Origin of the sequence: Enterobacter soli, assembly GCF_964208575.1 — a bacterium.
GTDB lineage: Bacteria > Pseudomonadota > Gammaproteobacteria > Enterobacterales > Enterobacteriaceae > Enterobacter > Enterobacter soli_A.
Genome location: NZ_CAXOFU010000002.1, coordinates 165,778 through 223,448, shown reverse-complemented (window position 1 = coordinate 223,448; position 57,671 = coordinate 165,778). Strand labels below are relative to the sequence as shown.

Here is a 57,671-nt window from a genome sequence, read left to right as displayed (position 1 = left end):
TGACGTGGGAGAAGGGCGACCTGAGCTCAACCGGGCTGTTACGCATGGTTAGCCCCCAGCACCGCGTTGCGCTGAACGAAGGTAACGTGGTCGGGAAAGACTTCGACCAGAGCGCGGGCTTCGCGATTGTCTCCGCGAACGCCGCGTACAGGGTGAATAAATTCCTGAAGCTGAGTTCCGGCGTCGATAACCTGTTCAATAAAACCTACAGCGAACACCTGAACCTGGCGGGGAACAGCAGCTTTGGCTACTCCTCCAACACGCCGGTTAACGAGCCGGGACGCACGTTCTGGGCGAAGATGAACGTCACGTTCTGATGCGATCCGGCCCGGGCTACTGGCGGCGAAACGCCACCAGCTCGGGCCGGGCAATTCGCAGATAGTCCTGGGTGTCCATAATCACCGACTTCTCCAGCAGACCGGCGTTAAAGGCGATTTCGTCGAAACGCTCGAACAGCAGCGGGTCGGCAACCAGCGTCAGGTCGGGATGAAAGCTAAACGGCGGGATTGCGCCAAACACGCAGGCGGTCAGGGCATCGACCTCAGCGGGGCTGGCGAGGGACGCCTTAAGCCCGCCAAAGTGGCTTGCAAGCTGGCTCAAATCCGCCTGCTGGTCGGCGGCGAGGATCGCCAGCACGTGCTTTTTCACCCCGTTTCCCTTCACTTTGCAGACCAGCGCTTTTGCCCCCTGGCCCAGCGCCGTTCCCCGTATCTCGCTTACCGCTTCGCATTTGCCCACGGCCTCGTGCTCCACCACGCGAAACCGCGCCTGCCGTTCGGTTAATAGGTCGATAAGCTGCTGGTGGGTATCGGTGGATTTTATTTCGTCAGACATGGCTGTACCTGTTTCATACCAATATGCAGCCTCGTACAGTAGCACAGTTGATTTCCCCCGCGCCTCCCTCAGATTTAGCGGTGATTGCTATCCGATGACAAAAACTGAAGTTGGGTCTGCTACTATCAACTTTCGGAATTTTCACGGAAGAGGTTAAAGGATGAACAGGAAGTTTAAGCAGATTGACGCCATCGTTCGGGGATTGAATCAGGCGACCGACGCGCATTTTAAATGGCTGGTGAAAATACTGCGCTTTGTCGCCAGCCGCGATGCCGATTTGCCGGATATTACCTGCGACAACGCGCATAATTTTTGCGAGTTTGGTGCCTGGCTCAATGCGCAGCTTGCCGAGGAAGGCGGGGACAGAAATTACCTTCTCGATATTCATAAGAAGCACGTGATGGTGCACCAGGCCTGCCGCGAGCTCATTATCCTGCTGGATAAGGACGCTGAACGGTCGATTCATTTTGACCGCTTCGAAACGGCGCTGCTGGCATTCACCGACTCCCTCGCACGCTACAAAGTGCATCTTTTGCAGCTTCGCACCAGCTACGACGCGCTGACCGGACAGCCGCTGCGCCGCATTCTGGACGAATCCTTCGACAGCATGAACGATCAGTACAGCGAGACAGGGCTGTTTCTCATGCTGCTCGACGTCGATCATTTTAAAAAGATAAACGATACCTACGGGCATCTGGCGGGCGACTGCGTGCTGCGATCCCTGGCCATTAACCTTGAGGATAATATTCGCCGGGAAGAGTCGGTTTATCGCTACGGCGGGGAGGAGTTTATTGTCTTGCTCCACGCGGAGAGCGGGCGGGCGGCAACCGTGGCGGCGGAGCGTATCCGCTGCGCCATCGCGGCGGCGGAAATCCTCGCGGCGGAACAGCGTATACGCATCACCTTTACGGCGGGCTTAACCCGCGTTCACAGGGGCGAGCCGCTCCGGGAAGTGCTGGAACGTGCGGATATGGCGCTCTACAAAGGCAAAAACGCGGGGCGGAACTGCACCATGCTGATTAGCAGGCGGCTGGACTGCCTGAACGTCAGCGCATAAAGAAAACAGCCAGCTCATGGGCTGGCTGTTGGGTCAGGCGCTGCTGGTGGAAGACTGTTTGTGGAACAGCTCCCGGAACACCGGATAGATGTCATCCTGATCGCGGATATGCTGCATCGCAAAGTTATCGAACATGGCCTGCAGATGCTCATATTCGCGCCACAGCGTCTGGTGGGCACGACGCGTAATTTCGATATAGCTGTAGTAACGCACCACGGGCAGGATTTTCTTCGCCAGAATCTCATGACACAGCGGGGAGTCATCTGCCCAGTTATCGCCGTCCGACGCCTGCGCGGCATAGATGTTCCACTGCGCGGGGTCGTAGCGCTCTTTCACCACTTCATCCATCAGCTTCAGGGCGCTCGACACAATGGTGCCCCCGGTTTCCTGAGAGTAGAAGAACTCATGCTCATCCACCTCTTTGGCCTGGGTGTGGTGGCGAATATAGACCACTTCCACGTTCTTGTAGGTTCTGCTCAGGAACAGGTAGAGCAGAATATAAAAACGCTTCGCCATGTCTTTCGTGGCCTGATCCATCGAGCCTGAAACGTCCATCAGGCAGAACATCACCGCCTGGCTGGAAGGCTCCGGGCGTTTCTCGTAGTTCTTGTAACGCAGGTCGAATGTGTCGATAAAGGGCACGCGCTCAATTTTAGCGCGCAGTTCGGCTATCTCTTTACGCAGGCGCTCCTCTTCCAGAAGCTGCGCCGGTTCGGTGTTTTCCACCACCTTCAGGCTGGTCTCCAGCTCGCGCAGCTCGCGGCGTTTCCCGGCGGTCATCGCCGTGCGTCGCGCCAGCGAGTTTTGCAGAGAGCGCACCACGCTGATGTTGGCGGGCACGCCGTTGGCGGTGTAGCCCGCGCGATGGGTTTTATACTCGTTCAGCTGGCGGTGCTGGTTCTTTTTCAGATTCGGCAGGGCCAAATCCTCAAACAGCAGGTCGAGATACTCATCTTTCGAGATCTGAAAGACAAACTCGTCCTGGCCTTCACCGTCCTGGCTGGCCTGTCCCTGACCGCTGCCTGAACCGCCGCCGCCCCCCTGCGGGCGTTCGATTCTGTCGTTCTGGACAAAGTGATCGTTACCGGGATGAACGCGATGGCGCAGGCCGCCGCGTCCCTGATGGAACATCGGTTCGCTAATGTCATCCGTTGGGATAGAAACGGACTCTCCGCTATCGACGTCGGTCACCGAACGCTTGTTGATGGCCTCGGAGATCGACTGTTTAATTTGCGATTTATAACGGCGCAAGAAGCGCTGGCGATTCACCGTGCTCTTGTTTTTGCCGTTAAGACGCCGGTCAATAAACCAGGTCATATGCCCCCCGTACTGCATTTGCCAACTTGCATTTTGTCGGCCCGGCAGGCGCGAACGCCGCCGGGCACTTGTTTTTAGGACGACTTACGCACGCGCAGATACCATTCGCACAGCAGGCGCACCTGCTTGCGGGTGTAGCCTTTCTCCATCATACGGTCGACAAAATCGTCGTGTTTTTTCTGCTCATCGGTAGAGGTTTTTGCGTTGAACGAAATGACCGGCAGCAGCTCCTCGGTGTTCGAGAACATTTTCTTCTCGATAACCGTGCGCAGTTTCTCGTAGCTGGTCCAGTTTGGATTTCGCCCGTTGTTGTGCGCTCTGGCGCGCAGCACGAAGTTGACTATCTCGTTACGGAAGTCTTTCGGGTTGCTGATCCCGGCCGGCTTCTCAATTTTTTCCAGCTCCGCGTTCAGGGATTCACGGTCAAACAGCTGGCCGGTATCCGGGTCGCGGTACTCCTGATCCTGGATCCAGAAGTCGGCGTAGGTGACGTAACGGTCAAAGATGTTCTGCCCGTACTCCGAGTAGGATTCCAGATAGGCGGTCTGAATCTCTTTGCCGATAAACTCGGCGTATTTCGGGATCAGGTAGCCTTTCAGGAACTCCAGATAGCGTTCTGCCTGCTCTTGCGGGAACTGCTCGCGCTCAATCTGCTGCTCAAGCACGTAGAACAGATGCACCGGGTTAGCCGCCACCTCAGCATGGTCGAAGTTGAACACGCGGGAGAGGATCTTAAACGCGAAGCGCGTGGACAGACCGTTCATCCCTTCGTCGACCCCGGCGTAGTCGCGATACTCCTGGTAGGACTTCGCTTTCGGGTCGGTGTCTTTCAGGCTTTCGCCGTCGTAGACGCGCATTTTCGAGTAGATGCTGGAGTTTTCTGGCTCTTTCAGGCGCGACAAAATAGAGAAGCGTGAAAGGGTTTCCAGCGTGCCGGGGGCGCAAGGCGCATGAACCAGCTCGCTGTGGTTAAGCAGTTTCTCGTAGATTTTGATCTCTTCGGAAATCCGCAGGCAGTAAGGCACCTTGACGATGTAAACACGGTCAAGGAACGCTTCGTTGTTCTTGTTGTTGCGGAACGACACCCATTCAGATTCGTTCGAGTGGGCGAGAATAATCCCGTTAAACGGCAGGGCGGAGATACCTTCCGTCCCGTTGTAGTTCCCTTCCTGGGTTGCGGTCAGCAGCGGATGCAGCACTTTAATCGGTGCTTTAAACATCTCGACGAATTCCATAATCCCCTGGTTAGCGCGGCACAGGGCACCGGAATAGCCGTAGGCATCCGGGTCGTTCTGCGCGTGGTGCTCCAGCTTACGGATATCGACCTTACCGACCAGGGCCGAGATATCCTGGTTGTTCTCATCGCCCGGTTCGGTTTTGGCGATGGCAATCTGTTCCAGAATAGACGGCCACACTTTGACGACGCGGAACTTGGTGATGTCGCCACCAAACTCGTGCAGACGCTTCGCCGCCCACGGCGACATAATCGTGCCGAGATAGCGGTGCGGGATGCCAAACTCCTTATCCAGAATCTGCGCATCTTCCTGCGGGTTGAACAGGCACAGCGGGTGATCGTTGACCGGGCTGCGTTCGCCGTTGGCGCTCAGCACGTAAATCGGCACGCGCTGCATCAGCGCCTTAAGGCGTTCCGCCAGCGATGATTTACCGCCACCCACTGGCCCCAGTAAGTAGAGGATCTGTTTCTTCTCTTCCAGACCCTGAGCCGCATGTTTCAGATAGGAAACAATCTGCTCAATGGCATCCTCCATGCCGTAGAATTCCTCAAACGCCGGGTATCGGGCGACAACCCGGTTCGAAAATAGACGGGAAAGCCGTGGTTCCAGGGCAGTATCAACCATGTTAGGCTCGCCGATAGCCATCAATAGCCGTTCTGCCGCATTGGCATAGGCACTGCGATCTTGCCGACAAATGGTAAGAAACTCCTGCAGTGTGAACTCTTCGTCCTTGGCAGCTTCGTAGCGCTGGCGATAGTGATCGAATATATTCATGGCATGCCGTCCTTTCGTTTTTTAGCACAGGATAAGAGCCGTTCGTATGAGTAGTGGAGGCTCCCGGAAGAGAATTTCTCGCACCGTAATGCCAGAGCAGCAACCTGTGTGCCAGGTCGGGCGCTAAGAATCACGAGGCGTACAGGTATTTCTCCTCTTAAATTAAAGCGTAGATGGCATTTGCAAAACTTGCATATCGGCGAAATTCAATTTCAATGACATATCAATAACTCATCCAAAAATTTCCGCCTTTGTTCTAAAAGAAAACCGGGTTTTTCATCTTGTCGTCACACAAATGAAAGCGACCGGTAATCTGAAAAGCAGAAAATACTGGGTTTATCAAACTCATTAGCGGGCAAAAAGTTTTGGGATGTTCGGAAAGGGCGGTTACACTTCACCCGCTGATTATTTGACTACAGGAAAGAATGGATTGTGACCAAACTCAAACTTCTGGCATTGGGCGTACTCGTCGCCACCTCCGTTAGCACCGCACAGGCAGACGATCAGTGGACTGTTGGCGCGGGTGTTGGCGTGATTAACAGCCCGTACAAACAGTACGATCGCGATGTGTATCCGGTTCCGGTTATCACCTACGAGGGCGATAACTTCTGGTTCCGCGGTCTCGGCGGCGGCTATTACCTGTGGAACGACACGGCCGATAAGCTCTCTATCATGGCCTACTACGATCCAACGCACTTCAAACCAGGCGACAGCGACAGCCACGCGCTTCGTCAGCTCGACAAGCGTAAGAGCTCGATGATGGCTGGGCTTTCCTACGTGCATAACACCCAGTACGGCTTCCTGCGCACCGCGCTGGCGGGCGACACGCTGGACAACAGCAACGGCTTTATCTGGGATCTGGCATGGCTCTACCGTTACACCAACGGCGCCCTGACCCTGACGCCGGGTATCGGCGTGCAGTACAGCAGCGAAAACTACAACGACTACTATTACGGCGTGTCCCGAAACGAATCCCGTCGTAGCGGTCTGAAAAGCTACGATGCTGACGACGGTTGGGATCCGTACCTGGAGCTGACCGCGAGCTATAACTTCCTCGGCGACTGGAACGTGTACGGCACTGGCCGCTATGTGCGTTTGAGCGACGAAGTGAAAGATAGCCCGATGGTCGACAAATCCTGGTCGGGGATCTTCTCCGTGGGTGTGACCTACAAATTCTGATTGTGCATCTTTACAGTGCAATCTATGCATCATAACGGGGCGCTATGCGCCCCGTTTGTTTTAAGGTGGTGCAAACAATGGAGAGCGATATGAGTGCAAAAACGGTGATGTTTCCCGACGCGCGTTCCCTGCCGGCCATCGGACAGGGGACCTGGTATATGGGCGAAAAAGCCAGCCAGCGCAAAACCGAGGCCGATGCGCTGCGAGCGGGCATCGATCTCGGCTTAACGCTGATTGATACCGCTGAAATGTACGCCGAAGGCGGGGCGGAAGAGGTGGTCGCCGACGCGATAAAGGGCCAGCGCGACCGGGTTTATCTGGTCTCAAAGGTTTATCCGTGGAACGCGGGCGGGCAAAAGGGGGTCGCGGCCTGCGAAGCCAGCCTGCGGCGTATGGGCACCGATCGTATCGATCTCTATCTGCTGCACTGGCGGGGAAATTACGGCCTGGACGAGACCGTCGAGCTGATGCAAACGCTGCGGCAGCAGGGAAAAATTGGCCGCTGGGGCGTGTCGAATCTGGATTACGACGACATGCAGGAGCTTTGGGCGACCGAAGGCGGCGCCGACTGCGCAGCGAATCAGGTGCTGTATCACCTCGCTTCGCGCGGCATTGAGTACGACGTGCTGCCCTGGTGCCAGCAGCAGGGGATGCCGGTGATGGCCTATTGCCCGCTGGCGCAGGCCGGGCGTTTGCGTTCCGGGCTGATGAACCATCCGGTCGTGAACGAGATTGCGCGTAGCCATAACGCCAGCGCCGCGCAAATCCTGCTGGCGTGGGTCATCAGCCATCGGGGCGTGGTGGCTATCCCGAAAGCGGCGACCGTTGAACACGTAAAAGAGAATGCGGCTGCGCTGGAGATTACCCTTTCAGCCCAGGATCTGCTGAAGCTTGAAAGCGCGTTTCCGGCACCAGCGGGAAAAACGGCGTTAGACGTGGTGTAGGCTTGATCTTTGCCCCTCGGGATGAGGGGCAGGGGGCGACGATTAGCGCTTAACGATGCTAATGGTCTGCGCCAGGCGAGATGGGTTCTCGGCAGTGGCTTTTTGCAGCGGAGAGACGCAGGCGGTTTCAACGCACACGAAGGTTTTGTAGCCCTCGTCCGGCACGTCGCCCATGCTGACGGACAGCGCCGGGCCAGGGTTCCAGCCAACAACGTTGCTGTTGTGGCGGTGAATCACCTCGATACCACGGTTGAGTTTGCTGTCGTGGATCACGCTGCAGGCTTCCGGATGCAGGTAGACGCGGTCGGTGCGATCCGGGAACGTCTGCACGCCGTCGCTCAGTTTGCCTTCTTTTGCGTTGTCCACTTTGTCGATAAAGGTATCGCCAAGGCCGCTGACCTTGACCGCGCTGATGTCGCCTACGTTGAAGTAGGTGTGCAGGGCGGAAGAGGTTTCAAACTCGCCGTGCGCTTCCAGCTCGATTTCGCAGGTTTTGCCCAGCTTGAAGCGTGCATACAGGGTGAAGTCGTGCGGCCACAGCTTGCGGGTTTCATCGTTGCTGTGCAGTTCGAAGGTCAGCACCACGCCGTTATCATCTTCGTTATGCGCTTTGAGCGTCCACTGCTGGTTACGGGCGAAACCGTGTGCAGGTAAACCTTGTTCCGCCGCCGGGCCAAACCACGGCCAGCAGATCGGCACGCCGCCGCGAATGGCCGCGCCTTTTTTGAAGGAGGTGATGTCGCTCAGCCACAGGCCTTCTTCTTCGCCTTCTGGTTTCCAGGAGAGAAGGTGGGCGCCGTTCAGCGCAACGGACGCCTTAACGCGCGGGTGATCCACCACGATAAAGTCGGCATCGTCAATCTGGCGGTGGGAGAGCACAGGGGTAAGTTGTTCGACTACCGGAAGTGCAAAAATTTTATTAATCATTAAGCAATCCTCTGTCTTTAAAGCAAAAAAAAGGCGACCGAAGTCGCCTTTTAGGATCAGTGTCTCATCTCAACTTATTTGGAGATGTGAGCGATCAGGTCCAGTACTTTGTTAGAGTAGCCGGTTTCGTTGTCGTACCAGGATACCAGTTTCACGAAGTTGTCGTTCAGTGCGATACCAGCTTTAGCATCGAACACGGAAGTGCACACTTCGCCGTTGAAATCGGTAGATACAACGTCGTCTTCGGTGTAACCCAGAACGCCTTTCATTGGGCCTTCGGAAGCAGCTTTGATTGCTTTCTTAATTTCTTCGTAAGAAGCAGCTTTTTCCAGACGAACAGTCAGGTCAACAACGGATACGTTAGGAGTTGGAACGCGGAACGCCATACCAGTCAGTTTACCGTTCAGCTCTGGCAGTACAACGCCTACAGCTTTAGCAGCACCGGTAGAAGATGGGATGATGTTCTGAGCTGCGCCACGGCCGCCGCGCCAGTCTTTGTGAGACGGGCCATCAACAGTTTTCTGAGTAGCGGTAGTTGCGTGAACGGTGGTCATCAGGCCTTCAACGATACCGAAGTTGTCGTTGATAACTTTAGCCAGTGGAGCCAGGCAGTTGGTGGTGCAGGATGCGTTGGAAACGATGTCCTGGCCAGCATATTTTTCGAAGTTAGCACCACGTACGAACATTGGGGTGTTGTCTTTGGAAGGACCAGTCAGAACAACTTTCTTCGCACCCGCGGTGATGTGTTTACGTGCGGTTTCGTCGGTCAGGAAGATACCGGTAGCTTCAGCTACAACGTCAACACCGATTTCGTTCCATTTCAGGTTAGCTGGATCTTTTTCAGCAGTAACGCGGATGGTTTTGCCGTTAACAACCAGGTGGCCGTCTTTCACTTCAACGGTGCCGTTGAAACGACCGTGAGTTGAGTCGTACTTCAGCATGTACGCCATGTATTCAGCGTCCAACAGATCGTTGATACCAACGATTTCGATGTCAGAACGTTCCTGAGCAGCACGGAAAACAATACGGCCGATACGGCCAAAACCGTTGATACCTACTTTGATAGTCATATATTCCACCAGCTATTTGTTAGTGAATAAAAGGTTGCCTGTAAAATTACAAAAACCTTACGCAGCGTCAAGCGGAATCGTGTCAATCATTGCGACAAATCAATCCTGTGACTAACGTTTGTGCGACTGACTCGCCTCACTTTCCCTTTGAGCTAGCAACCACATGGGGGCTGCGCCCGGAATTTTAAAGGGCCGCCAGGATAAAAATGTGAACACGATCACAATTGCCTGCGCGCCTTTTCGCGACACATAAGTTTAGAACAAAAGTGCACGCGTGGGTGTTAATGTTTTGTTAGAATCCGGGTAATAAGATGTCTGTTTCTACAGCGAGATGTAAGCATATGTCGAACTCAAGTAACCCTGAAGATCTGAAAAAAAACCTGACCGAAATGCAGTTCTACGTGACGCAGAATCACGGCACGGAACCGCCATTTACCGGGCGTTTGCTGCACAATAAGCGTGACGGCGTGTACCACTGTCTGGTGTGCGATGCAGCGCTGTTTAATTCCCAAACAAAATACGATTCTGGCTGCGGCTGGCCGAGCTTTTACGAGCCCGTCAGCGATGACGCGATCCGCTATCTGGAAGACACCTCTCACGGGATGAAACGCGTTGAGATCCGCTGCGGGAAATGCGATGCGCACCTGGGCCACGTGTTCCCGGATGGCCCTCAGCCGACGGGCGAGCGTTTCTGCGTCAACTCCGCGTCGTTGAGCTTCACTGACGACGAAAATGGCGACCAGACGAAAGGTTGAAAAAACGATTCAGCAAATTATTCCTTTGAAAGGGACGCATCATGAATATTGATGACATGATTGAGAGCATGACGCCGGAGATCTATCAGCGCCTGGTCACCGCGGTGGAGCTCGGAAAATGGCCGGATGGCGTTGCCCTGACGGCAGAGCAAAAAGAGAACAGCTTGCAGCTGGTGATGCTGTGGCAGGCGCGTAACAACACCGATGCCCAGCACATGACTATCGACACCCAGGGTCAGATGGTGATGAAGAGCAAGCGCGAGCTGAAGGAAGATTTTGGCATCACGCCCAGGCCGATTGCGACGATGAAAGTGCAGTAACCGCGCGGGCTGCAGCCCTCTCCACTGCGGAGAGGGCGTCATTACATACTACTTGTGTTCGATCCCCAGCGACTCCGCCAGCTGTTTTGCCAGCTGGTTATTGTCGTCTGCGCCATACTCCCAGAACATCGCCCCGGCCAATCCTTTCTCTTTGATGTAGTCCGCCTTGATGGCGACCGAGCGCGGGTTCTCATAGGAGATCGCAAACAGCGCTTTGCCGTCCGCGGCGTTCACCGACAGCCACGGCACCTTCGCCTGGTCGTCCCAGTGCTCGGTAAAGCGTTTTTGCGGATCGTTCAGCAGCTTGCTGACGATATCGTTGTACTTCACGTAGGTGTCTTTGGTCAGGTCGTAGCCCAGCGATTTAAACAGGCCGATTTCCTGCGGCCCGAAGTAGGGCTGGGTGACCGGATTTTTTTGCGCGTCCGAATTCGTCCAGTCGATACCTGGCTCAACGGCGCGCTTCGGCACGCGACCGTAGAAACCGATCCCGAGGTTCATCTGCTCCGGCTTTAACCCGGCGGCAAGGTAGTTGTTCACCACGAAGTCCACGCTGTATTTATCCGCGGCGGCAACCGTCGGCCAGGCGCTGGAATCGTACAGGTTGGCGTTAAAGTACTGCGTGCCATACGCCATGTCGTAGGTCATCAGGTTGATGTAATCGAGCAGCGGGGCGATGGCTTTGACGTCCACCCAGCTTTTCGGACTTTCCGCATTCGCGCCCACCGCAATGGTGACCAGCTTTTTATGGCCGAAGGCGTCGCGCATCTCTTTAAGCAGCGCGGTGAAATTATCCCGGTCGGCCGGCGTGCTGGCGACCAGCCCCCACGCGCCGTTCACCGGATACTCCCAGTCGAGGTCGATCCCGTCCAGGCCGTACTTATCGACAATCTCCTGCGCGGAGCGGATAAACACCGCGCGCGTCTCTTTTGTTGCTGCCGCGCCCGAGAAGCCGCGCGCGCCCCAGCCGCCAACGGAGAGCAGCACTTTCAGGTTCGGATTCTGCTTGCGAAGAACGGGGATCAGCGCGAGGTCGGAGGCAACTTTTGGCGACAGCCAGATTTGATGCAGTTTTGCCGGATCTTTTAAAGCGTCGTTGGTTTCGTCTTTCTCATCGTTATAGACAAGGCCGAACGAATAGTTGAGGTGGGTAATCTGGCGAACGTCGAGCTTGTTGATATCTCCGCCCGGCCCGGCGGTAACATCGCCGCCGCCGTTAAAATAGCCCACGGACATCAGGGTACTGGCGGAGGCAACTGACGCGCAAAGCAAGGGTAATGCTGCCAGCAAGGGCAAACGTTTCATACAAGTTCCTCTTTGACTTAATAAAAGTAACCACGCCACGGAAAGGCGTGGCGAAAAAACAGCCTGAAAAGCATAGCATTGCCGCTTCGCCTGAGATGCGAGGGAGTTCACTTTATGGGAGATCGGTGAGGGGGGGCCGGGTGGCGCTGCGCTTACCCGGCCTATGAACCAGAGAAAGTAGGCCGGGTAAGGCAACGCCGCCACCCGGCTAAAAAGGCTTACGCGTGCGTTTCCCGCCAGTCGTCCAGCGTATAGAGCGTTGCACCGGCGGTAGACATCTCCATGAACGCCAGCGCGCTGTCCTGCGGCTGAATGTTGACTCCGCGGCAGCCGTCGGTGATGACGCTCACGGTGTAACCCAGCTCAAGCGCGTCCAGCACCGTGAACTTCACGCAGTAGTCCGTCGCCAGCCCCATCACGATAAGCTCGCTGATTTCGTGGTGGCGCAGCCATGCGTCCAGCTCCGTTTTCTGACGATGCCCGTTGTCAAAGAACGCGCTGTAGCTGTCGATAGACGGGTTTTCCCCTTTATGGAAAACGGCATCGATGGCCTTTTGGTTCAGCAGGGGATGCAGCGCCGCGCCTTCGGTTTGCTGGACGCAGTGATCGGGCCAGAAGGTCTGAGCCAGGCCGTCCAGCTCACCCTGGGCGTAAGGCTCCACGCTATGCTGGCTGGCGAAGCTCCCGTGATTGGCAGGGTGCCAGTCCTGGCTCGCCACCACCGCGTCGCCGCGCGCTTTACACCACGCGATCAGCGTATTGGCGACGTCAACCGTGCTATCGCCTTCCGCCACGGCCAGCGCACCGCCCGCACAGAAATCATTTTGCAGATCAACCAGTAACAGAGCGCGTTGGGTCATACAGCCTCCTTATTCGTCTGGCGTCAGTTCGCCGCGCAGGTTTTGCATCATCGCGCTGCGAATGGACTGAATGTCCAGATCCTGACTCAGCAGATAGTGAAGTTTAGTCAGCGTCGCCTCAACGGTCATATCAAAGCCGCTGATGACTCCCGCATGGGCCAGCGCGTTCCCGGTGGCGTAACCGCCCATGTTGACCTTGCCGGACATGCACTGCGTCAGGTTCACCACCACGATGCCGCGATCGCTCGCTTCCTGCAACTCTTTGAGGAACTCGCCGTTCTGCGGCGCGTTGCCCACGCCGTAGGAACGCAGGATCAGCGCTTTCACCGGCTGGCGCAGGAAGTTACGCACCACGTCCGCCGAGATGCCCGGATAAATCGTTACCACGCCGATTGGCTGCGGGGTGATCGGATGCACAAGCAGCTCGCCCGCCGTGTGCGGTGCCGGCGGCGTACCCAGACGGCGAATGTGGATCCCCGCTTCCAGCAGCGGCTGCAGGTTTGGCGAGGCGAAAGCATCGAAACCGTCCGCGTGGGCCTTGGTGGTGCGGTTGCCGCGGTACAGGCGATTGTTGAAGAACAGCGACACTTCGTTGATCGGGTAATTCGCCGCGACGTAGAGGGAGTTGAGCAGGTTGATCTGCCCGTCTGAGCGCAGCTCCGCCAGCGGAATTTGCGATCCGGTGACGATCACCGGCTTGCTGAGGTTTTCCAGCATGAACGACAGCGCCGAGGCGGTGAAGGCCATCGTGTCGGTGCCGTGCAGGATCACGAAGCCGTCGTACTCGTCGTAATGGGCCTTGATGTCGTCCGCGATATGCTGCCAGTCTTCCGGCGTCATGTCGGACGAGTCCATCAGCGGCGCGTACTCGTGAATGGTGAAGTCAGGCATCTCAGGGCGATGGAATTCGGGCATCAGCGCCAGCTGGCGCTGCAGGTGACCGGATACCGGGATATAGCCATTTTCAGAACGCTGCATACCGATAGTACCGCCGGTATACGCCACATAAATCGATTTCTTCTGCATGGTAGTGAGTTCTTGTTCTTCAAAGAAAAATCCCCTCTTGCGGGAAGAGGGGACGGGAGGTTAACGAACGTTGGCGCAGGTCAGGCAGAACGCGTAACGGCTTTGCGGATCGTTAAACGCCGCGAGCTTATCGCTCTCTGCTTTCATCACGCTTGCCGCCTGAGCGACCGGCGCAGGCAGGTAAGCCTGCAGCGCCTCTGGCAGCATGGCGCGCACGGAGCCGGACATGCTGTCCATCACCATATCCAGGAATGATGGCTCATCCTGATAGTATTCAACGTGCCACTGCTTCAGCTTCGCCAGCTCGGCCGCTTTCGCCACGGCGTCATCGAAGTCACCGAGGCTGTCGACCAGGCCGTTGCTCTTCGCGTCTTGTCCGGTCCAGACGTGACCCTGGGCAATCTGGTCAATCTGTTCAGGCGTCTTCTTACGCGAGTCGGCAACCAGCGTGATAAAGCGCTTATAGCCGTTTTCGATGCTGAGCTGCATCATCTCGGACACTTCCGGCGGCAGCGATTTGGTCATCGAAACGTCCGCCAGCGGCGAGGTTGATACGCCGTCGGTGTGAACGCCCAGGTAGTCCAGGCTGTTTTCTACGGTGTTGATCACCCCGAAGATGCCAATAGAGCCGGTCAACGTGCTTGGGTTCGCCACGATGTAGTTCGCCGGGGTGGAAATCCAGTACCCGCCGGACGCCGCCATGCCGCCCATCGACACCACGACAGGTTTGCCCGCCGCGCGCGCCGCAGCCAGCTCAGCGCGGATCACCTCGGAGGCGCTGACGCTGCCGCCAGGGCTGTTGACGCGCAGCACGATCGCTTTCACCTTCGGATCCAGACGCGCATCGCGGATCTGCGACGCCGTGGTATCGCCGCCGACGTTACCCGGGGTTTCCTGACCGTCCATAATGGCACCGTTAGCAAACACCACGGCGATGCTGTCGCCGCTGTCGTCCGGTTTTTTCGTCGTGTAGTCGTACATGCTGATGGCGCTGTAGTTTTTATCCTCTTTGCTCCAGCCAAACTGTTTGGTCAGCGATTTCTCGATGTCCGCGCTGGTGCCCAGGGCATCAACCAGTTTGTTATCCAGCGCGTATTTCGCGGTGTCGCCGTCGACCTTGCGCAGGCCGTCCAGCACGCCCTGCGCGCCCGGGAACACCTGCTGAGCGGTGATCTGGCGGTTAGCGGCGATGGTGCCAAGATAGTTCTGCCACAGCTCGCCAATCCAGCGGCTGTCGGCTTCACGGGCGGCAGGGGACATATCGTCACGGATAAACGGCTCAACGGCGGACTTATAGGTTCCGACGCGGAAGACGTGGGTGGTTACCTTCAGCTTGTCGAGCAGGGATTTGTAGTACAGGCCGTTAGTGGCAAAACCGTGCAGATCCACGGTGCCCTGCGGCGAGAGCCAGATTTTGTTGGCGAAGCTCGCCAGATAATATTGGCCTTGTGAATAGCTATCGCCCACGGCAATCACCGGCTTGCCGCCGTCGCGGAACTCGCGCAGGGCTTTACCGATGTATTGCATGGAAGGCTGATCGGCACCGGCAAAATCTTTCAGGTCGAGCACGATCCCGGTGATGTTGCGGTCGTCTTTGGCCTTGCGAATGGTATCGACGATATCAAAGAGAGAATTTTCCTGCAGGCGGTCGGAGGTGGCCCCGAACAGCTGGCGACCAATCACCCCCAGACGATTGCTGGTGGACGGCTTATCGACGATCACCCCGGTGATATCCAGCAGCAGCGCGCCGCGCGTGGAGTGTTGCGCCTGGCTGGTGCTGCTGATGTGCATCCAGATGCCTGCGCAAACCAGAATCAGGAAGATGAAAAAGATGTTCATCACCAGATTGCGGACGAAGTTAAGCAGTCGCCACGTCCATTTAAAGAAACCGGCAAAGATTCGCCAAAGGGTTCGCATGTATTCTCCCTAACCATAAAATGACTGTAACCGTCGTCGTGGACGGCAATGTGGAGGTTATCGTAATGACCCAACCGCCACTTGTCAGCAGGAATCGCCAGCCGCGCTGTAACAAAATCTGCCGTCGTGTTAATTTTGTGAGTAAATTTCAAGAAAGGAGTTAACCAATGGATGCATTAGAACTGCTTGTTAACCGCCGTAGCGCTTCACGTCTGGCCGAACCCGCGCCTGCGGGCGAGCAGCTGGAAAACATTCTGCGTGCCGGAATGCGCGCGCCGGATCATGGCACCTTGCAGCCGTGGCATTTCTTTATTATTGAAGGCGAAGGCCGGGATCGCTTCAGCGCGCTGCTGGAGCAGGGTGCGATTGCCGCCGGGCAGGACGAAAAGGGCATTGATAAAGCCCGCAACGCGCCGTTCCGCGCGCCGATGATCGTGACCGTGGTGGCAAAATGTCAGGCCGACCACAAGGTGCCGGTCTGGGAGCAGGAGATGTCCGCCGGCTGTGCGGTGATGGCGATGCAAATGGCCGCCGTCGCGCAGGGCTTTAACGGTATCTGGCGCACCGGGCCGTTAACGGAAAGCGCCGCGGTACGCGAAGGCTTCTCCTGCGGCGAGCACGATAAAATTGTCGGTTTCCTCTATCTTGGCACCCCGCAGCTCAAAGCTTCCAGCACCATCAACGTGCCGGACACCACGCCGTTCATCAGCCGTTTTTAATAACGCGCGCTAAACTGTCTGGATTCTGAGCATCCGCCGCAGAATTCAGACAGTCATACTTACCTCTTTATGGAATGAGCGCTACCATAGCGCGATTGCAATGACAGGAGATGTCCATGAGCGAGCAAACCATTCGTTTAACGCAGTACAGCCACGGAGCAGGTTGCGGTTGTAAAATTTCCCCAAAGGTGCTGGAAACCATCCTGCACAGCGAACAGGCGAAGTTTGTCGACCCGAACCTGCTTGTGGGCAACGAAACGCGCGACGACGCCGCGGTTTACGACCTGGGTAACGGCACCAGCATCATCAGCACCACCGACTTCTTTATGCCGATCGTCGATAACCCGTTCGACTTCGGGCGTATTGCCGCCACGAACGCCATCAGCGATATCTTCGCCATGGGCGGTAAGCCGATTATGGCGATTGCCATTCTGGGCTGGCCGATTAACACGCTAGCGCCGGAAATCGCCCGCGACGTCATTGAGGGCGGACGCTTTGCCTGCCAGCAGGCGGGGATTGCCCTGGCGGGCGGTCACTCCATCGATGCGCCCGAGCCTATCTTTGGCCTGGCGGTGACCGGCGTGGTGCCAACCGAGCGCGTGAAGCGCAACAGCACAGCGCAGGCGGGCTGCAAGCTCTATCTCACCAAGCCGCTGGGAATTGGCGTGCTCACCACCGCCGAGAAAAAATCCCTGCTCAAACCTGAACACGTGGGGCTGGCGACGGAAGTGATGTGTCAGATGAACCTCGCGGGCGCGGCCTTCGCCAATATCGACGGCGTGAAGGCGATGACCGACGTGACCGGTTTTGGCCTGCTGGGCCACCTCTCAGAAGTGTGTCAGGGGGCGGGCGTGCAGGCGCAGGTCTGGTATCAGGAGATCCCGAAACTGCCTGGCGTAGAAGAGTACATCGCCCAGGGCGCCGTGCCGGGCGGCACCCAACGCAACTTCGCCAGCTACGGTCACCTGATGGGTGAGATGCCGCAAGCGTGGCGCGATCTGCTGTGCGATCCGCAAACCTCCGGCGGCCTGCTGCTGGCGGTCACGCCGGAAGCCGAAGCCGACGTGCAGACCACTGCCGCTGAGTTTGGCATCACCCTGACCGCCATCGGCGAGCTGGTGCCCGCGCGCGGCGGTCGTCCGATGATTGAGATCCGTTAATTCGATGCGGTTGTTTATTGCCGAAAAGCCGAGCCTCGCCCGCGCCATTGCCGACGTGCTGCCCAAGCCGCACCGCAAGGGCGACGGCTTTATCGAATGCGGTAACGGGCAGGTGGTCACCTGGTGTATCGGTCACCTGCTGGAACAGGCGCAGCCGGACGTTTACGACAGCCGCTACGCCCGCTGGAACCTGAACGACCTGCCTATCGTGCCGGAGAAGTGGCGCCTGCAGCCGCGCCCTTCGGTCACCAAACAACTCAACGTCATTAAGCGCTTCCTGCATGACGCCTCGGAAGTTGTCCACGCGGGTGACCCGGACAGGGAGGGTCAGCTGCTGGTGGATGAAGTGCTGGACTACCTGGAGCTGGCACCGGAAAAGCGCCAGCAGGTGCAGCGCTGCCTGATTAACGACCTCAACCCGCAGGCCGTGGAGCGCGCGATTTCGCGTCTTCGCGCCAACAGCGAGTTTATCCCGCTGTGCGTTTCGGCGCTGGCCCGCGCCCGCGCCGACTGGCTGTACGGCATCAACATGACCCGTGCCTACACCATTCTGGGGCGCAACGCCGGGTATCAGGGCGTGCTATCCGTCGGGCGCGTGCAGACTCCGGTGCTCGGGCTGGTGGTGCGTCGTGACGAGGAAATTGAAAACTTCGTCGCCAAAGACTTTTTCGAAGTGAAAGCCCATATTGTCACGCCAAAAGACGAGCGTTTTACGGCGACCTGGCAGCCCAGCGACGCCTGTGAATCCTATCAGGATGAAGAGGGCAGGCTGCTGCATCGCCCGCTGGCGGAGCACGTGGTGAACCGGATTACCGGCCAGCCCGCCATCGTCACCAGCTATAACGATAAACGGGAATCAGAACCCGCGCCGCTGCCGTTTTCCCTTTCCGCGCTGCAGATTGAGGCCGCGAAGCGCTTCGGCCTGAGCGCCCAGAACGTGCTCGACATCTGCCAGAAGCTTTACGAAACCCACAAGCTCATTACCTATCCGCGTTCGGACAGCCGCTACCTGCCGGAAGAACACTTTGCCGGACGGCACTCGGTGATGAACGCCATCGGCGTCCATGCGCCGGATCTGCTGCCGCAGCCCGCGGTGAACCCGGACACCCATAACCGCTGCTGGGACGACAAAAAGGTGGACGCTCACCATGCCATTATCCCTACCGCGCGCACCAGCAGCGTCAACCTGACGGAAAACGAAGCGAAGGTCTATAGCCTCATCGCCCGTCAGTATCTGATGCAGTTCTGCCCGGACGCCGTGTTCCGCAAGTGCGTGATCGAGCTGGAAATCGCCAAAGGCAAGTTTGTCGCCAAAGCGCGTTTCCTCGCGGAAGCGGGCTGGCGCACGCTGCTCGGCAACAAAGAGCGTGACGAAGAGAACGACGGCACGCCGCTGCCGGTGGTGGCGAAAGATGACGAGCTGCTGTGTGAAAAGGGCGAAGTGATTGAGCGTCAGACCCAGCCGCCGCGCCATTTCACCGATGCGACGCTGCTCTCGGCGATGACCGGGATCGCCCGCTTTGTGCAGGACAAAGATCTGAAGAAGATCCTGCGCGCCACGGACGGATTGGGCACCGAAGCGACCCGCGCGGGGATTATCGAGCTGCTGTTTAAGCGCGGTTTTCTGGAGAAGAAAGGGCGCTACATCCACTCCACCGAGCCGGGCAGAGCGCTGATTCACTCCCTGCCGGAGCTGGCCGCAAGGCCGGATATGACCGCGCACTGGGAGTCCGTTCTGACGCAAATCAGCGAAAAGCAGTGCCGCTATCAGGACTTTATGCAGCCGCTGGTCGGGACGCTGTATGAGTTGATTAACCAGGCGCGAAGCACGCCGGTGAAGCAGTTCAGAGGAATGGTTGCACCAGGCGGTGCGAAAAAACCGTTTAAAAAGAAAAAGAGTGCGGCGTAATGCCTCCCGGTTTTCTCCCTCTCCCCGAGGGAGGGGCACCCGGTTTTCTCCCTCTCCCTGTGGGAGAGGGCACCCGGCCGCACGGAACTTAACGCGTAACTCGTAGGCCGGGTAAGGCGAAGCCGCCACCCGGCGAAAAAGCAGCTCTGCGGCCTGAAAAAAGCCCGGTGGCGCTAACGCTTACCGAGCCTACATTGAGCCTCCGTGGGTGAGGGCACCCGGCCGCACTACAGCTAGCTTAAATCACGCCTTGCCCAATCATCGCATCCGCAACCTTCACGAACCCGGCGATATTCGCGCCGCGCACGTAGTTGGTCTGCTTCGCTTCGCCGCCGTACTCCACGCAGGCGTGGTGGATATCCAGCATGATATGGTGCAGACGGGCATCCACTTTTTCCGCTTTCCAGCCCAGACGCGCGGCGTTTTGCGCCATCTCAAGGCCTGACGTTGCCACGCCGCCCGCGTTCGCGGCTTTACCCGGCGCGAACAGCACGCCCGCTTCCAGGAACAGATCGGTGGCTTCGATGGTGGTCGGCATGTTTGCGCCTTCCGCCACCGCCTTCACGCCGTTGGCGATCAGGGTGCGCGCCGCCTCAACGTCCAGTTCGTTCTGGGTGGCGCACGGCAGGGCGATATCCACCGGAACGGCCCACGGCTGTTTGCCTTCCAGATAGGTCAGGCCAAACTCGCGGGCGTAATCCGCGACGCGACCGTCGCGGCTGGCTTTGATTTCGCACAGGCGCGCCAGTTTTTCTGCGGTGAAGCCCGCTTCGTCAACCACGGTGCCGCTGGAGTCGGACGCGGTCACCACGCGCGCGCCAAACTGCATCGCTTTTTCGATGGCGTACTGAGCCACGTTGCCGGAGCCGGAGACCGCCACGCGCATTCCTTCAAAGCTCAGGCCGTGGCGTTTCAGCATCGCTTCGGTGAAATAGACCAGCCCATAGCCGGTGGCTTCCGGGCGGATCAGGCTGCCGCCGAAGGAGAGCCCTTTACCGGTGAACACGCACGCGCTGTTGTTGGAGAGTTTTTTCATCATCCCGGCCATAAAGCCCACTTCGCGGCCGCCCACGCCGATATCCCCCGCGGGCACGTCGGTGTCCGGGCCAAGATGGCGGTACAGCTCGGTCATCAGCGCCTGGCAGAAACGCATCACTTCGCCTTCGCTTTTGCCTTTCGGGTCGAAATCGCTGCCGCCTTTGCCGCCGCCCATTGGCAGCGTGGTCAGCGCGTTTTTGAAGGTCTGTTCAAAGCCGAGGAATTTCAGGATCGACAGGTTCACCGACGGGTGGAAGCGCATGCCGCCCTTAAACGGCCCAATCGCCGAGTTAAACTGCACGCGCCACGCGCGGTTGACCTGAACCTGGTTGCGATCGTCAACCCAGGTCACGCGGAACTGAATCACGCGCTCTGGCTCAACCAGGCGCTCAAGCAGGGACATCTGACGGTAACGGGGATTTTCTTCAAGGAAGGGCCACAGCGTGGTCATGACTTCACGAACCGCCTGCGCAAATTCGCTCTGATGCGGGTCGCGCTGTTGAACGTGGGCGAGAAAACTTTCCAGAGAGCGTGTCTGATCCATAGATATAAGAACCTCTTATGTATTGTTATGTGCGATGCTTAGTCGATTTATTGTGTTTTTTCGACTATATCACCCGTAGTGCTTTGCGAGGCAAGCGGAAATTTCGCGCTAAAATGAAATTCATCATTACGCCCGGTTCATAACAAAAAACGATGACGTGAGAAATTAAAGGTTCCCGCCAGGATTACCGTTATAGTCATTATCAGGAGACAACAGGAAGACATCCTATGAACCGTTATGTGATAACCGCTTTGTTAGTTCTTTTATCCGCAGGGGCGCAGGCAGACCGCATTCGCCCGGACGTGGAGGTGAATGTGCCGCCAGAAGTGTTCAGCTCTGGCGGCCAACGCGCGCAGCCGTGCAGCCAGTGCTGCATCTATCAGGATCAGAATTATTCGGAAGGGGCGGTGGTGAAAGCCGACGGCGTGCTGCTGCAGTGTCAGCGCGACGAGCGCACCGTCAGCACGAATCCGCTGGTCTGGCGTCGCGTAAAAGGATAAACGCCTCCAGCAGGGGAATATCCGCAGGCGCTAATGAGTAGGTTAGCGCCTCCTGCGGCGTACACCACGCCAGCGCGCTGTGGCAGTACGCGGTCAGTTCACCGCTAAATTCCGGCACGTGCCAGGCGTGAAGATGGATCGCTCGCCCGGAGACTTCCCGCTGATGGCTGGCGACGTAGCGCCCCGGTCGGGCGTGAATGCCCAACTCCTCGCGTAATTCACGCACAAGCGCCTCAGGCTGGGTTTCTTCGGCTTCCACCTTGCCGCCCGCAAATTCCCACATGCCGGGCTGATCGGCGTGGGGCGGACGTTGAGCCAGTAAGATTTTGCCATCCCGTTCAATAATGGCGGCAACGACATCGATAGTTTTCAGCATGATAGTCAATAATTGATTGCGCAAAACGACATATTATCTTGCCCTTTCAAAGAGTCCAGCCATCAAGGAGAGTCCGGTGAAAGAGACACCCGCCTGGGTCGCCCCGCTACAAGAGCTGCCCGTCAGCTTAAAGCCCATCGCCGCCATGCAGAAAAAGCACTTCGGGGCGGTGCTTAACCCTACCCGCTGGTGGGGACGAATGCCGCGCCTTTTCTGGCTGGTGGCGCTGTTTGTCGGCTTTCTGGAGCGGCGCAGCGCGCGGTTAAGCCCCGTACTGCGCTCGCTGCTGATGACCCGCGTGTCGCAGATTTGCCGCTGTGATTTTTGTATTGATGCCAACAGCCTGCGCCTCGCCGAGCGCAGCGGAGCGCTGGATAAAGTGCAGGCGGTCAGCCGCTGGCAGGAGGCGACGCTGTTCAGCGAGGAGGAGCGCGTCGCGCTGGCCTACGCCGAAGCCGTTACCGCCACGCCGCCGCAGGTGGACGAGGCGCTGAAGGCGCAGCTAAAACGCCACTTCACCGACGAGGTCATCACCGAAATGACGGCGCTGATTGCATTTCAGAACTTATCCGCGCGCTTCAACGCCGCGCTGGACATCCCGTCCCAGGGGCTGTGCGCCACCTTCAAAGGCCAACCGCATGTTTGATAAACACCTTCACCCGCGCGTGAAGCCGGGGCTGAACCGGCTTGCGGCCAGCATCGATAAACCCTTTATCACCCCTGACGGCGTGACGCTGGCGGGCTTTGCCGTCGGCGTGCTGGCGCTGCCTTTTCTGGCGCTCGAATGGTATGCGGCGGCGCTGGTGGCGATTGTCGTAAACTGTCTGATGGATGGCCTGGACGGGGCGCTGGCGCGGCGTCGCGGGCTGAGCGATGCAGGGGGCTTTTTGGATATCGCCCTCGATTTTCTGTTCTACGCGCTGGTGCCGTTCGGCTTTGCGCTGGCGTCCCCTGAAAACGCCCTTGCCGCGGCCTGGCTGCTGTTTGCGTTTATCGGCACCGGCAGCAGCTTTCTCGCCTTTGCGGCGCTGGCGGCGAAGCATGATATCGATAATCCGGGCTATGCCCATAAGTCGTTTTACTACATTGGCGGCTTAACGGAGGGGACGGAAACCATCGCGCTGTTTGTGCTCTGCTGTCTGTTTCCGGCGTACTTCGCGTGGTTTGCGTGGATATTCGGCGCGCTGTGCTGGCTGACCACCACAACGCGCGTCTGGAGCGGCTACGCGACGCTGAAATCGCTCACCCGTTAGCGGACGCTGTCAGGCCCGCGCTCCCCGGTGGAGATGGGGTTTTTCGGGTTGCTGCTCCATTCGTACCAGCCCCCGTCGTAGACCGACACGTTTTTCCAGCCCATCGCCCGGGCGTACATGAAGGTTTCGGACGCGCGCCAGCCCGTTCCGCAGTAGAACGCGACGTGCTGGCTCGGCAGGATATTCCAGGTTTTCCACATGGCGGCGATATCGTCGGCGCTGCGCATGGTGCCGTCCGGGTTATGGAAATCTTCCATGTGCGTGGCATCGCTTCCGGCGTGGCCCCAGCGCGCCCCGGCAATTTCACCTTTCGGCTTGATGTAGCTGTAGCCGCTGGTTTCTCCCGTGAACTCCGGCCAGGAGCGGATGCTGACCAGCGAGGCATCCTGACGGTGCAGCATCCCGCGAGCCTGTTCCGTATCGACCATCAGCTGCGGCTGGCCGGGGATCGGCGCGCCAAAATCAGGGGCGGGCTTCACGTCGGCGGGCATGCCGCGCTCAACCGGCAGCCCGGCGTCCGACCAGCTTTTCCAGCCGCCGTCGAGCAGGCGAACGTCCTTAACGCCCGCGTAGAGCATGATCTGCGCCACGCGCGCGGCGGCGTACACGTCGCGGCCGTACAGGATCACCGTGGTGTCGTGGCGAATACCGTGTTTTGCCAGCATCGCTTTCAGCTTGTCGTCAGACACTTTATTCCACAGCGGCTCGCTCTCCACCTCGTTGGTGTCGACGTAGCCCGCGCCCGGAATATGGCTCAGCAGGAAATACTTCGGCGCGCCCCAGCCCGCTTCCAGCACTTTCCAGGACTTCGCAGGCGCCGCAGCCACCGGCTTATTCTGCTGGAGCTGGTGGATCCACTGCGGATAAACCAGCTGTTCAAAGTGGGCCAAACGCTGCAGGCGGTCGGGCGTTTGCAGCGCATCGCTCAGGGTGGAAATGAAGGGATAGCCCGCCTTTTCCAGCCGTGCTTTGACCGCCTGATTCTCCGCGTCGCTGCCGTACAGCGCGATCGGCATGGACGGCGTCAGGCGGTGCTGCTTCGCCCAGTCTTTAAACTGCGCCTCGCTCATGGCGCTGAGCCAGGAGGCAGAGAGGTTGAGCGCCGAAGGCTCGTGCCCGGAGGTGCCGTTCAGGGTCTGCGGCCAGCCGTTGTAGAAGGCGCTGGCGCGGGTGTCGATCGCCACGCCGCGCGCTTGCCGGAGCTGTTCGAGGGTAAAGGGGCGGGACAAATCAGCCGCCGACGTGGAGAGTGAGGCGAGGCCGCAGAGCAGGGCCAGCGCGGTCAGTTGAGAAACACGTTTCATCGATAAACCTGACGTCAAAAAAAGAGGCGCTCATTGTCATCTCCCCGAAAACAGAAAACATTGCGTTAGCACAGTATGAAGCGTGTTATTGCCAGCGGGACAGCTGGAGCACCTCGCCGCCGGGCGGAATATCCTCTTCGTCGTGGGTGACCAGCACGACCGGAATGTTTCGCTCGCGCACCGTGTCGAATACCCACGCGCGGAACGCGGCGCGCAGGGTTTTATCCAGGCGGCTGAACGGTTCGTCCAGCAGCAGCGCCTGGGGCCGGGCCAGCAGCGCGCGCAGCAGGCTGACCCTGGCACGCTCGCCGCCGGAAAGGGTCGCCGGGTCGCTGTTGTAATGCCCGTCCAGCCCGGCGGAGGCCAGCGCCTCCAGCACCGCCGCCTTTCGCGCCCGTCCGGTAATCTGGGCAGGCAGCGCCAGCAGCAGGTTTTGCCCAACGCTAAAGCTGTCGAACAGCAGGGCGTCCTGAAACAAAATCCCGAGATCGCGCTGTTCAACCGGCAGGAAGTCGCAGCGCCTTTCGTTAAGCCACAGCTCGCCCTGCGCCTTGAAGTCCGCAGAAAGCGCGCCGATCGTCCAGGAAAAGAGCGTGGATTTACCGCTGCCGGACGGCCCCATCAGCGTGACGATCTCCCCCCGCGGCACCTCGAAACTGACCCCGCGAAACAGCGGCTCGATGGTGAGGTTTTTCACTCTCAGCATTAACGTAATCCTCGTCGGTAGCGGCCCGCGAGCCGGGATAAGAGCGCGGCAGCGGCAAAGACCAGCCCGGTCAAGACCAGCAGTCCCAGCGCCCGGTTGGCGAGGGTCGGGACGCTGCCCCCGCTGCTGAGCGCCACCGCCTCGGTGGTCAGGGTGGCAAAGCGTCCCGCCCCGACCCAGAGCGTAGGCAGGTACTGCGCCACGCTCACCGAGAACCCGGTGGCGAAGGCGATCAGCGCCGGGCGAACCAGCAGCGGGCATTTAACGACGCAGAAAATTTTGCCGCGCGACCAGCCGAGGGTTCTGGCAATCAGTATCAGCCGCGGATCGAGCCTGCGCCAGGCGGGCTGCAGCACCAGCAGCATCCACGGCAGCACCCACAGCAGATGGCTCCACAATACGGCTGCGTACTGCCCGTCGACCCCAAGCCACAGGGCGAGCGTGTACTGCCCGAACACCAGCGGCAGCGCCGGAAGCGCCAGCGGCAGCCAGATCCACAGGGCACCGCGCTGCGGCCCCCATTCGAGCCACAGGAAGATCGTGACGAGCGCCAGCAGGCTGGACAGCAGGCCAAAGGAGAGGCTGGTGGCGTAAGGGGCGAGGGCGGTATCGGTGTGATTTGCCAGCAGTACCAGCACCACCGCGCACAGCAGGCCGCAGGCGGGTAACAGCCCGCCGACGGGTAAATGCAGCCGGCTGGCGCGGCGCTCGCCGCTGACGTTGGGCAGCCTGCGCCGCCACAGCGTCCAGAGGCCAAACCCGATCCCCGCCAGCGCCGCCAGCATGACCAGCAGGACAAGGCATAGCAGGGTGCCTTTGGCCTGCTGTTCGGCGTCGCCCTGATTCAGCCATTGCCACGCCAGCACCGCCAGCGTGGGGGGATTCCCCGGCCCGAGCACGATGGCGACATCCACCACCGAAATCGACCAGGCCAGCACCGCCAGCATCACGGCACCCAGCGCGGGGGCTATCGCCGGGATCGCCAGCCAGCACAGGCGCTGAATGCGCCCGTAGCCAAAGGTGCGCAGCACCACGTTTTGCTGCGCCAGCCGGGTTTCCGGCAGCGCGGCGTAGATGGCCCACAGCACGAACGCGCTCTCTTTAACCGCGAGGGTCACGCCCAGCCCGATCCCGGCGGCGTCCTGCCGGGCCGAAAGGTGGGTAAACAGCCGATAAAAAACGCCGCCCTCGGCAAACATCAGCAGGGCGCTGGTGGCGAAGGCCACGTGCGGAATAGCAAGCAGCCAAGGCAGGCGAGCGCTCAGGCGCCGCCAGCGCTCGCCGGGCCACAGGGCGGCGACCAGGCTCAGGGCAATAAACAGCGCGCCGAGGGTCGCAATCAGCGTGGAAACCAGGGTGGCGATAAACGCCTGCGGGAGCTGGGGATCGCTCAGCAGGGAGTGCCAGCGGGCAGCCGAAAAGGCGGGGGCGAGCAGCATCACTCCCGCCGGGATCAGCGGCAGATAAATCACCGCCATCAATAGCCAGGCCAGCCCGCTTAGCGGGTGCCGTAGCGGCGAAGCCATTCCTGCTCCAGCGCGTTAACCCACGCGGCGTGCGGCTCCGGCAGCATGGCGGGCAGCCCGTTGGTGGCGTGGGCGGTCAGCGCGGCGGCGTCGGCTTTCGGTAATTTTTGCGCATCCAGCACGCTCGGGTCGCCCCAAATGGCGGGGTCGGCTTTACGCGTCTGCGCCTGCGGCGACAGCAGGAAGTTCGCCACCACCTTCGCGGCGGCGCTGGCGCTGGAATTCGCCGGAATGGTGACAAAGTGGACGTTGCCAATCATCCTGTTTTGAAAGCCGAAGCTGTAGCTGTCGGCAGGCAGCTCGCCGCTGGCAACCTTCTGCCGGGCGTGAGCGGGGTTGAAGGTCAGCGACATGTTCAGGCTGCCGCTTGCCAGCAGCGCGTCCATCCGCGCGGGTGTTGGCGGGAAGTCTTTCCCTGCGCGCCACAGCAGGGGATGCAGCCTGTCGAGATAGGCCCACAGCGGCGCGGTGACCTGCGCGAAGCGCTCGTCGGGCGCGGCTTTAAGCGCTTCGGGCGAGCGGGTAAGGGTCAGCAGCAGCTGTTCCAGAAACGCGGTGCCGGTAAAATCGGGCGGGCGCGGGTAGGTGATTTTTCCCGGATGGGCGCCAGCGTATTCCAGCAGCGCCTGCGGATCGCTTAGCGGGGCGGGCAGGTTCCCCCTGCGGGCGATAAAAGTAAGCTGGGCACCGCCCCACGGGGATTCGGCGCCGTCGGTGGCAATGGCGAAATCTTCGGTCACCGGCTTGTGCATGTCCACAAACTGCCAGTTCGGCAGCGCCTGCGCCCACTGGGTTTGCAGCAGGTTAGCCTCTTTCAGCGTGCGGAAGTTCTCCCCGTTCACCCACAGTAAATCCACCGAGCCGTTGGTTTTACGCCCGGCGGCCCGTTCGGTCTGAATGCGTTTTACCGCGTCGGCGGCATCCGCCAGATGGACGATGTTAAGGTTGATGGCGTAGTGGGTTTTCACCTCGCCGCTCACCCAGTCGAGATAGCGGTTCACCGCCGGGTCGCCGCCCCAGGCGTTAAACCAGACCGTCTGGCCTTTGGCTTCATTTTTAATGTCCTGCCAGCCGTCGGCGGCAAACGTGGGGCCTGCCAGCAGCAGGCCGGTCAGAAACGCGCAAAAACGCACACGGCGCATAATGCCTTCCTTATCGCGAAGAGTGAGAGAAGCGAGAAAACAGCCAGCGGGTCACCAGCGGCAATAACCCCAGTAGTGTAAAGGCGAAGATCGTTCCCGGCGACAGAATATCGCGCAGCGAGGTCAGTTTTCCCAGCTCGCTTCCGGCATTCAGAAAGATTATCGTGGCGGGCAGCATCGCAAGCTGGCTCACCCACCAGTAGCGGCGCACGCCGAGGCGGGTCAGCCCGGCGAGCAAATTGACCACAAAAAACGGGAACAGGGGCATCAGGCGCAGGGCAAAAAGATAGTATGCGCCGTCGCGGTTCATTCCGGCGTTGACGGTTTTCATCTGTTCGGCAAACCGCCGCTGCACCCAGTCGCGCAGCAGATAGCGGCTCACCAGCATCGCAAGTGTCGCGCCGAGCGTGGAGGCAAACGACACCAGCAGGGTGCCTTGCCACAGGCTGAACAGCGCCCCGCCGAGCAGCGTCAGCACCGCCGCGCCGGGGATGGAAAGGGCGGACACCAGCACATACAGGGCAAAATAGAGCGCCGCGCTTTGCACTGGCGCCCGCTGAACCTGCGCCAGCAGCGCCTGATGGTGCGCGCGCAGCGAATCAAGCGTCAGCGTGCCCGGCGGCAGCAGCCAAAACGCCAGCGCAAATGCGCCCAGAAGGGCGCACAGAAAGAGGTATTTTCGACGGTTCACACGAGGTTACAGCTTGAACTTCGCCCACACCGGCGCGTGGTCAGACGGTTTATCCATGCTGCGGATGTCGTAATCAATGCCGGTTTCGACGCAGCGTTCGGCCAGCGGCGAGCTTGCCAGCAGCAGATCGATACGCAGGCCGCGGTTGTCGTCGAAGCCTTTCGAGCGGTAGTCAAACCACGAGAAGCGATCCTGGGTTTCCGGGTTGGCGGCGCGGAAGGTGTCCACCAGGCCCCAGTCCAGCAGGCGCTGCATCCACTCGCGCTCTTCCGGCAGGAAGGAGCATTTACCGGTACGCAGCCAGCGCTTGCGGCTGTCTTCGCCGATGCCGATGTCCAGATCCGTTGGGCTGATATTCACATCGCCCATGATCAGCACCGGGTTCTCTTTTTTCAGCTCGGTGGTCAGGTAGTCCTGAAGATCCTGGTAGAACTTCGCTTTCGCCGGGAATTTGGTCGGGTGGTCGCGGCTTTCGCCCTGCGGGAAGTACCCGTTGATTACCGTGATATTGCCGAGCGGCGACGGGATTTCCGCCATGATGATGCGGCGCTGCGCTTCTCCGTCATCGCCCGGGAAGCCGCGACGCACCGAAACGGGCGTTTCTTTGGTCAGCAGCGCGACCCCGTAGTGGCCTTTCTGCCCGTGATAAAAGACGTTGTAGCCCAGCTTCGCCACCTCTTCGAGGGGGAACATGTCGTCGTGAACCTTTGTCTCCTGAAGGCCAATCACATCCGGTTGATGCTGCTCTACGATGGCTTCAAGTTGGTGAGGGCGGGCGCGCAGGCCGTTGATATTAAAAGAGACAAATTTCATAGTCGCTGCCAATGCAAGGTGAATAGTGCATGGATGGTAGCAGAATTTAACGCAGCTGTTACCGGGTATGACCAATAACTGCGACAGATTGCGTCAACGGTGCAAAATTTGCACCATTCCCGCGCGTGGCGCCCTGAAAAGAGGCATAAACGGACAATAAATTTCGCTGGCGATCACAATTCCAGAATTATATTTGGCCTGTGCATACTCTTTCACGTTTTCGTTCGGCAAAGCGCCGCTTGTCATAAAAATATTCACTTTTTATGCATTAACAGTGAATAACTCCATATCGTAACCTGTTGATATTCTGTTGTCGCAACCCGTTTATGCATTTTTAACGCTGGCTGGCACGAAGTCTGCAATCTACATTCACAGTGCAAATACTCAATTATTTAACATTTAAACAACCTTTTATTTACCGGATGAGGTCGCTATGTCTCTGTCAATTACGCGTGAAAATTTTGATGAATGGATGATGCCGGTTTACGCTCCGGCGGCTTTTATTCCGGTACGTGGGGAAGGCTCGCGCCTGTGGGATCAGCAGGGCAAAGAGTATATCGACTTTGCGGGCGGGATTGCGGTGAACGCCCTGGGCCACGCGCACCCGGCGCTGCGCCAGGCGCTGAACGACCAGGCGGCGAAGTTCTGGCATACCGGCAACGGTTTTACCAACGAGCCCGCGCTGCGTCTGGCGAAAAAGCTTATCGACGCCACCTTTGCTGAAAAAGTCTTCTTCTGTAACTCGGGGGCGGAAGCCAACGAAGCGGCGCTGAAGCTGGCGCGTAAATACGCCCACGACAAGTTCGGCACGCACAAGAGCGGGATCGTGGCGTTCAAAAACGCCTTCCACGGCCGCACGCTGTTTACCGTCAGCGCGGGCGGTCAGCCCTCCTATTCTCAGGACTTCGCGCCGCTGCCGCCGGACATCCGCCACGCCGTTTACAACGATCTGGACTCTGCCGCTGCGCTGATCGACGACACCACCTGCGCGGTGATCGTTGAGCCAATGCAGGGCGAGGGCGGCGTGCTTCCGGCGCAAAAAGCCTTTCTGCAAGGGCTGCGCGAGCTGTGCGACCGCCACGGCGCGGTACTGATTTTCGACGAAGTGCAGACCGGCGTGGGCCGCACCGGCGAGCTGTACGCCTACATGCACTACGGCGTGACGCCGGACGTGCTCTCCACGGCGAAGGCGCTGGGGGGCGGCTTCCCGATTGGGGCCATGCTTACCACCGATAAGTTTGCCAGCGTCATGACCGTCGGCACCCACGGCACCACCTACGGCGGTAACCCGCTGGCGACCGCCGTGGCGGGACAGGTGCTGGATATCATCAACACGCCAGCGGTGCTGACGGGCGTTAAGCAGCGCCATGAATGGTTCGTCGAGCGCCTGAACGCCATCAACAGCAAAACCGGCCTGTTCAAAGAAATTCGCGGTCTGGGGCTGTTAATTGGCTGCGAGCTGACGCCGGAATTTGCCGGAAAAGCTAAACTTATCTCACAGGAAGCAGCAAAAATGGGCGTGATGGTGCTGATTGCCGGCGCCAACGTGGTGCGGTTTGCCCCTGCGCTGATCGTCAGCGAAGAAGAGGTATCAACCGGTTTAGACCGTTTTGCGCTGGCCTGTGAACGCGTGAAGTCCGGGGTGTCATCATGATGGTCATCCGTCCCGTTGAGCGCGGCGATCTCGCCGGGCTCATGCAGCTTGCCGGAAAGACGGGAGGCGGGCTGACCTCGCTTCCTGCCGATGAAAAAACGCTGTCGGCGCGCATTGAGCGCGCCCTGCAAACCTGGCAAGGGACGATGCCAAAAAGCGAACAGGGCTATGTGTTCGTGCTGGAAGATACCGACACCGGCACCGTGGCGGGGATTTGCGCCATCGAAGTGGCGGTTGGCCTTAACGACCCGTGGTACAACTACCGCGTCGGCACCATGGTTCACGCCTCGAAAGAGCTGAACGTTTATAACGCGCTGCCGACGCTGTTTCTGTGCAACGACCACACCGGGGCCAGCGAGCTTTGCACGCTGTTCCTCGATCCCGAGTGGCGCAAAGAGGGCAACGGCTATCTGCTCTCCAAGTCGCGCTTTATGTTTATGGCCGCGTTTCGCGACCGCTTTAACGAAAAAGTGGTGGCCGAGATGCGCGGCGTCATTGACGACAAAGGCTACTCGCCGTTCTGGGAAAGCCTGGGCGAGCGCTTTTTCTCAATGGAGTTCAGCCGCGCGGACTACCTCTGCGGCACCGGGCAGAAGGCCTTTATCGCCGAGCTGATGCCCAAACACCCTATCTATACCCATTTCTTAAGCCCGGAAGCGCAGGCGGTGATCGGCGAAGTGCATCCGCAAACCGCGCCTGCCCGCGCGGTGCTGGAGAAAGAGGGCTTCCGCTACCGTAACTACGTCGACATTTTCGACGGCGGGCCAACCCTTGAGTGCGACATCGACCGCGTGCGCGCCATCCGCAAAAGCCGTCTGGTGACCGTGGCGGAAGGCCAGCCCGCGCCGGGCGAATGGCCGGCGTGCCTGGTGGCGAACGAGCATTATGAAAACTTCCGCGCCATGCTGGTGCGCACCAACCCGAAATGCGATCGCCTGGTGCTGACGCCCGCGCAGCTGGATGCCCTGAAATGTAACCCCGGCGACGCGGTGCGCCTGGTAAGACTTTGCCCTGAGGAGAAAACAGCATGAGCTTATGGATTAACGGTGACTGGGTAACGGGCGAGGGTGAGCAGCGCGTGAAAACCAACCCCGTCGGTAAAGAGGTGCTCTGGCAGGGGAACGACGCCAGCGCCGGGCAGGTGGAGCAGGCCTGCCGCGCCGCCCGCCGCGCGTTTCCGGCGTGGGCGAAACAGCCTTTTTCGGCGCGTCAGAGCATTGTCGAGAACTTCGCCGCGCTGCTGGAGGCCAATAAGGCCGAGCTGACGCGCATTATCGCGTCGGAAACCAGCAAGCCGCGCTGGGAGGCCGCGACCGAAGTGGCGGCGATGATCAACAAAATCGCCATTTCGGTGAAGGCGTACCACATCCGCACCGGCGAGCAGACAACCGACATGCCGGACGGCGCGGCGACCCTGCGCCACCGTCCGCACGGCGTGCTGGCGGTGTTTGGCCCTTATAACTTCCCGGGGCATCTGCCGAATGGCCATATTGTGCCCGCGCTGCTGGCGGGCAACACCGTGATTTTCAAGCCGAGCGAGCTGACGCCGCTGACGGGCGAGGCGGTGGTTAAGCTCTGGGAGCAGGCCGGGCTGCCGCCGGGCGTGCTGAACCTGGTGCAGGGTGGACGTGAAGCCGGGCAGGCGCTCAGCGCGCTGAGCGATATCGACGGCCTGCTGTTTACCGGCAGCGCCGGGACGGGCTATCAGCTGCACCGCCAGCTTGCGGGGCAGCCGGAAAAAATTCTGGCGCTCGAGATGGGCGGCAACAACCCGCTTATTGTGGAAGATCCAGATGATATCGATGCCGCCGTGCATCTCACCATCCAGTCCGCCTTTATCACCGCCGGACAGCGCTGCACCTGCGCGCGCCGCCTGCTGGTGAAGCGCGGCGCCCAGGGCGATGCGTTTCTGGCCCGGCTAGTGGAGGTGAGCGCGCGCCTGGTACCGGGGAAATGGGATGCGGAGCCGCAGCCGTTTATCGGCGGGCTGATCTCTGAGCAGGCGGCGCAGAACGTGCTGAAGGCCTGGCAGGAGCACGTCGCCCGCGGGGCGAAAACCCTGCTGGAACCCAGGCTGGCGCAGCCGGGAACCTCGCTGCTGACCCCGGGCATTATCGAGATGAGCGGCGCCGGGACGGTGCCGGATGAAGAGGTCTTCGGCCCGATGCTGTGCGTCTGGCGCTACGACGATTTTGACAGCGCCATCGCGATGGCCAACAGCACCCGCTACGGCCTGTCGAGCGGCCTGATTTCGCCCCAGCGCGAGAAGTTTGACCAGCTTCTGCTGGAGGCGCGCGCCGGGATCGTCAACTGGAACAAACCGCTGACCGGCGCGGCGAGTACCGCACCTTTTGGCGGGGTGGGGGCGTCGGGCAACCATCGCGCGAGCGCGTGGTACGCCGCGGACTACTGCGCGTGGCCGATGGCGAGCCTTGAAACCGCCGCCCTGACGCTGCCGGAAACGCTCAGTCCGGGTCTGGATTTTACCCAGGGGAATGACCATGAAAGCGCGTGAAGTGAATTTTGACGGCCTGGTGGGGCTGACGCACCACTACGCCGGGCTGTCGTTTGGCAATGAGGCCTCAACAAAGCACCGCTTCCAGGTATCGAATCCGAAGCTGGCGGCGAAGCAGGGGCTGCTGAAAATGAAGGCGCTGTCGGATGCCGGGTTCCCGCAGGCGGTGATCCCGCCCCAGGAGCGCCCGAACGTTCCGGTATTGCGCCAGCTGGGATTCAGCGGCAGCGACGAGCAGGTGATTGAGAAAGCGGGCGCGCAGGCGCCGCATCTGCTCTCGGCGGCCAGCTCGGCGTCGTCAATGTGGGTGGCGAATGCGGCAACCGTTGCGCCCTCCGCCGATACCCTGGACGGCAGGGTGCATCTCACCGTCGCCAACCTCAACAACAAGTTCCACCGCGCGACCGAGGCTGAAACCACCGGGCGGGTGCTGAGCGCCATTTTTAATCATGCGGAGCATTTCAGCGTCCATCAGGCGCTGCCGCAGGTGGCGATGTTCGGCGACGAGGGGGCGGCAAACCATAACCGTCTGGGGGGCGACTACGGCGAGCCGGGTTTGCAGCTCTTTATCTACGGACGGGAAGAGGGCGGCCAGACTGCCCCGACGCGCTACCCCGCGCGTCAGACCCTGGCGGCAAGCCAGGCGGTGGCGCGTCTGAACCAGGTGAACCCGCAGCAGGTGCTTTTTGCCCAGCAAAACCCGTTGGTGATCGACCAGGGCGTGTTCCACAACGACGTGATTGCGGTATCCAACCGTCAGGTGCTGTTCTGCCACGAGCAGGCGTTTGCCCAGCAGGAAAAACTGCTGGCCGCGCTGCACGAGCGGGTGCCCGGCTTTACCCCGATTCAGGTGCCAACGGATGCGGTCAGCGTGCAGGACGCGGTAGAAACCTACCTGTTTAATAGCCAGCTGCTGAGCCGGGACGACGGCAGCATGATGCTGGTGCTACCGCAGGAGTCGCGCAATCACGCCGGGGTCTGGCGCTATCTGAGCGAGCTGGTGCAGGCGGATAATCCGATTGACGAGCTGCGCGTGTTTGACCTGCGCGAGAGCATGGCGAACGGCGGCGGCCCGGCGTGCCTTCGCCTGCGCGTGGTGTTAACCCCGCAGGAGATGCAGGCGGTTAATCCGGCGGTGATGATGAACGAGCAGCTGTTTAACACCCTCAACGGCTGGGTCGATCGCTACTATCGCGACCGGTTAACCCAGGCCGATCTGGTTGACCCGCAGCTGCTGCGCGAAGGTCGGGAGGCGCTGGATGAGCTCAGCACCATCCTGAAATTGGGCGCTGTTTACCCGTTCCAGCGCTAAAGGAGCCGCTATGGAGAATTTACTGGCGCTGACGCTGGCCGATGTGACGCCAGAGCAGCAGGAAGGCGAAGGCCCCTCGTTCTACTGGCGCTGGCTGGGGCGGGGGGCGCTTGAACTCACGCCGTTTGAAGAGCACGGCCCGTCGCTGGTGCTCTCGTCGGGCGTTCACGGCAATGAAACCGCACCGGTCGAAATTGTCGATCTGCTGCTTCACGCCCTGTATCGCGGTGATTTTCCGCTGCGCTGCCGCACGCTGGTGGTGCTGGGAAATCCTCCGGCGCTGGCGCAAAACCGGCGCTATCTGGACAGCGATATCAACCGCATGTTCGGCGGGCGCTGGGCGCAGTTCCCGTCGAGCGACGAAACCGCCCGCGCCCGCTGGCTGGAAACGACGGTGACGGATTTCTTCGCCCGCGCCGGAGACGCGCGCTGGCATCTCGATCTCCACACGGCGATCCGCGCCTCGTATCACGTGCGTTTTGGCGTTCTGCCCCAGCGCAGCAGGCCGTGGGACGAACGCTTCCTCACCTGGCTCGGGGATGCGGGGCTGGAGGCGCTGGTGTTCCACCAGTCGCCGGGCGGCACCTTTACCCATTTCACCTGCGAGAGCGTTGGGGCACTGGCCTGCACGCTGGAGCTGGGAAAAGCGCTGCCGTTTGGACAAAACGACCTGTCGCGCTTCGCGCCTACCCATCTGGCGCTGCGGGCGTTGCTCTCGGGCACGGAGGCGGAGCACAGCGATCTGCCCGTCGAGCGCTACCGGGTGGTGCAGCAAATCACCCGCAAAAGCGAGGCGTTCCGGCTGCACATGGCGGCGCACACGCTGAACTTCACGCCGTTCCGTCAGGGCGTGCTGCTGGCGGAAGACGGCGACGAGCGCTACGAGGTGCAGAGAGCCACCGAGTACGTGCTGTTCCCCAACCCGTCGGTGGCGTTTGGCCTGCGGGCGGGGCTGATGCTGGAAAAAATCTAGCGGACGGTGGAGAGAAATCGGCTTATTTCTCTCCACCTGTCGCTGTTATTTTCTTAGCGATTATTGCGGCGAGGCATTTTTTGCAGAATATTCCTGGATAATTGCTTTCAAAATAAACATTGCTTCTATATACTTCTTCATAATCTCTTTAAAATCATCGTATTGAATATTTTCGTTGCATCTCTCCACGCTTTATCCTTAATTCCTCCATAATTGGCGATTATTTGTTTTTTACACTTTCATTGTTTTACCGTTGCTCTGACTAATTGACGATAAACCCCGTAAAGTTAATCTCGTCAACACGGCATAGCGCCGAAGAATAACTGAAAGAAAGGAAATAAATTATGCGTAAATTAACTGCACTGTTTGTTGCTTCTACCCTGGCTCTGGGCGCTACCGGCATGGCGTTCGCCGCAGATACCGCGACCACGACCGCCGCACCTGCCGACGGCAAAATGATGATGCACCATAAAGGCAAGCCGGGTATGCATCACGACATGATGTTCAAAGATCTGAACCTGACCGACGCCCAGAAACAGCAGGTGCGCGACATCATGAAAAGCCAGCGTGACCAGATGAAGCGTCCGCCGCTGGAAGAGCGCCGCGCGATGCATGACATCATCGCCAGCGACAGCTTCGATAAGGCAAAAGCCGAAGCGCAGATCGACAAAATGGCCGAGCAGCATAAAGCCGGAATGCTGGCCCGCATGGAAACCCAGAACAAGATCTACAACATTCTGACCCCGGAACAGAAAAAGCAATTTAATGCCAATTTTGAGAAGCGTCTGACAGAACGTCCGGCGCCGGAAGGTAAAATGCCAGCACCAGCCGAATAATCGGCTCACACTCTTAAGACCGCCGGGATCCTGTCCACAAAAGCGTAAACGCAGTGGGCAGGACCGGCGGTTTTTCTTTCCCTGCCTCTTGCCTGCCGTCCCAGTCGCGGTATTCTCCTGTAGTCGCTCAAGAATGTTCAGCAGAGTCATAGCGTTAGATTTTTTATTAACGCACGCTAAGGCCTGCCCGTTCTGCTGCCGATAATACGTCTGTGCTTACCCAACGATAACAAACAAGACGGCAACGATAGCGATATCGGTGCGCTGGCGCGTGTTGTGCCTTTCAGGAGTGGTGATGGAGTACTTTGATATCCGTAAGATGCCGGTCAGTCTCTGGCGCAATGGTGCCGGTGAGACGCGTGAGATTTGCTGCTTTCCTCCCGCCACGCGCGACTTCTCATGGCGCGCCAGTATTGCCTCTATCGCCAGCAACGGCGAATTCTCGCTTTTTCCCGGCGTTGACAGGGTCATCACCCTGCTGGAAGGGGGCGAAGTGACGCTGGATGCCGGCAACGCGTTTTGCCATACCCTGAAGCATCACCAGCCCTACAGTTTTGTCGGCGATCTGCCGGTTAAGGCGCAGCTTTCCGACGGGCAGATGTCGATGGATTTCAATATCATGACCCGCCGCGACCGCTGTAAAGCCAGGGTTCGCGTTGCGGATCGCACCTTCACCACCTTTGCCTCACGGGGCGGCGTGGTGTTTGTCCTCAGCGGGGCGTGGCAGCTGGGGGATAAGCTGCTGACGGCGGATCAGGGCGCAAGCTGGGAGGAGGGGACGCACACCCTGCGCCTGCTGGAGTCAAAAGGCACGCTGCTCTACAGCGAAATTACGTGGCTGGCAGGTCACTGAGGGAAATCACCTCATACGCGCCGGTCAGCAGGGGCTTGCAGAGAATTTTGTAGCCGTCGTGATCGAAACCGGCGGGCGTGCGCAGCAGCGCGCCGGCCTCGTTTAAGCTCTCAACCGCCCCCAGCCACAGCCAGTTATGGATGATGTGATAGTGCGTCATTCCCTCTCTGGCCTCCTTGAGCGCCACGGCGCCTTCCCACGGCCAGCAGTTAACGCTGATGGCGTTCAGCCCCGCAAGAAATCTCGCCTGATGATCTTCAATGCTTTCCTGCCCGCAGCAGGCTCCCGCGCAGCGCTTCAGCGCAAAGCGGAAGCAGGCGCGCCCGCGCGTGGTGGCCTCAAGACCGAGCAGGCCATAGCAAAGCTTAAGCTCGTCCGCCAGCGTTTGCAGCATTTGCAGCGCGGCGCGCTTGTTGGCAAACAGGCCGTAAAGGTTTGGCGCGTGGGAGAAATCAACCTCGCGGGCGTAAACCACCTGCGGTTTGCCCTCGGTTATCTGAAGCGAACAGAGCTGACGGTTGCGGCGCAGGCGCTTGTTAAACAGCGGCTGCTGTTCCTTTATTAGCCGTGCCTCCAGCAAGAGCGCGCCCAGCTCGCCCGCGGTCTGAATAAAGGTGATTCGCCGGGACTGGCGAAGCATCGCGGCTTCGTCGGGAGTGCGCAGGTGCGACATCACGCGGCTGCGTATATTGACGCTTTTGCCGATGTAAAGCGGCATGGTGTCGCTTTCGCCGTGAAAGAAATAGACGCCGGGCTGTTTAGGCAATGCCTCAAGCCAGGGGCGAAGATGTTCGGGATATTCGTAGATAGCCGCCGCTTCGAAATCAAGACGCGGGGCGGATTGACGCCTGCTCACATAACGCTCCGTATACTGTTCAGGCATACAGTGTAGCAGGTGTTGGTTGTTTAAAAAAGCGTCGGGAGAATGCCCTCTCTTACGCAGAGAGGGCACGGTGGCTGACTATCGCTTCCAGAAGTCGTCGAAAACGGTAATCGGCGTGTGGCGTTTATGCTCGGTTTTCAGATACCAGCCCTCGATGATTTTGGCGGTGGCGGCGTCGAGGGTTTTGCCTTCCAGGTAATCATCGATATTGTCGTAAGTCACGCCCAGCGCCGCTTCATCAGGCAGAGAAGGGCGATCGTCTTCGAGATCGGCCGTTGGCGCTTTCTTATATAGGTGCTCCGGGCAGCCCAGCGCCGCCAGCAGCTGCTTACCCTGGCGCTTGTTCAGGCGGAAGATCGGGTTAATGTCGGTGCCGCCGTCGCCGTATTTGGTGAAGAAGCCGGTGATGGCCTCGGCGGCGTGGTCAGTACCCACCACCACCCCTTTGGTCATGCCGGCGATGCTGTACTGCGCCTTCATACGCTCGCGCGCTTTCTCGTTGCCGCGCACGAAATCGCTCAGCTCGATGCCCGCTTCGCGCAGGGCCTGCTCGCTTGCCAGCACCGCGCCTTTGATGTTGACGGTCAGCACGCGGTCAGGCTGGATAAACGCGATGGCGTCCTGGCAATCCTGCTCATCGGCCTGCACGCCGTAGGGCAGGCGCACGGCGATGAACTGCAGCGCGCTGTCGCCCGTCTCTTCGCGCAGTTCAGTGATGGCCAGCTGGCAGAGCTTGCCGGTGAGGGTGGAGTCCTGGCCGCCGCTGATGCCCAGCACCAGGGACTTCAGGAACGCATTCTTTTTCAGATAGGATTTCAAAAAATCGATGCTGCGACGGATCTCTTCGTGAGCATCGACCGCAGGCTTCGCGCCAAGCGCCTGAATAATCTCTTGTTGCAGAGCCATTACGCCCTCCATTTGCTGAACGAGAAAAAAATGATGATTCGTTAAAACTAACCCTTTGGGCGTAAAACGACAAGGATCGCAGTTTCGAGTGCGCTAATTTGCGGCGATTTAGCAGCTTATCGTTGTTTTATTAGAATCTTCCGAAATTCCGCTGGCCTGATTCACAAAGTTGAAGAATATGATTTTTTGTCCCATGCTTAGATAACACGCTGATAAACAAGAGGACGGAATATGAACAAGAATGTAGCAGGAATTTTAAGCGCAGCGGCGGTACTGACTATGCTGGCAGGGTGTACGGCTTACGATCGCACCAAAGATCAGTTCACACAGCCTGTAGTAAAAGATGTCAAAAAAGGTATGACGCGCTCTCAGGTTGCGGCGATTGCCGGTAAACCTTCTTCCGAAGTGACCATGATCCACGCGAAAGGCACCTGCCAGACCTACATCCTGGGTCAACGTGATGGTAAGGCAGAGACCTACTTTGTGGCGCTGGATGATACTGGACACGTGATCAATTCTGGTTACCAGACCTGTGCGGAGTACGACACCGACCCGCAGGCACCTAAGGCCCAGTAACCCTTCTCGCCTGAGAATGTAAACAAGCCGACCGTAAGGTCGGTTTTTTTATACATTGGTAAATCTTATTTCTTTGCGCGAATTATTTGCCTGGAATGTGAAGACAGTCAACATACCAGGTCAATGAGAGACAATTTGCGTCTGTTCAGAATTATCCCCTCCTTGTACCATTGCGTATACTCACTTCAACGATAAACAACGGTAAGCCATCTACCTGTCAGCCAGGATAGCGAGTCGAGTGATAGCACGACGGCAGGTGGTCATAAAAGAGGGAAGTTACTATGGAAAAGAAACATATCTATCTGTTCTGCTCAGCGGGCATGTCCACTTCACTGTTGGTTTCCAAAATGCGCGCGCAGGCAGAAAAATATGAAGTACCTGTGGTGATCGAAGCGTTTCCTGAAACGCTGGCGGGCGAAAAAGGCCAGACAGCGGATGTCGTTTTACTGGGGCCACAAATTGCCTACATGCTGCCTGAAATTCAGCGTCTGTTGCCAAATAAACCTGTAGAAGTTATCGACTCTGGCCTGTACGGCAAAATCGATGGTTTGGGTGTTCTGAAAGCTGCTGTTGCGGCGATTAAAAAAGCTGCTAATTAATTTTTATATTTTTCCCGTCAAAGAGTAATTTCACACACATTACGCCGTAACGTTTGTTGCGGCATTTAAGGGTATTTTCCTATGAGTAAAGTCATCGCTTCACTTGAAAAGGTACTCCTTCCTTTTGCTGTTAAAATAGGAAAGCAGCCTCACGTTAATGCCATCAAAAACGGTTTTATTAAATTAATGCCGTTGACGCTGGCCGGGGCCATGTTCGTTTTAATTAACAACGTTTTTCTGAGCTTTGGTGAAGGTTCTTTCTTTTATTCATTAGGCATTCGGTTAGACGCTTCTACCATTGAAACCCTTAACGGTTTTAAAGCCATCGGCGGCAACGTGTACAACGGTACATTGGGTATTATGTCGCTGATGGCGCCTTTCTTTATCGGGATGGCGCTGGCAGAAGAACGTAAAGTCGATCCGCTGGCAGCCGGTTTATTATCCGTTGCCGCATTCATGACCGTTACCCCTTATAGCGTTGGCGAAGCTTATGCCGTAGGCGCTAACTGGTTGGGCGGTGCGAATATTATTTCCGGTATTGTGATTGGTCTGGTGGTGGCAGAAATGTTCACCTTTATTATTCGCCGCAACTGGGTTATTCGGTTGCCGGATAGCGTGCCAGCCTCCGTATCACGTTCATTTTCCGCGTTGATTCCAGGCTTTATTATTCTCTCCATCATGGGGATTATCGCCTGGGCGCTCTCTCACTGGGGCACAAACTTCCACCAGATCATCATGGATTCCATCTCTACGCCGCTGGCGTCGATGGGCGGCGTGGTTGGCTGGGCGTATGTGATTTTCACCTCTCTGCTGTGGTTCTTCGGCGTGCATGGTTCACTGGCACTGGCGGCGCTGGACAGCGGTATCATGACCCCGTGGGCACTGGAAAACGTGGCGCTTTACCAGCAGTACGGCTCCGTTGACGCGGCGCTGGCAGCGGGTAAAACCTTCCATGTGTGGGCGAAGCCGATGCTTGACTCCTATATCTTCCTGGGCGGTACCGGGGCGACGTTGGGTCTGATCATCGCGGTCTTTATTGTCTCTCGCCGCGCTGACCACCGTCAGGTTGCGAAGCTGGCGCTGCCGTCAGGCATCTTCCAGATTAACGAACCGATTCTGTTTGGTCTGCCAATCATCATGAACCCGGTGATGTTCATTCCGTTCATCCTGGTGCAACCGCTGCTGGCTGCCATCACGCTGACGGCCTACTACCTGGGCATTATCCCACCGGTCACCAACATTGCACCGTGGACAATGCCAGCCGGTCTGGGCGCGTTCTTTAACACCAACGGTAGCGTTGCCGCCTTCCTGCTGGCGATATTCAACCTCGGGATTGCGACCCTGCTCTACATGCCATTCGTGGCGATAGCGAACAAAGCGGCAACCGTGATTGATGAAGAAGAGAGCGAAGAGGATATCGCCCTCGCACTGAAATTCTAAGTTTGACCGGCGCGGGGCAGCCCGCGCCAGCAAAAAGGAGCATTGAGATGTTAGATTTGGATAGTATCGTTGCAGAAGAAGCCGCAGAGAACGACCTCGAAGAAGTGGTGATGGGCCTTATCATCAACTCAGGGCAGGCGCGCAGCCTGGCTTACGGGGCGCTCAAACAGGCGAAGCAGGGCGATTTCGCCGCCGCCAAAATCATGATGGATCAGTCCCGCACGGCGCTGAACGAAGCGCACCTCGTCCAGACTAAGCTTATCGAAGGCGACCAGGGCGAAGGGAAAATGAAAGTCAGCCTGGTGCTGGTACACGCCCAGGATCACCTGATGACCTCTATGCTGGCCCGCGAGCTGGTGGCAGAGTTAATCGAGCTTCACGAGAAAATGCAGTAAGTCAGCGTCAGCAGCAGGAGGTCAGCACGATGGAAATCAAAACCGCACTTGAGCAGCAGCTGTTTAATGGCAAAAATTTTCACGTGGTTATCTACAACAAAACCGAGAGCGCCAGCGGTCTGCACCAGCACGACTACTACGAGTTCACGATTGTTCTGACCGGACGCTACTACCAGGAGATCAACGGTAAGCGCGTCCTGCTGGAGCGCGGCGATTTTGTCTTCCTGCCGATGGGCTCTTATCACCAGAGCTTTTATGAATTTGGCGCCACGCGCATTCTCAACGTCGGCGTCAGCAAACGCTTCTTTGAGAAGCACTATCTGCCGCTGGTGCCGTTCTGCTTTGTGGCGTCGCAGGTGTATCGCGTTAAAAACGAGTTTATGACCTGGATTGAAACCGTCATCGCCTCGCTTAACTTCCGCGACAATGAGTTCGACGAATTTATTGAAACGGTGACTTTCTACGTGATGAACCGTCTGCGCCACCATCGCGAAGAGCAGCAGCAGGTGATTGACGATATTCCCCAGTGGCTGCGCGGCACCGTTGAGCTCATGCACGATAAATGTCAGTTCAGCGACAACGCGCTGGAAAATATGGTGGCGCTGTCGGGCAAGTCCCAGGAATATTTAACCCGGGCGACCCAGCGTTATTACCGTAAAACGCCGGTGCAAATTATTAATGAAATCCGCATTAATTTTGCTAAAAAACAGCTGGAAATAACCAACTACTCCGTCACCGATATTGCTTATGAATCGGGATACAGTAGTCCAAGCTTGTTTATTAAAACATTTAAGAAATTCACCTCATTCACACCGAACAGTTACCGCAAAAGTTTAACGGTAATGAATTAATTATCGGCGGACTTATCCGCCAGAAATATTGACGTAATTGCTTGCCCAAATTAGCGGGACGAGAACGCTACACTTTGCAGGCGGTTAACCTGATACGTTAAGGGAGAAAGTATGCAACAGAAATTAAAAGTCGTAACCATTGGCGGCGGCAGCAGTTATACCCCGGAATTACTGGAAGGTTTTCTGAAGCGTTATCACGAACTGCCGGTGAGTGAATTATGGCTGGTGGACGTTGAAGAAGGGCAGGAGAAGCTGAATATTATTTTCGACCTGTGCCAACGTATGGTCGAAAAAGCCGGCGTGCCGTTAACCGTCCATAAAACGCTGGATCGCCGTCAGGCGCTGAAGGACGCCGACTTCGTTACCACGCAGCTGCGCGTGGGCCAGCTGAAAGCGCGCGAGCTGGACGAGCGAATTCCCCTGAGCCACGGCTATCTGGGACAGGAAACCAACGGCGCGGGCGGCCTGTTCAAAGGCCTGCGCACCATTCCGGTGATTTTCGACATCATTAAAGATGTGGAAGAAATCTGCCCGAACGCCTGGGTGATCAACTTCACCAACCCGGCGGGCATGGTGACCGAAGCGGTTTACCGCCACACCGGCTTTAAGCGCTTCATCGGCGTGTGCAACATTCCGATTGGCATGAAGATGTTCATCCGCGATGTGCTGGAGTTGACCGACAACGACGACCTCTCTATCGATCTGTTCGGCCTGAACCACATGGTGTTTATCAAAGACGTGATTGTGAACGGTAAATCGCGCTTTGACGAACTGCTGGACGGCGTGGCCTCCGGTCGCCTGACCGCGGCATCGGTGAAAAATATCTTCGACCTGCCGTTCAGCGAAGGGCTTATTCGCTCCCTGAACCTGCTGCCGTGCTCGTACCTGCTTTACTACTTCAAGCAGAAAGAGATGCTGGCCATCGAAATGGGCGAGTACTATAAGGGCGGCGCGCGCGCGCAGGTTGTGCAGAAAGTTGAGAAGCAGCTGTTTGACCTGTACAAAGATCCGAACCTGAACGTTAAGCCGAAAGAGCTGGAGCAGCGCGGCGGGGCGTACTATTCCGACGCAGCCTGCGAAGTGATCAACGCGATTTACAACAACAAGCAGGCCGAGCACTACGTCAACGTGCCGCACCACGGCCACATCGACAACATCCCGGCGGACTGGGCGGTTGAGATGACCTGTATTCTGGGCCGCGACGGGGCGCAGCCGCACCCGCGCATTACCCACTTTGACGACAAAGTGATGGGGCTGATTCACACTATTAAAGGCTTCGAAGTGGCGGCCAGCAACGCGGCGCTGAGCGGCGAGCTGAACGATGTTCTTCTGGCGCTCAACCTGAGCCCGCTGGTGCATTCTGACCGCGACGCCGAGCAGCTGGCGAGCGAGATGATCCTGGCGCACGAAAAATGGCTGCCAAACTTTGCCGCCACGGTTGAGAAGCTGAAGTTCAAACAGCGCTAAGAGGATGTGCGATGGAAAATCTGCTGATCGTAAATGCCGATGATTTTGGCCTCTCGAAAGGGCAGAACTACGGCATTGTTGAAGCCTGTCGTCGGGGCGTTGTGACATCGACCACGGCGTTAGTGAACGGCGATGCGGTTGAGCATGCGGCCCTGCTAAGCCATGAGGTGCCGGCGCTCGGCGTGGGGATGCATTTCGTGCTGACGCTCGGGATGCCGCTTTCGCCGATGCCGGGCCTGACGCGCGACGGACAGCTGGGTAAATGGATTTGGGAAATGGCAGAGCGGGGGGCTTTGCCGCTCGATGAGATTACCCGCGAGCTGGACTGTCAGTTCAACCGCTTCGTCGATATCTTTGGCCATGAGCCAACGCATATCGATAGCCATCACCACGTGCATATGATCCCGGCGATTTATCCCATCGTGGCGGACTTTGCCGCGCGAAAAGGGGTGGCGATGCGCGTCGATCGCGAGGTGCAGGCGCAGCAGGGTTTGGCTGTGTCGGCACCGACCACCGACGGGTTCAGCAGCGCGTTTTACGGCGATGAGATTAGCGAAGCGCTGTTCCTGCAGGTGCTGGACGACTCTGCCGCACGCGGCGAGCGGTCGCTGGAGGTGATGGCGCACCCGGCGTTTGTGGATAATACCGTGCGTAAAAGCGCCTACTGCTGGCCGCGTCTGGCCGAGCTGGACGTGCTGACCTCGGTGTCGCTGAAATACGCGATTGCCGAGCGCGGGTATCGGTTGGGAACGTTCAGGGATCTGTGAGCAGTTTCCCGAGGCGAGGTAAAAGCAAAACGGTAACATAAGTTACCGTTTTTTGTGTTTTCTCCCTCTCCCGTGGGAGAGGGACGGGGTGAGGGCATCAGGCCGCACACCCGGGTAAGGCTTTTTTACGCCGGGATCTGCGCAGTTTTGCTGCTGCGCGACCACACGCGGTGGGCGGCAAGCAGGTCAAACAGCTGAGTCATAAACGCGTTGTCCGCGTTATCACCCTCGACAATCCCTTCTTCACCTTTGTCCGCCACGTTCAGCTTCGCCTTAAACTGACGCGCATCCCCGGCAAGGGCGATCGGCTTCAGGTGCTTGTAGGCTTCGAGCAGGTAATAGACCGCATCCCCGCTGGAGAGCAGGCTGTCGATATCCCCGCACGGCACAATCACCGCATCCACCGTCAGCGACGGTGCACCGGCGAAGGTGGCCGCTATCGGCAGCGCGGTGCCGTCGCTGGCTTTGACTTCACCCATGCGGGAGTAGAGCAGCTTGGCGTGAACGCCTTTGCTTTTCAGCGCCTTCAGAATGCCGAGCACGTCGCTGGCGCGGGTGCTGTCGTTCAGCAGAATTGCCACCACGCGGCCCTTGATGTCCCCGCCCGGGATGGCGTAAAGGCTGAGCGACGGATCTTTTTTCAGGCCGTTCACGTCCTTCGGCGGCACCGCGTTGAGCTGCTCGTCCGTCAGGGTGATGCCCAGATTATCCGCCACGCCCTGCGCCAGCTTAATGTCGATACGCGTCAGATGGTCGACGACTCGCTCGCGAATATATTCGCGCACGACTTTGCTCAGCTCGAAGCTGAACGCGCCGATAATGTGCTGCTGCTCGATAGGCGTCTGGCTGTTCCAGAACAGGCGAGGCTGGGCATAGTATTCGCCGAACGACGGGCTGCGCTCGCGGATCTTAGTGCCCTCCACGCGCTCCTGGTACGACTCAAATCCACCGCGCTTTGGCGCAGGCGGCGTTTCGCGCGGCCAGTTGTCGTTGATCGAGTTTGGCTCGTAGTTGGCCGGGTTGGTGTCGATATCCTGACGGTGCATCCCGTCGCGCTGGAAGTTGTGGTACGGACAGGTCGGACGGTTGATCGGAATTTCGTGGAAGTTCGGTCCGCCAAGACGGCTAATCTGCGTGTCCGTGTACGAGAACAGGCGCCCCTGCAGCAGCGGATCGTTGGTGAAGTCCAGGCCCGGCACGATATGCCCCGGGTGGAACGCCGCCTGCTCGTTTTCGGCAAAGAAGTTATCCGGGTTACGGTTGAGCACCATTTTGCCCACCAGCTGCACCGGCACAAGCTCTTCCGGGATCAGCTTGGTCGGATCGAGCAGGTCGAAGTCGAATTTAAACTCGTCCTCTTCCGGGATGAGCTGCAGCCCCAGCTCGAATTCCGGGAAATCGCCCGCTTCGATGGATTCCCACAGCTCGCGGCGGTGGAAGTCCGGATCGCGGCCGGTCAGCTTCTGGGCTTCATCCCACACCAGCGAGGCTTTACCCGCCACCGGCTTCCAGTGGAAGCGCACGAAGGTGGCTTTACCCTCGGCGTTAATCAGGCGGAAGGTGTGAATACCAAACCCTTCCATGGTGCGCAGGCTGCGCGGAATGCCCCTATCGGACATCGCCCACATCACGTTGTGCAGCGTTTCCGGCTGGAGCGAAACGTAGTCCCAGAAGGTGTCGTGCGCGCTTTGTCCCTGCGGTATGGCCCAGTGGGGCTCCGGTTTTACCGCATGGACAAAGTCAGGAAACTTGTGCGCATCCTGAATGAAGAACACCGGCGTGTTGTTGCCGACCAGGTCGAAAATCCCCTCGTCGGTGTAAAACTTGGTGGCAAAGCCGCGGATATCGCGCACCGTGTCGGCAGAGCCCGCGCCGCCCTGTACCGTTGAGAAACGCACGAACACCGGCGTCACTTTCTTCGGATCTGACAGGAAGTCCGCTTTGGTGATGTCCTTCAGGCTTTTATAGGGCTGGAAGTAGCCGTGGGCCGCAGAGCCGCGGGCGTGAACGATGCGCTCGGGGATACGCTCGTGGTCGAAATGGGTGATCTTCTCGCGCAGGATGAAGTCTTCCAGCAGCGTCGGCCCGCGGCTGCCTGCACGCAGGGAGTTCTGATCGTCGGCGATGCGCACGCCCTGGTTGGTGGTCAGCGCAAAGCCCTCGCTGCCTTTGCGCGAGGCGTCCAGCGCCTTAAGCTTATCGTTGATGGCATCCGGGGATTTTGCGCTGCCCGGTGCGGTAGGTTGCTCTCCCGGAGCGCTTGGCCCAGGCGTTGCGCGATGGGATCCATCTTCGGGCGCCAGAGAGTCCATTCCGGGTTGTGATTCTTCCGTACCCTTAATCGGTGATTGATGTTTTTTATCTTGCTTCGACATTGCACTCGCCTCCTGAAATCCTTGCTGAAAGGTAGTCGTAGTTGCGGTAAAACCTGTTAACTATAGGACAATGTGATGATTTGGCTGAAAATCTGAGCATTTTCGGATTACGCCTTAACGAAAGGGGCGACATTACGCATCGGAGAGGCGACGAGCGGGGTCGGTATCGGCTATCATAGAATTTTCCTGTTTTTCGAATTTGCTCTAGTGAACCAGTCGCTTATGAAACCATTTCGCCAACAAAACCGCCGTGTGATTTCCTACGTGCCCCGTGTCGAACCCGCCCCGCCTGAACATGCGTTAAAGGTGGACGGTTTTCGCGACGTCTGGCAGCTGCGGGGAAAATACGTGGCGTTTGTGTTGGTGGGCGAACGTTTTCGCCGTTCACCCCCGTTTCCGGTGCCGGAGTCTGCCCAGCGCTGGGCGATGCAAACCCGCCAGGAAGAAGATATTCAGGATTAACTGACTACTATTAACTACCCGTTAAATAAGACGCCTTAAATAACGGGTACTTAAATTTGCATATGTTTTTATAAACGTTATTTTGACGTTATTCATTGTCATTATAAATTCCAGAAATCCCTCCCCAGTTTAATTATTCTCTTCAGGAATACTTTGCGGAAATATACTCAAAAAGTATCATCTTTAAGAGTGTGATATATATCATATTGCTCTAATGTCTTTGTTAACTATCTGTTTTTAAATAAAAAATAATCCCTCTCTATTTTTGTGAAACTTCTATTCTTTAACTGTTACTAAAAATTTAATTTCAGGGTAGAAGGCATGAATAATAAACGTATTCCCGAGGGGCAATACTGTCTCTCCCGTCTGGCTATTGCTATTCGACATGCTATTCCACTACTGGTTGCCGCAGCCCTTCCGGTTTACGCGGATACCACCATACCTTCGCAAACAACAACCTATACGCTCGCGGGCACCGATCCTTTTGTGATGCCTTCACCTAACAGTATTAACGTGGCTTCCGGCTCCGGCATCGTGGGTGATAACTCGCAGGACTGGCAGGTGACAATAGACGATGGCGCGACCGTCACCGGAAATTTATTTGGTATTAATCTCAACTCGGCAACGGGCACCACGGTACTGAACCTGGGCGGCGATGTGACCACAACGGGAGGCGGTTCTGGCGGCAGCGCTGCGGGGGTCAGATTAAGCAACGGTGGGACGGCGAATATCCTCTCTACCGGCTCGATTGACAGCAGCAGCGACGGGATTTACCTGAGCACGGGCGGCACGGTGAATAACAGTGGCGCCATCAGCGGCGCGAGCGGCGGCACGTCGGTCTATTTCAGCTCAGGGACCGGTAATTATATTGGTATCGGCGGTTCGTCTATCGGCGGCGGCTACGGGATTATTGCCGATGCCGGAACGGCAACGGTTTCTAACGCCGGGAATATCGGCGTACTGCACAACGGTATCTGGTTCCGCGACAGCGCCTCCGGTTCCATCAGTAACCAGGCTGGCGGGGTTATTAATTCAACCAGCACCTCCAATTACGGGATTGAAATCAGCGCCTCCGGCGTGGTGACCATTACGAACGCGGGATCGATCACCGGCAATACCGGGGTGTTGATTACGACGGGCGGCCATACGCTAACCAACAGCGGCGCTATCACCGGCAACGGTGGAACGGCGATTTCGCTGACGGGCAGTAATAATGCCGTGACCCTCCAGACCGGGAGCGACGTTAACGGCGCCATTACCTCAACCGGAACCGGAAATACCCTGACCTTAACCGGGCAAGGGACGCTGGACAGTAACATCTCCGGCGTCGACAGCATTACCGGGGCGGCCAGTACCGGACAAAGCTGGCTGCTCAACGGCGCGACCCTCAGCACCAAAGGCACCACCGCCGATGCCCTGCTGGTGCAAAGCGGTACGCTTATTCTCAACGGCGCGCTGACCCATACCGACAGCGGTGGCGGGACCACCATCAACGGCGACGCCACTCTGCAGCTCGGCAACAACTCCACCAGCGGCAGCGTGACGGGGAACGTGGTCAACAACGGCGTGCTGCGCTTCTCCCGCTCGGACGATATCTCGTTTGCGGGCGCCATCAGCGGCGCGGGGAGCCTGAATCAGGCCGGGGCAGGCGAAACCACCCTCACGAGTGCGAACACCTATACCGGCGGCAGCGTCTTGGATGCGGGCACGCTGAACGTGGCGAGTGCCGATGCCCTGGGAACCGGGGATGTCACCATCAACGCAGCCGGTACGGTGGTGATATCCAATCAGAGCAACGTTTTTGCCAACAACATCACCAACAACGGCTTGTTGAACATTACCGGGCAGCTCGCTTCTCTGGAAGGCACCCTGACGGGCAGCGGAGAGAACCGGATCGGCGCGCTCAATGCCCGAGTCGATGCGGACAACAGCAGCTATACGGGGCTTTGGAATATCCTGAGCACAGGGTCGCTTTCCGTCGAGAGCAGCGAAAATCTGGGGGCAGGCGCCGTGCAGCTGGTGGGGATCCTGAACATTGTCCCGGCCACGGGCGGGTTTGACTTTTCAAATGTCCTTACCGGCACGGGGCTGATGAAGGCCGCCATGGGCGGCGGTAACGCCTTTGACTTCACCAGCAACGTCGGCTCTCTGTTTACCGGGACGTTCGCGATGGGGCCGGGGACGTTCAGCCTCGACGGAGTGAACACCAGCACCCTGACGAACGCCACCCTGCAGCTCGATTTGGGCAGCTCAACCACCGTGGGGGCAACCCAGCAGAACGTCGCCAACCTGACCCTGAACGGGGGCGTGTTGAATTTCCCGACGCTGCCGACAGGCTTCATCAACACCGGGACGCTGAATATGGTTACCGGCACGGTGCGCGTCGATCCTGACGCTATCGTCGACAGTACGAATTTGCTGAGGGCCGACGACGGCGAAGGCGTGCAGCTCGTCGCTGCGACCAGCAACAGCGGTTCGGCATCCAACCTGACGCTACAGGATCTGACGGGCAACGCGCTGACCACCTCCACGGGCAACGTTACTCAGAACGGCAACACCGTGGCGGTAGCCACCTACAGCGATTTTGGCCTTAACGAAACCAACGGCCTGGGCGTCGGCTACACCCTGAGCCAGCTCGATATCCAGGCCGGGCAAACCTTAACCCTCTCCGGTGACGCCGCTACCCCGTCCGGCGCGGCCGACATGAAGGCGCTCCTGACCGGTACGGGTAACCTGGTCGTCGATGCCACTAACGCCATCACCCTGGCGAACGCCGGAAACAGCTACACCGGGACCACAACGGTAACGGACGGCACGCTGCGCGCAGGCGCCCTCAACGTGATTGACGACAGCAGCCAGGTCACCCTGGACAGCGGCACCACCTTCGATCTCAACGGGCTCGATCAGAGCGTGAATAACCTGAACGGCACCGGGAACGTGACCCTTGGCGCGGGCGATCTGACGGTAAATACCGCAGCGGGCACCGTGACCTACGGTGGCGCGATCGGCGGCGCCGGTTCGGTGACCACCGCGGGTGCGGGAACCTGGGTGCTCACCGGGAACAGCAGCTATACGGGCGGCACCACCGTGGGCGCCGGGGTGCTTCAACTGGGGGCAGGTGGAACCTCCGGGGGCATTACCGGGGACATCACCAACAACGCCTCGCTGGTCTTAAACCGTGCTAACGCGCTTAACCTGACTGGGGTGATTGACGGCACCGGCAGCCTCAGCCAAAACGGGACGGGCGTCAGCACGCTGAGCGGGGCAAACAGCTACGCGGGCGGGACTGCGGTGAATGCGGGGACGCTGACGGCGGCAAACGCCACGGCGCTCGGTACCGGTGCGGCAGCGGTCAGCAGCGGCGCAACGCTGAATCTGTCGTTTGCCAACGGCACGATAACGAACGCTATTTCCAACGCCGGGCTGGTCAACGTCACGGGCGCGAACGAGACCCTCAGCAGCACCTTTACCGGCGCGGGGGAAAACCGGATCGGCGCCGCCGGAACGTTTATCGCGGGCAATAACACCGGCTTTACCGGCCTGTGGAACATCACCAGCGGCGCAACGGCGGACGTGACCGCCGCGCAGAATCTGGGCACAACGGGGGTGCAGCTCAACGGCGTACTGAATATCGCGCCGCCTTCCGGCAACTACACCTTCGATAACCCTCTGCTGGGCACCGGGCTGATGACCGCCACGCTCGCGAGCGGCAGCACCTTTGCGTTCACGAACGCGGTCGGCACCGACTTCACCGGGACGGTTCAGCTCGGGCAGAGTGACTTTGCGCTGTCCGGCGACAACACCACGGCGTTAACCAACGCCACGCTGGAGCTTGATACCGGCAACACCACCACGGTGGGCGCGGGGACGCAAAATATCGGCAACCTGACGATGAACGGCGGCACGCTGCGTTTCGCGAATCTGCCAACGGGCGTAATTGATACCGGCCAGCTGGCGCTGAACGCTGGCACGGTGCAGGTCGATCCGACCGGTGTGGCGGATGCGGGCGGCAATCTGCTGACCCAGGACGACGGCGCCAGCCTCCAGCTCATCACCGCGGCGGGAACCAGCGGCGCGGCAGGTAACCTGACGCTCACCGACCTCTCCGGGGCGGCGCTCAGCAGCTCTCAGTCCGATATCGTGCAGAACGGCGCCACCGTCGCCATTGGCACTTACGGCTACAGCCTGAACAACGCCGGCGGGCTTGGGATCGGCTATACCCTCAACCAGCTCGATTTACAGTCGGGCCAGACGCTGACCTTATCCGGGGATACCACCACGCCATCCGGCGCGGCGGAGATGAAGGCCCTGATCTCCGGCAGCGGCAACCTGGCGGTTGACGCCACAAACGCCATCACACTCTCCAACGCCAGCAACAGCTATACCGGCACCACCACGGTGACGGGCGGCACGCTACGCGCGGGCGCGACCAACGTTATCGATAACTCCAGCCAGCTCGTTCTGAATAACGGCACCATCTTTGATCTGAACGGCTTCGACCAGAGCGTGAACAGCATGAGCGGAACCGGGAACGTGACGCTGGGGTCGAAATCGTTAACCCACACCACCGTGTCGGGCAACGTGGCCTACGGCGGGGTAATCAGCGGCACGGGCAAGGTGACGTCCACCGGGCCGGGCACCTGGATCCTCAGCGGCATCAACACCTGGACCGGCGGCACCACCATCAGCAACGGCATTTTGCAGCTCGGGGCGGGCGGCCTGACCGGGTCAATCGTCGGGAATATCGTCAACAACGCCGCGCTGGTGGTGAACCGCCTGAACGATATGACCCTCGCGGGGACGATTAGCGGGACGGGGACGCTGACCCAGGACAGCGCCGGGACGGGGACGACAACCCTGACGGGCACCAACACCTACACCGGGGCGACTAACGTGCAGCAGGGCACGCTCCAGCTGGGCAGCGGCGGCACCAGCGGATCGCTGGCCAGCGCCAGCGTGGTCACGGTAGAGGCCGGGGCGACGCTGGCGTTTAACCGCAGCAACGCCCTGGCGGTGGGTAACACCATCGGTGGCGCGGGGAACGTGGTTCAGCGGGGCAGCGGCACCACGACCCTGAGCGGAACGAATACCTACAGCGGCGGCACAACGGTGCAGGCGGGGACGCTGAATGCCTCCAACGCCAGCGGGTTGGGCACCGGCGCGGCAACGGTCAACAGCGGCGCGAATCTGCTGCTCTCATTCAGCAACGGCACCTTCGGCAACGACGTCGCCAACGCCGGGATCCTGAACGTGACGGGCGTCAGCAATACCCTGAACAGCGACATCACCGGGGCGGGCATAAACCGCATCAGCGCGTTCAACACCACGCTCGGCGGGGATAACTCGCTCTTTACCGGCAAGTGGGATATCACCAGCATCGGCTCGGCAAAAGTCACCGCCGGGCAGAACCTGGGCGATGCCGCGGTACAGCTGAACGGCATTCTTAACGTCGCGCCGGTTAGCGGGGGCTACACCTTCACCAATACGCTCACCGGGAACGGGATCATGATGGTCGAGCTGGCGCCGTCCGGCAGCTTTGCCTTCGATAACACCATCGGCAGCGCCTTTACCGGCACGCTGATGCTGGATCAAAGCACGTTCGATCTCTCCGGCGCCAACACCACCGCGCTGACCAACGCCACGCTGCGGCTCAACGCGGGGAATGAAACCACCGTGGGCAGCGGAACCCAGAACATCGGCAACCTGACGATGGGCGGCGGGGCGCTGATCTTCAACGGCGAGGTGCCGCCGGGGCAGGCCGACGGCACGGTGAACGTCAATAACCTGACGCTTACCGGCGGCGATATCCGCGTTGAAGCGCCGACGGCGGGCGTGCCTAACCCGGCGCCGACGGGGCAGAACCTGATGGAAGAGGACGACAAAGCGATCCTCTCGCAGCTGGTCTCTGCCACCACGGTCACGGGCAGCGCCGATAGCCTGAACCTGACGGACCACAGCGGGAACGCCATCAGCAATCCGCAGCAGTTCGCGGTGAAGGAGGGTGTCACCTCCGTTGCGAACGCCACCTACGATTACGGGCTGAGCACCGGGACGGACAACGACGGGCTGTACGTCCAGTACGGTCTGAAGGCGCTTGACCTGCTGAGCGGGCAGACGCTGCACCTGACCCCGGACGCGGGCGCAGCAGGCGCGGCGGCGACCCTGTCGGCGCAGGTCACCGGAAGCGGGAGCCTGGACGTCAACGCCAGCGCGGCCGCCGGGCAAACCGTCACCCTCAGCAACAGCGGCAACAGCTATACCGGGGCGACCACCGTCTCCGGCGGTACGCTGCGTCTTGGCAGCAATAAGGCGCTCGGCAACACCAGCCTGCTCACCGTCAACAGCGGCGCTAACGCCAATATCAACGGTAAGACCCAGACCATTGGCGCGCTGGGGGGCGATGGCGGTTTAGCCATCAACGGCGGCAATTTGACCATCCGCAACGGCGGCACCTTCGGCGGCGTGACCAGCGGCGTGCTCGGCAACGTCACCCTGACTGGCGGCACCCTGACCCTGACCGGGGCCAACACCTTTACCGGCGTCACCACCATCAACAGCGGGGCGACGATGCAGGTGGGCGCGGGCGGCACGGCGGGCAGCTATGCCGGGCCAATCGTGGATAACGGCACCCTGACCTTTAACCGCAGCGATAGCGTGGCGCTGACCCGCGCCGTCACGGGCAGCGGCGAGCTGCACCAGGACGGGACGGGCACCCTGTTTGTGAATACCGACGTCGGCATCACCGGCCCGGTAGTCATCAACGCCGGGACGCTGAGCATTGGCGATAGCACTACCGACGGCAGCGTCACGTCCAACATCACCAACAACAGCGCGCTGGAATTTAACCGCAGCGACTGGACCTACGGCGGCGTCATCAGCGGCACCGGAACCGTCACCCAGGTCAGCGGTAGCCAGACCACCCTGACCGGGGCCAATACCTACAGCGGCGACACCACGGTCAGTGCCGGAACGCTGAACGCGGCGAATGCGGCTGCGCTTGGCACCAGCGCGGCAACGGTGGACAGCGGCGCGACGCTGGCGCTCTCGTTTGCGAACGGCAGCTTTAACAATGCGGTGGAGAACAACGGCGTGCTCAGCGTGACCGGGGCGGGCAACACCCTGAACACCAACGTGACCGGGACGGGCGTCAACCGCATCAGCGGGCTGAACACCGCGCTGGCGGGGGACAACAGCGGCTTCACCGGCAGCTGGGATATCACCAGCGGCGGCGGCGCCAGCATCACCGCGCAGGAAAATCTCGGCGGCTCGCCGGTGCAGCTTGACGGCATCCTGAGCGCCGCGCCCGCCAGCGGCGGCTTCACCTTCACCAACGCGCTCACCGGCAGCGGCCTGCTGGCGGCAAACCTGGGGGCGAAGACCGACGCCTTTGACTTTGCGCCGTCGGCGGGCAGCGCCTTTGGCGGCACGCTGGCCCTACGTCAGGGTACGCTGTCGCTGGAAGGCGATAACACCAGCGCCTTATCCCAGGCCACGCTGCTGCTGGGTGCGCAGGGCGTGGCAACGCTCGGCAGCGACCAGAGTATCGGCAATCTCACCTTCGGCGGGGGCCTGCTGGACGTGGGGATGAAGACGCCGGATACCGCTGACATCTTAACGGTCAATACCCTCAACGTGGATTCAGGGGTGTCGGAGCCAAACATTGGCGTCGTGAACCTGCAAACCGCCGCCCTGCCGCCGGGGTCAAAACCGGACGGCAACTTCCTCGACCAGGACGACTCGGTGGATAACGGCATTCAGGTGGTGAAAGCGACCTCGGTCAGCTCGGCGGGCACCCAGCTTACCCTGCTGCTGGACGGCACGGCCCCGGCGGATGAAACGGATCAAGTGTCGGACGGCTTTGGCCATGACGATGTGCTGGCGACCTACGGTTACACGGCGGTCATCACCGCCGGGGAAAATGCCCCGGGCGGCCCGGGACTTTACGCGGGCTATATGCTGAAGGTGCTGAACAGCCAGTCCACCGCCGTTATTGACTCCACGGGCGCGACGGACACCACCCTGGGGGCGCAGCTCACCGGCGTGGGCGATTTTGACTTCCGCGCCAACGACGGCACCATCACCCTGGTGAACACCGCCAACGATTATCAGGGCAAAACGCTGGTCACCAGCGGCACGGTTCTGCTCGGAGGCAACAACACCCTCGGGCAGACCAGCGCGCTGAACATCGCCGCCAGCGCCGCCGCCGATCTCAACGGCTTTAGCCAGACCGTCGGGGCGCTGAACGGCGCGGCGGGCAGTACGCTGGCGCTGAACGGCGGGGCGCTGACCATCACCAACGGCGGGCAGAGCGACGGGGCGCTGACCGGGAGCGGCAGCCTGAACCTCACCGGCGGCGAGCTTGTGGTCAGCCGCGCCAATGACGCCCTGACCGCGGCGGTAGACGTAAGCAGCGGCGCCACGGCGCACCTGAAAAATGCCGCGGCGCTGGGCAGCGGCGATATCGCACTCGACGGCGCGCTGGTGCTGGATGCCGTTAAGGGAACCTTTGCCAACGCGGTGCAGGGCGCGGGCGCGATGAACCTGGTGAACGCCAGCGACGTCGCGCTCGGCGGGAATAACGCAGGCTTCAGCGGGGAGATCGACATCGCCTCCGCCAGCCGCCTGACGGCGCAACAGCCTGCGAGCCTCGGCACGTCGACTATCCTCAACGATGGCGAACTGGTGCTGAACGCGAGCGACACCTGGGCGTTTGACAATGCGATGAGCGGCAGCGGTCTGTTAACCAAAGCCGGGGCGGGGATGGTTACCCTCGCCAGCGACTATGCCCACACGGGCGGCACGCACGTTGAGGCCGGCACGCTGGCGCTGGATAACCGCGCGGCGGCGCTGTCCGGCGGGGGCGCGGTCACGGTTGACGAAGGGGCCACGCTCGGCGGGTACGGCACCATCGTCGGCAACGTGACCAGCGAAGGGACGGTCTCTGCGGGTGACGCCATCACCGCCCTGACCGGGGGCGCGGGCAATCTCACCATTCAGGGCAACCTGGACAACTTCAACACCGTTAATCTGGCGGGGAACACCGTCGGCAACACCCTGACCGTGACCGGGAACTACACCGCCCACAGTACCCTGGTGCTCAATACCGTGCTCGGCGGGGATAATTCGAAAACCGACAGGCTGATTGTTAACGGCGATACCAGCGGTCACACCGATGTGTACGTCAATAACAAGGGCGGCAGCGGGGCGCAAACCGTCAACGGCATTCGCGTGATCGAGGTGGACGGCGCATCGAACGGCGATTTCACCCTCGCGAACCGCGTGGTGGCGGGGGCGTATGACTACCAGCTGCTGCAGGGCACGCCGTCCGGCAACGACGGCGACTGGTATCTGCGCGTGCCGGTCGACCAGCCGGTAGTGCCGATCCGCCCGGAAGCCGGCGCGTACCTGGGCAACCAGAGCGCGGCGATGGAGATGTTCAGCCACAGCCTGCACGATCGCGTGGGGCAAAGCCTGTTCGTGACGGGCTACGGTCAGCAGGCGAACGTGCCTTCCGCCTGGATCCGCACCTTCGGCAGCCGCACCGACAGCCAGAGCGCCGGGCAGATTGGTCAGGACACCTGGAGCAACGGGGTGCAGCTTGGCTTT

47 protein-coding genes and 1 pseudogene (2 of these 48 only partly in view) are annotated in these 57,671 nt (G+C 59.3%); 28 read left to right on the top strand and 20 right to left on the bottom strand.

Going from position 1 to position 57,671, the window contains the following annotated elements:
* A protein-coding gene (locus tag AB6V08_RS02865) for a TonB-dependent copper receptor (protein WP_368541212.1) crosses the window boundary here: on the top strand, window positions 1–317 show its 3' portion. 1,711 nt of this gene lie to the left of the window's left edge; the window shows 317 of its 2,028 coding nt (coding positions 1,712–2,028); the start codon falls outside the window, past its left edge; its stop codon occupies window positions 315–317.
* Window positions 318–333: 16 nt separating this feature from the next.
* Here AB6V08_RS02865 and AB6V08_RS02860 read toward each other — a convergent pair whose 3' ends face one another.
* Entirely contained in the window at window positions 334–834 is a 501-nt protein-coding gene (locus tag AB6V08_RS02860; RefSeq protein WP_368541210.1) for a YbaK/prolyl-tRNA synthetase associated domain-containing protein, read from the bottom strand.
* A 160-nt stretch (window positions 835–994) separates the two neighbouring features.
* Between AB6V08_RS02860 and AB6V08_RS02855 the strand changes: the two genes are divergently transcribed.
* The gene (locus AB6V08_RS02855; RefSeq protein WP_368541208.1) at window positions 995–1,891 is read left to right on the top strand and encodes a diguanylate cyclase; all 897 of its coding nucleotides are present in this window, start codon (window positions 995–997) and stop codon (window positions 1,889–1,891) included.
* Window positions 1,892–1,924: 33 nt separating this feature from the next.
* Here AB6V08_RS02855 and AB6V08_RS02850 read toward each other — a convergent pair whose 3' ends face one another.
* A complete protein-coding gene (locus AB6V08_RS02850; protein ID WP_368541207.1) occupies window positions 1,925–3,208 on the bottom strand; it encodes a YeaH/YhbH family protein in 1,284 nt (427 codons plus the stop codon).
* Window positions 3,209–3,282: 74 nt separating this feature from the next.
* Window positions 3,283–5,217, bottom strand: a complete 1,935-nt coding sequence (gene yeaG / locus AB6V08_RS02845; protein WP_368541206.1) for a protein kinase YeaG — start codon at window positions 5,215–5,217, stop codon at window positions 3,283–3,285.
* Window positions 5,218–5,649: 432 nt separating this feature from the next.
* On the opposite strand from yeaG, the gene AB6V08_RS02840 reads away from it, so the two are divergent.
* Window positions 5,650–6,396, top strand: a complete 747-nt coding sequence (locus tag AB6V08_RS02840; RefSeq protein WP_368541205.1) for a MipA/OmpV family protein — start codon at window positions 5,650–5,652, stop codon at window positions 6,394–6,396.
* 89 nt (window positions 6,397–6,485) lie between these two features.
* Entirely contained in the window at window positions 6,486–7,340 is an 855-nt protein-coding gene (locus AB6V08_RS02835) for an aldo/keto reductase (protein ID WP_368541203.1), read from the top strand.
* A gap of 42 nt (window positions 7,341–7,382) precedes the next feature.
* On the opposite strand, the gene AB6V08_RS02830 is transcribed toward AB6V08_RS02835, so the two are convergent.
* Window positions 7,383–8,267 carry a D-hexose-6-phosphate mutarotase gene (locus AB6V08_RS02830; RefSeq protein ID WP_368541202.1) on the bottom strand — a complete coding sequence of 295 codons (885 nt, stop codon included), beginning with the start codon at window positions 8,265–8,267 and terminating at the stop codon, window positions 7,383–7,385.
* A 74-nt stretch (window positions 8,268–8,341) separates the two neighbouring features.
* A complete protein-coding gene (gene gapA / locus AB6V08_RS02825; RefSeq protein WP_368541201.1) occupies window positions 8,342–9,337 on the bottom strand; it encodes a glyceraldehyde-3-phosphate dehydrogenase in 996 nt (331 codons plus the stop codon).
* A gap of 341 nt (window positions 9,338–9,678) precedes the next feature.
* Here gapA and msrB point away from each other — a divergent pair, with 341 nt between their 5' ends.
* Together msrB and AB6V08_RS02815 are read left to right on the top strand one after the other, a co-directional pair.
* A complete protein-coding gene (gene msrB, locus AB6V08_RS02820; protein WP_368541199.1) occupies window positions 9,679–10,092 on the top strand; it encodes a peptide-methionine (R)-S-oxide reductase MsrB in 414 nt (137 codons plus the stop codon).
* Window positions 10,093–10,133: 41 nt separating this feature from the next.
* Entirely contained in the window at window positions 10,134–10,412 is a 279-nt protein-coding gene (locus tag AB6V08_RS02815; protein WP_368541198.1) for a YeaC family protein, read from the top strand.
* A 48-nt stretch (window positions 10,413–10,460) separates the two neighbouring features.
* On the opposite strand, the gene AB6V08_RS02810 is transcribed toward AB6V08_RS02815, so the two are convergent.
* The 4 genes from AB6V08_RS02810 to sppA form a co-directional block, all read right to left on the bottom strand.
* Window positions 10,461–11,717 carry a glycoside hydrolase family 18 protein gene (locus AB6V08_RS02810; protein WP_368541197.1) on the bottom strand — a complete coding sequence of 419 codons (1,257 nt, stop codon included), beginning with the start codon at window positions 11,715–11,717 and terminating at the stop codon, window positions 10,461–10,463.
* Between the two features lie 218 nt (window positions 11,718–11,935).
* Window positions 11,936–12,577, bottom strand: coding sequence for a bifunctional nicotinamidase/pyrazinamidase (gene pncA, locus AB6V08_RS02805; protein WP_368541196.1), 642 nt, complete (start codon window positions 12,575–12,577; stop codon window positions 11,936–11,938).
* 9 nt (window positions 12,578–12,586) lie between these two features.
* On the bottom strand, window positions 12,587–13,603 hold the full coding sequence (gene ansA / locus AB6V08_RS02800; RefSeq protein WP_368541195.1) for an asparaginase: 1,017 nt from the start codon (window positions 13,601–13,603) through the stop codon (window positions 12,587–12,589).
* 60 nt (window positions 13,604–13,663) lie between these two features.
* A complete protein-coding gene (gene sppA, locus AB6V08_RS02795) occupies window positions 13,664–15,520 on the bottom strand; it encodes a signal peptide peptidase SppA (protein ID WP_368541194.1) in 1,857 nt (618 codons plus the stop codon).
* Window positions 15,521–15,687: 167 nt separating this feature from the next.
* On the opposite strand from sppA, the gene AB6V08_RS02790 reads away from it, so the two are divergent.
* The 3 genes from AB6V08_RS02790 (at window position 15,688) to AB6V08_RS02780 (ending at window position 19,308) form a co-directional block, all read left to right on the top strand.
* The gene (locus AB6V08_RS02790; protein ID WP_368541193.1) at window positions 15,688–16,239 is read left to right on the top strand and encodes an NAD(P)H nitroreductase; all 552 of its coding nucleotides are present in this window, start codon (window positions 15,688–15,690) and stop codon (window positions 16,237–16,239) included.
* Window positions 16,240–16,355: 116 nt separating this feature from the next.
* Window positions 16,356–17,399: a selenide, water dikinase SelD gene (selD, locus tag AB6V08_RS02785; RefSeq protein ID WP_368541192.1), complete on the top strand. Its 1,044-nt coding sequence runs from the start codon at window positions 16,356–16,358 to the stop codon at window positions 17,397–17,399.
* Between the two features lie 4 nt (window positions 17,400–17,403).
* Window positions 17,404–19,308, top strand: coding sequence for a DNA topoisomerase III (locus AB6V08_RS02780; protein WP_368541191.1), 1,905 nt, complete (start codon window positions 17,404–17,406; stop codon window positions 19,306–19,308).
* 238 nt (window positions 19,309–19,546) lie between these two features.
* On the opposite strand, the gene gdhA is transcribed toward AB6V08_RS02780, so the two are convergent.
* Window positions 19,547–20,890, bottom strand: coding sequence for an NADP-specific glutamate dehydrogenase (gdhA, locus tag AB6V08_RS02775; RefSeq protein WP_368541189.1), 1,344 nt, complete (start codon window positions 20,888–20,890; stop codon window positions 19,547–19,549).
* Between the two features lie 227 nt (window positions 20,891–21,117).
* On the opposite strand from gdhA, the gene AB6V08_RS02770 reads away from it, so the two are divergent.
* Window positions 21,118–21,390, top strand: coding sequence for a YnjH family protein (locus AB6V08_RS02770; protein ID WP_368541188.1), 273 nt, complete (start codon window positions 21,118–21,120; stop codon window positions 21,388–21,390).
* Here the strand turns inward: AB6V08_RS02770 and AB6V08_RS02765 are convergent.
* Window positions 21,350–21,766, bottom strand: coding sequence for a pyrimidine (deoxy)nucleoside triphosphate diphosphatase (locus AB6V08_RS02765; protein WP_368541187.1), 417 nt, complete (start codon window positions 21,764–21,766; stop codon window positions 21,350–21,352). The genes AB6V08_RS02770 and AB6V08_RS02765 overlap by 41 nt on opposite strands.
* A 76-nt stretch (window positions 21,767–21,842) precedes the next feature.
* On the opposite strand from AB6V08_RS02765, the gene AB6V08_RS02760 reads away from it, so the two are divergent.
* Complete coding sequence (locus tag AB6V08_RS02760; RefSeq protein ID WP_368541186.1) at window positions 21,843–22,412, top strand: carboxymuconolactone decarboxylase family protein; 570 nt, start codon at window positions 21,843–21,845, stop codon at window positions 22,410–22,412.
* Entirely contained in the window at window positions 22,405–23,019 is a 615-nt protein-coding gene (locus AB6V08_RS02755) for a CDP-alcohol phosphatidyltransferase family protein (RefSeq protein ID WP_368541185.1), read from the top strand. Before AB6V08_RS02760 ends, AB6V08_RS02755 begins: the two co-directional genes overlap by 8 nt.
* Here the strand turns inward: AB6V08_RS02755 and AB6V08_RS02750 are convergent.
* From AB6V08_RS02750 to xthA, 6 genes are all read right to left on the bottom strand, one after another.
* The gene (locus AB6V08_RS02750; protein WP_368541184.1) at window positions 23,016–24,323 is read right to left on the bottom strand and encodes a sulfurtransferase; all 1,308 of its coding nucleotides are present in this window, start codon (window positions 24,321–24,323) and stop codon (window positions 23,016–23,018) included. The two genes, AB6V08_RS02755 and AB6V08_RS02750, sit on opposite strands and share 4 nt — an antisense overlap.
* Before the next feature lie 85 nt (window positions 24,324–24,408).
* Window positions 24,409–25,029, bottom strand: coding sequence for an ATP-binding cassette domain-containing protein (locus AB6V08_RS02745; protein WP_368541183.1), 621 nt, complete (start codon window positions 25,027–25,029; stop codon window positions 24,409–24,411).
* Entirely contained in the window at window positions 25,029–26,555 is a 1,527-nt protein-coding gene (locus AB6V08_RS02740) for a thiamine ABC transporter permease (RefSeq protein WP_368541182.1), read from the bottom strand. Before AB6V08_RS02740 ends, AB6V08_RS02745 begins: the two co-directional genes overlap by 1 nt.
* The gene (locus tag AB6V08_RS02735; protein ID WP_368541362.1) at window positions 26,528–27,688 is read right to left on the bottom strand and encodes an ABC transporter substrate-binding protein; all 1,161 of its coding nucleotides are present in this window, start codon (window positions 27,686–27,688) and stop codon (window positions 26,528–26,530) included. Before AB6V08_RS02735 ends, AB6V08_RS02740 begins: the two co-directional genes overlap by 28 nt.
* Window positions 27,689–27,707: 19 nt before the next feature.
* On the bottom strand, window positions 27,708–28,388 hold the full coding sequence (locus AB6V08_RS02730) for a TVP38/TMEM64 family protein (RefSeq protein WP_368541181.1): 681 nt from the start codon (window positions 28,386–28,388) through the stop codon (window positions 27,708–27,710).
* Between the two features lie 6 nt (window positions 28,389–28,394).
* A complete protein-coding gene (xthA, locus tag AB6V08_RS02725) occupies window positions 28,395–29,201 on the bottom strand; it encodes an exodeoxyribonuclease III (protein ID WP_368541179.1) in 807 nt (268 codons plus the stop codon).
* Between the two features lie 433 nt (window positions 29,202–29,634).
* On the opposite strand from xthA, the gene astC reads away from it, so the two are divergent.
* The 7 genes from astC (at window position 29,635) to ves (ending at window position 37,344) form a co-directional block, all read left to right on the top strand.
* Entirely contained in the window at window positions 29,635–30,855 is a 1,221-nt protein-coding gene (astC, locus tag AB6V08_RS02720; RefSeq protein WP_368541177.1) for a succinylornithine/acetylornithine transaminase, read from the top strand.
* A complete protein-coding gene (astA, locus tag AB6V08_RS02715) occupies window positions 30,852–31,886 on the top strand; it encodes an arginine N-succinyltransferase (RefSeq protein WP_368541176.1) in 1,035 nt (344 codons plus the stop codon). The genes astC and astA overlap by 4 nt, the downstream gene beginning before the upstream one ends.
* Window positions 31,883–33,370, top strand: a complete 1,488-nt coding sequence (astD, locus tag AB6V08_RS02710) for a succinylglutamate-semialdehyde dehydrogenase (protein ID WP_368541174.1) — start codon at window positions 31,883–31,885, stop codon at window positions 33,368–33,370. The genes astA and astD overlap by 4 nt, the downstream gene beginning before the upstream one ends.
* The gene (astB, locus tag AB6V08_RS02705) at window positions 33,357–34,682 is read left to right on the top strand and encodes an N-succinylarginine dihydrolase (protein ID WP_368541172.1); all 1,326 of its coding nucleotides are present in this window, start codon (window positions 33,357–33,359) and stop codon (window positions 34,680–34,682) included. Before astD ends, astB begins: the two co-directional genes overlap by 14 nt.
* A gap of 10 nt (window positions 34,683–34,692) precedes the next feature.
* Entirely contained in the window at window positions 34,693–35,655 is a 963-nt protein-coding gene (gene astE, locus AB6V08_RS02700) for a succinylglutamate desuccinylase (protein WP_368541171.1), read from the top strand.
* A gap of 344 nt (window positions 35,656–35,999) precedes the next feature.
* Window positions 36,000–36,491, top strand: a complete 492-nt coding sequence (gene spy / locus AB6V08_RS02695; RefSeq protein ID WP_368541170.1) for an ATP-independent periplasmic protein-refolding chaperone Spy — start codon at window positions 36,000–36,002, stop codon at window positions 36,489–36,491.
* A gap of 295 nt (window positions 36,492–36,786) precedes the next feature.
* A complete protein-coding gene (ves, locus tag AB6V08_RS02690; protein WP_368541169.1) occupies window positions 36,787–37,344 on the top strand; it encodes an environmental stress-induced protein Ves in 558 nt (185 codons plus the stop codon).
* On the opposite strand, the gene cho is transcribed toward ves, so the two are convergent.
* Together cho and nadE are read right to left on the bottom strand one after the other, a co-directional pair.
* On the bottom strand, window positions 37,322–38,200 hold the full coding sequence (gene cho / locus AB6V08_RS02685) for an excinuclease Cho (RefSeq protein ID WP_368541168.1): 879 nt from the start codon (window positions 38,198–38,200) through the stop codon (window positions 37,322–37,324). The genes ves and cho overlap by 23 nt on opposite strands.
* 105 nt (window positions 38,201–38,305) lie before the next feature.
* Window positions 38,306–39,133: an ammonia-dependent NAD(+) synthetase gene (nadE, locus tag AB6V08_RS02680; protein WP_368541167.1), complete on the bottom strand. Its 828-nt coding sequence runs from the start codon at window positions 39,131–39,133 to the stop codon at window positions 38,306–38,308.
* Window positions 39,134–39,364: 231 nt separating this feature from the next.
* On the opposite strand from nadE, the gene osmE reads away from it, so the two are divergent.
* The 7 genes and pseudogenes from osmE to chbG all read left to right on the top strand — a co-directional run bounded on the left by osmE (window position 39,365) and on the right by chbG (window position 45,228).
* Window positions 39,365–39,709, top strand: a complete 345-nt coding sequence (gene osmE / locus AB6V08_RS02675) for an osmotically-inducible lipoprotein OsmE (protein WP_010430142.1) — start codon at window positions 39,365–39,367, stop codon at window positions 39,707–39,709.
* A gap of 281 nt (window positions 39,710–39,990) precedes the next feature.
* A complete protein-coding gene (gene chbB / locus AB6V08_RS02670; RefSeq protein ID WP_008500676.1) occupies window positions 39,991–40,308 on the top strand; it encodes a PTS N,N'-diacetylchitobiose transporter subunit IIB in 318 nt (105 codons plus the stop codon).
* A gap of 81 nt (window positions 40,309–40,389) precedes the next feature.
* On the top strand, window positions 40,390–41,748 hold the full coding sequence (chbC, locus tag AB6V08_RS02665; protein WP_152084296.1) for a PTS N,N'-diacetylchitobiose transporter subunit IIC: 1,359 nt from the start codon (window positions 40,390–40,392) through the stop codon (window positions 41,746–41,748).
* A 47-nt stretch (window positions 41,749–41,795) separates the two neighbouring features.
* A complete protein-coding gene (chbA, locus tag AB6V08_RS02660) occupies window positions 41,796–42,143 on the top strand; it encodes a PTS N,N'-diacetylchitobiose transporter subunit IIA (RefSeq protein WP_368541165.1) in 348 nt (115 codons plus the stop codon).
* A gap of 11 nt (window positions 42,144–42,154) precedes the next feature.
* A pseudogene (gene chbR, locus AB6V08_RS02655) lies at window positions 42,155–42,994 on the top strand (transcriptional regulator ChbR); the annotation flags it as partial.
* Window positions 42,995–43,105: 111 nt separating this feature from the next.
* Window positions 43,106–44,461: a 6-phospho-beta-glucosidase gene (locus tag AB6V08_RS02650; RefSeq protein WP_368541164.1), complete on the top strand. Its 1,356-nt coding sequence runs from the start codon at window positions 43,106–43,108 to the stop codon at window positions 44,459–44,461.
* Between the two features lie 11 nt (window positions 44,462–44,472).
* Window positions 44,473–45,228, top strand: a complete 756-nt coding sequence (chbG, locus tag AB6V08_RS02645) for a chitin disaccharide deacetylase (RefSeq protein ID WP_368541163.1) — start codon at window positions 44,473–44,475, stop codon at window positions 45,226–45,228.
* Window positions 45,229–45,353: 125 nt separating this feature from the next.
* Here chbG and katE read toward each other — a convergent pair whose 3' ends face one another.
* The gene (katE, locus tag AB6V08_RS02640) at window positions 45,354–47,603 is read right to left on the bottom strand and encodes a catalase HPII (RefSeq protein WP_368541162.1); all 2,250 of its coding nucleotides are present in this window, start codon (window positions 47,601–47,603) and stop codon (window positions 45,354–45,356) included.
* Between the two features lie 207 nt (window positions 47,604–47,810).
* Here katE and cedA point away from each other — a divergent pair, with 207 nt between their 5' ends.
* Both cedA and AB6V08_RS02630 read left to right on the top strand, forming a co-directional pair.
* The gene (gene cedA, locus AB6V08_RS02635) at window positions 47,811–48,065 is read left to right on the top strand and encodes a cell division activator CedA (RefSeq protein WP_368541160.1); all 255 of its coding nucleotides are present in this window, start codon (window positions 47,811–47,813) and stop codon (window positions 48,063–48,065) included.
* 321 nt (window positions 48,066–48,386) lie between these two features.
* Window positions 48,387–57,671 carry the 5' portion of an autotransporter outer membrane beta-barrel domain-containing protein gene (locus AB6V08_RS02630; RefSeq protein WP_368541159.1) on the top strand. It continues 726 nt past the right edge of the window, so the window shows 9,285 of its 10,011 coding nt (coding positions 1–9,285); it begins with the start codon at window positions 48,387–48,389; its stop codon lies beyond the right edge, outside the window.

Excerpts from the sequence above, each read along its gene's own strand:
- AB6V08_RS02860 (WP_368541210.1), bottom strand. The coding sequence starts at position 834 with ATGTCTGACGAAATAAAATCCACCGATACCCACCAGCAGCTTATCGAC.
- AB6V08_RS02855 (WP_368541208.1), top strand. The coding sequence starts at position 995 with ATGAACAGGAAGTTTAAGCAGATTGACGCCATCGTTCGGGGATTGAAT.
- AB6V08_RS02850 (WP_368541207.1), bottom strand. The coding sequence starts at position 3,208 with ATGACCTGGTTTATTGACCGGCGTCTTAACGGCAAAAACAAGAGCACG.
- yeaG (WP_368541206.1), bottom strand. The coding sequence starts at position 5,217 with ATGAATATATTCGATCACTATCGCCAGCGCTACGAAGCTGCCAAGGAC.
- AB6V08_RS02835 (WP_368541203.1), top strand. The coding sequence starts at position 6,486 with ATGAGTGCAAAAACGGTGATGTTTCCCGACGCGCGTTCCCTGCCGGCC.
- AB6V08_RS02830 (WP_368541202.1), bottom strand. The coding sequence starts at position 8,267 with ATGATTAATAAAATTTTTGCACTTCCGGTAGTCGAACAACTTACCCCT.
- gapA (WP_368541201.1), bottom strand. The coding sequence starts at position 9,337 with ATGACTATCAAAGTAGGTATCAACGGTTTTGGCCGTATCGGCCGTATT.
- msrB (WP_368541199.1), top strand. The coding sequence starts at position 9,679 with ATGTCGAACTCAAGTAACCCTGAAGATCTGAAAAAAAACCTGACCGAA.
- AB6V08_RS02815 (WP_368541198.1), top strand. The coding sequence starts at position 10,134 with ATGAATATTGATGACATGATTGAGAGCATGACGCCGGAGATCTATCAG.
- AB6V08_RS02810 (WP_368541197.1), bottom strand. The coding sequence starts at position 11,717 with ATGAAACGTTTGCCCTTGCTGGCAGCATTACCCTTGCTTTGCGCGTCA.
- pncA (WP_368541196.1), bottom strand. The coding sequence starts at position 12,577 with ATGACCCAACGCGCTCTGTTACTGGTTGATCTGCAAAATGATTTCTGT.
- ansA (WP_368541195.1), bottom strand. The coding sequence starts at position 13,603 with ATGCAGAAGAAATCGATTTATGTGGCGTATACCGGCGGTACTATCGGT.
- sppA (WP_368541194.1), bottom strand. The coding sequence starts at position 15,520 with ATGCGAACCCTTTGGCGAATCTTTGCCGGTTTCTTTAAATGGACGTGG.
- AB6V08_RS02790 (WP_368541193.1), top strand. The coding sequence starts at position 15,688 with ATGGATGCATTAGAACTGCTTGTTAACCGCCGTAGCGCTTCACGTCTG.
- selD (WP_368541192.1), top strand. The coding sequence starts at position 16,356 with ATGAGCGAGCAAACCATTCGTTTAACGCAGTACAGCCACGGAGCAGGT.
- AB6V08_RS02780 (WP_368541191.1), top strand. The coding sequence starts at position 17,404 with ATGCGGTTGTTTATTGCCGAAAAGCCGAGCCTCGCCCGCGCCATTGCC.
- gdhA (WP_368541189.1), bottom strand. The coding sequence starts at position 20,890 with ATGGATCAGACACGCTCTCTGGAAAGTTTTCTCGCCCACGTTCAACAG.
- AB6V08_RS02770 (WP_368541188.1), top strand. The coding sequence starts at position 21,118 with ATGAACCGTTATGTGATAACCGCTTTGTTAGTTCTTTTATCCGCAGGG.
- AB6V08_RS02765 (WP_368541187.1), bottom strand. The coding sequence starts at position 21,766 with ATGCTGAAAACTATCGATGTCGTTGCCGCCATTATTGAACGGGATGGC.
- AB6V08_RS02755 (WP_368541185.1), top strand. The coding sequence starts at position 22,405 with ATGTTTGATAAACACCTTCACCCGCGCGTGAAGCCGGGGCTGAACCGG.
- AB6V08_RS02750 (WP_368541184.1), bottom strand. The coding sequence starts at position 24,323 with ATGAAACGTGTTTCTCAACTGACCGCGCTGGCCCTGCTCTGCGGCCTC.
- AB6V08_RS02745 (WP_368541183.1), bottom strand. The coding sequence starts at position 25,029 with ATGCTGAGAGTGAAAAACCTCACCATCGAGCCGCTGTTTCGCGGGGTC.
- AB6V08_RS02740 (WP_368541182.1), bottom strand. The coding sequence starts at position 26,555 with ATGGCTTCGCCGCTACGGCACCCGCTAAGCGGGCTGGCCTGGCTATTG.
- xthA (WP_368541179.1), bottom strand. The coding sequence starts at position 29,201 with ATGAAATTTGTCTCTTTTAATATCAACGGCCTGCGCGCCCGCCCTCAC.
- astC (WP_368541177.1), top strand. The coding sequence starts at position 29,635 with ATGTCTCTGTCAATTACGCGTGAAAATTTTGATGAATGGATGATGCCG.
- astA (WP_368541176.1), top strand. The coding sequence starts at position 30,852 with ATGATGGTCATCCGTCCCGTTGAGCGCGGCGATCTCGCCGGGCTCATG.
- astD (WP_368541174.1), top strand. The coding sequence starts at position 31,883 with ATGAGCTTATGGATTAACGGTGACTGGGTAACGGGCGAGGGTGAGCAG.
- astB (WP_368541172.1), top strand. The coding sequence starts at position 33,357 with ATGAAAGCGCGTGAAGTGAATTTTGACGGCCTGGTGGGGCTGACGCAC.
- astE (WP_368541171.1), top strand. The coding sequence starts at position 34,693 with ATGGAGAATTTACTGGCGCTGACGCTGGCCGATGTGACGCCAGAGCAG.
- spy (WP_368541170.1), top strand. The coding sequence starts at position 36,000 with ATGCGTAAATTAACTGCACTGTTTGTTGCTTCTACCCTGGCTCTGGGC.
- ves (WP_368541169.1), top strand. The coding sequence starts at position 36,787 with ATGGAGTACTTTGATATCCGTAAGATGCCGGTCAGTCTCTGGCGCAAT.
- nadE (WP_368541167.1), bottom strand. The coding sequence starts at position 39,133 with ATGGCTCTGCAACAAGAGATTATTCAGGCGCTTGGCGCGAAGCCTGCG.
- osmE (WP_010430142.1), top strand. The coding sequence starts at position 39,365 with ATGAACAAGAATGTAGCAGGAATTTTAAGCGCAGCGGCGGTACTGACT.
- chbB (WP_008500676.1), top strand. The coding sequence starts at position 39,991 with ATGGAAAAGAAACATATCTATCTGTTCTGCTCAGCGGGCATGTCCACT.
- chbC (WP_152084296.1), top strand. The coding sequence starts at position 40,390 with ATGAGTAAAGTCATCGCTTCACTTGAAAAGGTACTCCTTCCTTTTGCT.
- chbA (WP_368541165.1), top strand. The coding sequence starts at position 41,796 with ATGTTAGATTTGGATAGTATCGTTGCAGAAGAAGCCGCAGAGAACGAC.
- AB6V08_RS02650 (WP_368541164.1), top strand. The coding sequence starts at position 43,106 with ATGCAACAGAAATTAAAAGTCGTAACCATTGGCGGCGGCAGCAGTTAT.
- chbG (WP_368541163.1), top strand. The coding sequence starts at position 44,473 with ATGGAAAATCTGCTGATCGTAAATGCCGATGATTTTGGCCTCTCGAAA.
- katE (WP_368541162.1), bottom strand. The coding sequence starts at position 47,603 with ATGTCGAAGCAAGATAAAAAACATCAATCACCGATTAAGGGTACGGAA.